The 57,671-nt window shown below is 53.4% G+C and carries 44 protein-coding genes (1 of these 44 running past the window's edge); 22 read left to right on the plus strand and 22 right to left on the minus strand.

Annotation, left to right across the window (positions count from 1 at the left end):
* The 12 genes from MR935_RS01390 to MR935_RS01445 form a co-directional block, all read left to right on the plus strand.
* The coding region (locus MR935_RS01390; RefSeq protein WP_290570374.1) for a relaxase at window positions 1-1,003 on the plus strand (1,003 nt) is incomplete at its 5' end.
* Between the two features lie 286 nt (window positions 1,004-1,289).
* Window positions 1,290-1,517 carry a helix-turn-helix domain-containing protein gene (locus MR935_RS01395; protein ID WP_290570376.1) on the plus strand — a complete coding sequence of 76 codons (228 nt, stop codon included), beginning with the start codon at window positions 1,290-1,292 and terminating at the stop codon, window positions 1,515-1,517.
* Between the two features lie 21 nt (window positions 1,518-1,538).
* Window positions 1,539-2,819 carry a DNA cytosine methyltransferase gene (locus tag MR935_RS01400; protein WP_290570377.1) on the plus strand — a complete coding sequence of 427 codons (1,281 nt, stop codon included), beginning with the start codon at window positions 1,539-1,541 and terminating at the stop codon, window positions 2,817-2,819.
* Between the two features lie 5 nt (window positions 2,820-2,824).
* Window positions 2,825-5,446: a DISARM system SNF2-like helicase DrmD gene (gene drmD, locus MR935_RS01405; RefSeq protein WP_290570379.1), complete on the plus strand. Its 2,622-nt coding sequence runs from the start codon at window positions 2,825-2,827 to the stop codon at window positions 5,444-5,446.
* A gap of 24 nt (window positions 5,447-5,470) precedes the next feature.
* A complete protein-coding gene (locus MR935_RS01410) occupies window positions 5,471-7,084 on the plus strand; it encodes a site-specific DNA-methyltransferase (protein WP_290570381.1) in 1,614 nt (537 codons plus the stop codon).
* Window positions 7,085-9,733 carry a DEAD/DEAH box helicase gene (locus MR935_RS01415; protein ID WP_290570383.1) on the plus strand — a complete coding sequence of 883 codons (2,649 nt, stop codon included), beginning with the start codon at window positions 7,085-7,087 and terminating at the stop codon, window positions 9,731-9,733. It abuts the gene before it with no gap.
* Between the two features lie 2 nt (window positions 9,734-9,735).
* Window positions 9,736-13,065 (plus strand): DISARM system helicase DrmA, encoded by a 3,330-nt coding sequence (gene drmA / locus MR935_RS01420; RefSeq protein WP_290570384.1) that lies wholly within the window; start codon window positions 9,736-9,738, stop codon window positions 13,063-13,065.
* Between the two features lies 1 nt (window position 13,066).
* Window positions 13,067-14,824, plus strand: a complete 1,758-nt coding sequence (gene drmB / locus MR935_RS01425; protein ID WP_290570386.1) for a DUF1998 domain-containing protein — start codon at window positions 13,067-13,069, stop codon at window positions 14,822-14,824.
* Complete coding sequence (locus tag MR935_RS01430; protein WP_290570388.1) at window positions 14,806-15,465, plus strand: phospholipase D-like domain-containing protein; 660 nt, start codon at window positions 14,806-14,808, stop codon at window positions 15,463-15,465. The genes drmB and MR935_RS01430 overlap by 19 nt, the downstream gene beginning before the upstream one ends.
* 596 nt (window positions 15,466-16,061) lie before the next feature.
* Window positions 16,062-16,490 (plus strand): sigma-70 family RNA polymerase sigma factor, encoded by a 429-nt coding sequence (locus MR935_RS01435; protein ID WP_290570390.1) that lies wholly within the window; start codon window positions 16,062-16,064, stop codon window positions 16,488-16,490.
* A 533-nt stretch (window positions 16,491-17,023) separates the two neighbouring features.
* Window positions 17,024-17,248, plus strand: a complete 225-nt coding sequence (locus tag MR935_RS01440; protein ID WP_290570392.1) for a DUF6870 family protein — start codon at window positions 17,024-17,026, stop codon at window positions 17,246-17,248.
* 122 nt (window positions 17,249-17,370) lie between these two features.
* Window positions 17,371-18,633 carry a recombinase family protein gene (locus tag MR935_RS01445; protein ID WP_442863000.1) on the plus strand — a complete coding sequence of 421 codons (1,263 nt, stop codon included), beginning with the start codon at window positions 17,371-17,373 and terminating at the stop codon, window positions 18,631-18,633.
* Window positions 18,634-19,148: 515 nt separating this feature from the next.
* Here MR935_RS01445 and MR935_RS01450 read toward each other — a convergent pair.
* The 6 genes from MR935_RS01450 to MR935_RS01475 all read right to left on the minus strand — a co-directional run bounded on the left by MR935_RS01450 (window position 19,149) and on the right by MR935_RS01475 (window position 32,622).
* The gene (locus MR935_RS01450) at window positions 19,149-20,096 is read right to left on the minus strand and encodes a stalk domain-containing protein (RefSeq protein WP_290570394.1); all 948 of its coding nucleotides are present in this window, start codon (window positions 20,094-20,096) and stop codon (window positions 19,149-19,151) included.
* Between the two features lie 303 nt (window positions 20,097-20,399).
* Complete coding sequence (locus tag MR935_RS01455) at window positions 20,400-21,389, minus strand: ParB/RepB/Spo0J family partition protein (protein WP_290570396.1); 990 nt, start codon at window positions 21,387-21,389, stop codon at window positions 20,400-20,402.
* On the minus strand, window positions 21,382-22,200 hold the full coding sequence (locus MR935_RS01460) for a ParA family protein (RefSeq protein ID WP_290570397.1): 819 nt from the start codon (window positions 22,198-22,200) through the stop codon (window positions 21,382-21,384). Before MR935_RS01460 ends, MR935_RS01455 begins: the two co-directional genes overlap by 8 nt.
* Window positions 22,201-22,673: 473 nt before the next feature.
* Window positions 22,674-26,099 (minus strand): S-layer homology domain-containing protein, encoded by a 3,426-nt coding sequence (locus tag MR935_RS01465; protein WP_290570399.1) that lies wholly within the window; start codon window positions 26,097-26,099, stop codon window positions 22,674-22,676.
* 332 nt (window positions 26,100-26,431) lie between these two features.
* A complete protein-coding gene (locus MR935_RS01470; RefSeq protein ID WP_290570401.1) occupies window positions 26,432-27,748 on the minus strand; it encodes an S-layer homology domain-containing protein in 1,317 nt (438 codons plus the stop codon).
* Complete coding sequence (locus tag MR935_RS01475; RefSeq protein WP_290570402.1) at window positions 27,745-32,622, minus strand: fibronectin type III domain-containing protein; 4,878 nt, start codon at window positions 32,620-32,622, stop codon at window positions 27,745-27,747. Before MR935_RS01475 ends, MR935_RS01470 begins: the two co-directional genes overlap by 4 nt.
* A 379-nt stretch (window positions 32,623-33,001) precedes the next feature.
* On the opposite strand from MR935_RS01475, the gene MR935_RS01480 reads away from it, so the two are divergent.
* Together MR935_RS01480 and MR935_RS01485 are read left to right on the plus strand one after the other, a co-directional pair.
* The gene (locus tag MR935_RS01480) at window positions 33,002-33,601 is read left to right on the plus strand and encodes a recombinase family protein (protein ID WP_290570403.1); all 600 of its coding nucleotides are present in this window, start codon (window positions 33,002-33,004) and stop codon (window positions 33,599-33,601) included.
* A gap of 194 nt (window positions 33,602-33,795) precedes the next feature.
* Entirely contained in the window at window positions 33,796-34,578 is a 783-nt protein-coding gene (locus tag MR935_RS01485) for a hypothetical protein (RefSeq protein ID WP_290570404.1), read from the plus strand.
* Between the two features lie 71 nt (window positions 34,579-34,649).
* On the opposite strand, the gene MR935_RS01490 is transcribed toward MR935_RS01485, so the two are convergent.
* The 3 genes from MR935_RS01490 to MR935_RS01500 form a co-directional block, all read right to left on the minus strand.
* Complete coding sequence (locus tag MR935_RS01490) at window positions 34,650-37,199, minus strand: S-layer homology domain-containing protein (RefSeq protein ID WP_290570405.1); 2,550 nt, start codon at window positions 37,197-37,199, stop codon at window positions 34,650-34,652.
* 192 nt (window positions 37,200-37,391) lie between these two features.
* A complete protein-coding gene (locus MR935_RS01495; RefSeq protein ID WP_290570407.1) occupies window positions 37,392-40,211 on the minus strand; it encodes an O-antigen ligase family protein in 2,820 nt (939 codons plus the stop codon).
* Window positions 40,208-41,359 (minus strand): glycosyltransferase, encoded by a 1,152-nt coding sequence (locus MR935_RS01500; protein WP_290570408.1) that lies wholly within the window; start codon window positions 41,357-41,359, stop codon window positions 40,208-40,210. Before MR935_RS01500 ends, MR935_RS01495 begins: the two co-directional genes overlap by 4 nt.
* Window positions 41,360-41,558: 199 nt before the next feature.
* On the opposite strand from MR935_RS01500, the gene MR935_RS01505 reads away from it, so the two are divergent.
* Window positions 41,559-42,941 (plus strand): undecaprenyl-phosphate glucose phosphotransferase, encoded by a 1,383-nt coding sequence (locus tag MR935_RS01505; RefSeq protein WP_290570410.1) that lies wholly within the window; start codon window positions 41,559-41,561, stop codon window positions 42,939-42,941.
* A 41-nt stretch (window positions 42,942-42,982) separates the two neighbouring features.
* Here the strand turns inward: MR935_RS01505 and MR935_RS01510 are convergent, their stop codons facing one another.
* The 11 genes from MR935_RS01510 to yfmF form a co-directional block, all read right to left on the minus strand.
* Entirely contained in the window at window positions 42,983-43,498 is a 516-nt protein-coding gene (locus MR935_RS01510; protein WP_290570412.1) for a hypothetical protein, read from the minus strand.
* Window positions 43,499-43,705: 207 nt separating this feature from the next.
* A complete protein-coding gene (gene obgE / locus MR935_RS01515) occupies window positions 43,706-44,977 on the minus strand; it encodes a GTPase ObgE (RefSeq protein WP_290570414.1) in 1,272 nt (423 codons plus the stop codon).
* 68 nt (window positions 44,978-45,045) lie between these two features.
* On the minus strand, window positions 45,046-45,324 hold the full coding sequence (gene rpmA / locus MR935_RS01520; RefSeq protein ID WP_031476960.1) for a 50S ribosomal protein L27: 279 nt from the start codon (window positions 45,322-45,324) through the stop codon (window positions 45,046-45,048).
* Window positions 45,290-45,649, minus strand: a complete 360-nt coding sequence (locus MR935_RS01525) for a ribosomal-processing cysteine protease Prp (RefSeq protein ID WP_290570416.1) — start codon at window positions 45,647-45,649, stop codon at window positions 45,290-45,292. Before MR935_RS01525 ends, rpmA begins: the two co-directional genes overlap by 35 nt.
* Window positions 45,650-45,653: 4 nt before the next feature.
* Window positions 45,654-45,965, minus strand: a complete 312-nt coding sequence (rplU, locus tag MR935_RS01530; RefSeq protein ID WP_290570417.1) for a 50S ribosomal protein L21 — start codon at window positions 45,963-45,965, stop codon at window positions 45,654-45,656.
* A 184-nt stretch (window positions 45,966-46,149) separates the two neighbouring features.
* A complete protein-coding gene (locus tag MR935_RS01535; RefSeq protein ID WP_290570418.1) occupies window positions 46,150-46,764 on the minus strand; it encodes a hypothetical protein in 615 nt (204 codons plus the stop codon).
* A gap of 34 nt (window positions 46,765-46,798) precedes the next feature.
* Complete coding sequence (rpiA, locus tag MR935_RS01540; protein WP_320767021.1) at window positions 46,799-47,470, minus strand: ribose-5-phosphate isomerase RpiA; 672 nt, start codon at window positions 47,468-47,470, stop codon at window positions 46,799-46,801.
* Window positions 47,471-47,598: 128 nt separating this feature from the next.
* Window positions 47,599-48,450, minus strand: a complete 852-nt coding sequence (gene folD, locus MR935_RS01545) for a bifunctional methylenetetrahydrofolate dehydrogenase/methenyltetrahydrofolate cyclohydrolase FolD (RefSeq protein ID WP_290570422.1) — start codon at window positions 48,448-48,450, stop codon at window positions 47,599-47,601.
* Entirely contained in the window at window positions 48,447-49,313 is an 867-nt protein-coding gene (lgt, locus tag MR935_RS01550) for a prolipoprotein diacylglyceryl transferase (protein ID WP_290570424.1), read from the minus strand. Before lgt ends, folD begins: the two co-directional genes overlap by 4 nt.
* A 25-nt stretch (window positions 49,314-49,338) precedes the next feature.
* Window positions 49,339-50,607: an EF-P 5-aminopentanol modification-associated protein YfmH gene (gene yfmH / locus MR935_RS01555; protein WP_290570426.1), complete on the minus strand. Its 1,269-nt coding sequence runs from the start codon at window positions 50,605-50,607 to the stop codon at window positions 49,339-49,341.
* A complete protein-coding gene (gene yfmF / locus MR935_RS01560) occupies window positions 50,604-51,887 on the minus strand; it encodes an EF-P 5-aminopentanol modification-associated protein YfmF (protein WP_290570428.1) in 1,284 nt (427 codons plus the stop codon). The genes yfmH and yfmF overlap by 4 nt, the downstream gene beginning before the upstream one ends.
* 214 nt (window positions 51,888-52,101) lie before the next feature.
* Between yfmF and ylxM the strand changes: the two genes are divergently transcribed.
* The 7 genes from ylxM to MR935_RS01595 all read left to right on the plus strand — a co-directional run bounded on the left by ylxM (window position 52,102) and on the right by MR935_RS01595 (window position 56,603).
* Window positions 52,102-52,485: a YlxM family DNA-binding protein gene (gene ylxM / locus MR935_RS01565; protein WP_290570429.1), complete on the plus strand. Its 384-nt coding sequence runs from the start codon at window positions 52,102-52,104 to the stop codon at window positions 52,483-52,485.
* Window positions 52,475-53,836, plus strand: a complete 1,362-nt coding sequence (ffh, locus tag MR935_RS01570; RefSeq protein ID WP_290570431.1) for a signal recognition particle protein — start codon at window positions 52,475-52,477, stop codon at window positions 53,834-53,836. Before ylxM ends, ffh begins: the two co-directional genes overlap by 11 nt.
* 78 nt (window positions 53,837-53,914) lie before the next feature.
* A complete protein-coding gene (rpsP, locus tag MR935_RS01575) occupies window positions 53,915-54,157 on the plus strand; it encodes a 30S ribosomal protein S16 (RefSeq protein ID WP_290570433.1) in 243 nt (80 codons plus the stop codon).
* Between the two features lie 14 nt (window positions 54,158-54,171).
* Entirely contained in the window at window positions 54,172-54,402 is a 231-nt protein-coding gene (locus tag MR935_RS01580; RefSeq protein WP_031476974.1) for a KH domain-containing protein, read from the plus strand.
* A 204-nt stretch (window positions 54,403-54,606) separates the two neighbouring features.
* Window positions 54,607-55,113 (plus strand): ribosome maturation factor RimM, encoded by a 507-nt coding sequence (rimM, locus tag MR935_RS01585; RefSeq protein ID WP_290570436.1) that lies wholly within the window; start codon window positions 54,607-54,609, stop codon window positions 55,111-55,113.
* Complete coding sequence (trmD, locus tag MR935_RS01590) at window positions 55,110-55,841, plus strand: tRNA (guanosine(37)-N1)-methyltransferase TrmD (protein WP_290570438.1); 732 nt, start codon at window positions 55,110-55,112, stop codon at window positions 55,839-55,841. Before rimM ends, trmD begins: the two co-directional genes overlap by 4 nt.
* Before the next feature lie 75 nt (window positions 55,842-55,916).
* Window positions 55,917-56,603: a CPBP family glutamic-type intramembrane protease gene (locus MR935_RS01595; protein WP_290570440.1), complete on the plus strand. Its 687-nt coding sequence runs from the start codon at window positions 55,917-55,919 to the stop codon at window positions 56,601-56,603.
* A 132-nt stretch (window positions 56,604-56,735) separates the two neighbouring features.
* Here MR935_RS01595 and MR935_RS01600 read toward each other — a convergent pair whose 3' ends face one another.
* Window positions 56,736-57,311 carry a hypothetical protein gene (locus tag MR935_RS01600; RefSeq protein ID WP_290570442.1) on the minus strand — a complete coding sequence of 192 codons (576 nt, stop codon included), beginning with the start codon at window positions 57,309-57,311 and terminating at the stop codon, window positions 56,736-56,738.
* Window positions 57,295-57,671: the final stretch of a hypothetical protein gene (locus tag MR935_RS01605; RefSeq protein ID WP_290570444.1), read on the minus strand. 760 nt of this gene lie beyond the right edge of the window; only the last 377 of its 1,137 coding nucleotides appear in the window; its start codon lies off the right edge, out of view; its stop codon occupies window positions 57,295-57,297. Before MR935_RS01605 ends, MR935_RS01600 begins: the two co-directional genes overlap by 17 nt.

The raw sequence follows: 57,671 nt of genomic DNA on the forward strand, positions 1-57,671 counted from the left end.
GAAGTTCCGCAACTTTTGGGGCAGTACAAAAGCCGTTCGTCGATTGAGCGACACCATCTGCATTGAGAACGGACTGTCCATTGTCGAGAACCCAAAGCCCCACGGCAAAAGTTACGACCAATGGCTGGGCGCTCAGGCGAAGCCCTCTCATCGGGAGTTGCTCCGTGTCGCCATTGACAACGCCTTGGCACAAAAGCCTGCTGACCTAGACGAGCTGCTGAAGCTGCTCCGGGACTCCGGCTGTGAAGTGTCCAAGCGCGGAAAATCCTACCGTTTGAAGCTCCCCGGCTGGAGTAAAGTGTCCCGCTTGGACAGTCTGGGCGAAGGCTACACCTTGGAGGACCTGCTGGCCGTCCTCGCCGGTCAAAAGGAGCATACACCCCGTCAGAAGCCGGTTAAGCAAGCAGATCCGCCGAAGGTCAATCTGTTGGTTGACATTCAGGCAAAGCTCCAGGCCGGAAAAGGTGCCGGGTATGTACGGTGGGCCAAGGTTTTTAATCTGAAACAGATGGCACAGACCGTGAATTATCTCACCGAGCATAACCTGCTGGAGTATGCTGTGCTGAAGGAAAAGGCTGCGGCAGCCACGGCCCACCATAATGAGCTATCTGCCAAAATCAAGGCAGCGGAGAAGCGCATGGCGGAGATCGCCGTCCTGCGGACCCATATCATCAACTATGCCAAGACTCGTGTCACCTATGTGGCCTACCGAAAAGCTGGCTACTCCAAGAAATTCCGAGAGAAACATGAGGAAGAAATCCTGCTCCATCAGGCTGCCAAAAATGCCTTTGATGATATGGGGGTCAAGAAGCTGCCCAAAGTTAAGGAGCTACAAGCTGAGTACGCCCGGCTCTTGGAGGAAAAGAAAAAGACCTATGCCGAGTACCGGCGTTCCCGTGAGGAAATGCGGGAACTGCTGGCAGCAAAGGCCAATGTGGATCGGCTCTTAAATATGGAGACGGAACACGATACCGAAAGAGAAAAAGGCCACGAGCAGCGGTGAGCTGATCGTGGTCTAAAGCGTTCGCAGAACGCGCAGCCGCAGAATGAAATTCTGCGTTCATGGGGGCTTGGGGGCATTGCCCTCAACAAGCGTTTGTGGCTAAATGGATAGCCACAAGCATTGCTTGCCATGATTATCCTGAATTCGGTATAGCTTCATAGTATCACTTAAGAAAGATAAAAAATCAAAAAACTCTGGTGAATCTTAATATTTGTTGACCAAACGCCTAATTGATGCTAAAATCAAGCTGTAATCATGCGTATTTATGGCCAAGGAGACGATGAATATGACATTTGCAGAAAGTATTAGACAGACAAGGCAGCGTTTGTTCTTTTCGCAAGAGGCTTTCGCTAAAGAGCTTAATGTGAATTTGACAACAGTAAGCCGTTGGGAAACAGGAAAAAGCAAGCCCAATATGTCTACCATGCGGCAAATTAAAGAATTCTGCTCAAAATATAATGCTGACTACGATCCTCTTGAAAGTAGTTGGCTTGCATTTGAGCAGGAGAAGTAATCATAGAACAGGAGAATCAGTATGCCTAACCAGATCCCCGGCAAGGGCAATTACAATTTTATAGATTTATTTGCAGGAGCCGGAGGACTATCTGAAGGCTTTATTCAGGCTGGCTTTAATCCGATAGCCCATGTAGAAATGAATGCATTTGCTGCGCAGACTTTAATCACACGCAGCGCCTATTATTACTTGAAGCAAACAGATCAGTTGGACATTTATTATCACTATCTGCGTGGTGATATTGCTCGTGAAGATTTTCTGAAGATAATTCCTAATCGTATCGTAAAGACTGTTATTTGTGAAACTATGTCCGATGACACGCTACCTGGAATTTTCAAAACCATAGATGGGATTATGAAAATTCGGAACATTCAGAGTGTAGATGTGGTGGTCGGCGGACCGCCGTGTCAAGCATATTCGCTGGTGGGCCGTGCGCAAAGTAGTCATATGAGTCGCCCAATGTCCGAAGATCCGAGAAATGAGCTGTATAAGCTGTACGCACGAGTTTTGAAGCGCTATCAACCCAGAATGTTTGTCTTCGAGAATGTAATGGGCATTTCTTCTGCGAATGAGGGAACAACTTTTAAGAATTTAACAAAGTATCTCCGTAGAGTCGGCTATGAAATTGAATGGCATGAACAGAATTCAAAAGACTTTGGTGTCTTGCAGAATCGGCGTAGGATGATAATAGTTGGATGGCTAAAAAACAGTGGGATGAACTATCCTACATTTTTGAAAAAAGAGACAACTTTCACGGTAAATGACTTATTGGCTGATCTTCCAAAATTGACACCTGGCCAGGGCGCAACTGAATATCGAACAACTGGATGGAGTCAATGCGTAACAGAAACCGCAATACGAACTGCGGAAGATGTACTTACTCTTCATAACAGCCGCCCTAATAAAGAAAGAGATATTGAAATCTATAAAAGAGCAATAGAACTATGGAACGATGGACACAAGCGCCTGAACTACAATGACCTACCAGAAGAACTAAAAACACATAAAAATAGGCATTCATTTGTGGATCGTTTCAAAGTTGTCGAGGGAGATGAACCATGCTGCCATACTGTTCTCGCACATCTCTCAAAAGATGGACACTACTTTATTCATCCAGATATGGAGCAGCATCGTTCTATAACAGTCAGAGAAGCAGCTCGTATTCAATCCTTCCCCGATAGCTATTTTTTTGAGGGACCCAGAACTGCACAGTTTATCCAAGTGGGAAATGCGGTCCCTCCTCTTATGGCAAAGGGAATCGCTTTAGGCATAGCTGAGCAACTGGATAAAAGACAGGAGTAATAATGATGGAGAGCAACTTGCTTTTAGAACAATACGGAAAATTCAAAAAAGCAGAGCTGGAAGAATCTCCTTTCCGCTGTCTGCTGGATACTAACATTGAAATCAATCCCCACCAGATCAACGCATTTTGTGCTGCGATTCAGGCTTTGAAAACTGGGGGTATTGTTCTTGCGGACGAAGTTGGTCTCGGTAAAACCATTGAAGCAGGTCTTACACTCAAATATGTACTGGATTCAGGAGCGAAGCGTGTCTTGATTGCTCTCCCAGCAACTCTGCGAAAACAGTGGGAGATTGAACTAGAAGAAAAATTTGGCTTAGAATCCACGATTTTGGATCGCTTCACCGTGGAAAGTGAACCTACGGGATGGAAGACTTGGCTAGAGGACAAAAGTAAGGTCCGAATTGTGTTGGCTTCTTATGACTACTCTTCCAAGCTCATGAAACGATTTCCTAATGTGAAGTGGGACTTTATCATCATTGATGAAGCTCATAATCTTCGTAATGTTTTTCATGGCACAAAACGTGCAAAAAGGCTTTATGACCTTTCTCAAGGTATCCCGAAAATTCTGCTTACAGCTACCCCTCTACAAAACACCCTGTCAGACCTTCATGGTTTGATTTCCTTTATTGACCCGCGCATTTTCGGTAGCGAGAAGGTATTCAATAAGAGATTTATCGAAGGCGAGGACTATGCAGAACTAAAGAGAGAACTCATCCCTGTTTTGTACCGAACGCTTAGACGGGATGTTGGAAAATATATGGACTTCAAAAAAAGAGAATGTCGAACGATTGATTTCGTTCTTTCTCCCGATGAAGTCGAACTATATATGCGTGTGAACAACTTCTTAAAGCGTGACGCTTTGTATTCTATCCCCAATGCAAATAAGGGGCTAATTGTACTAGTTATCCGAAAGTTGCTTGCCTCGTCAAGTTATGCCTTGATAGAAACATTTGAGGTATTGAAAAGGAGGCTTGAAAAGTTATACGAAGGCACAAAATCAGCAAATGCTCAAGACGGTTTTGATTTATTCTGGGAATTTGTAGAAGATGAAATTGATGAATCTGGTTTTGAGGAAATCGATGATGAGGATACCGCTTTTCAAAAGCAGCAGATACAAGCTGAAATTGATGAGGTTAATGCAATCATAGAAACGGCAAGCCGTATCCAAAGTAATGCCAAGATAAAAGCCTTGAAAACTGCTATTCATACGGCTTTTGAGTATCAAGAAAAACAAGGTATTCCGCAAAAGGTTGTTGTGTTTACGGAATCGAAGCGAACCCAGAAATACATTGCTTCTGAGTTGCGCAAGGACGGATTCGATGAAGATGATATTCTTTTGTTCAATGGCGACTTTAACGATGCCATGACCAAAGAAATCTATCGTGCGTGGAAGGTGAAAAACTTTGGCAAGACTAACTATGGTCGCGGAGTTGAGTATAAACACGCTATTGTGGATTATTTTAAGGAACATTCCAGAATCCTCATCGTAACAGATGCTGGTTCTGAAGGCTTAAATCTTCAATTTTGTAACACTGTTATCAACTATGACCTTCCTTGGAATCCGCAGAAGATCGAGCAAAGAATTGGTCGTTGTCACCGTTATGGCCAAAAGCATGATGTTGTTGCAATTAACCTTTTGAACACTGGCAACGAAGCTGATCGACGTGTTTATGAGATTCTCTCAAAGAAATTTGAATTGTTTGACGGTGTATTTGGTGCTTCAGACATTGCATTGGGAGCGCTGGAATCGGGCAGCAGTTTTGAAAAAACAATTCTGGATATTTATCAGCATTGCGGAACTAGGGCAGAGTTCAAAAAGGCATTTGATAAATTAGATCGTCAACTTGATGCTAAGCGCAACAAAAAGGCCATTCAGCTGCGTTCAATTTTAATGACGGAAAGTACTGGCGCAAAGGGCGCTGCACTTGAGAAAACAAAAAAAGATATAGATCGGTATCTACGAGAAGTGGACTATTGGTCTCAGGTCGCTGACCCAGAGGTCGAAGGGAAAACCTGTTATTGGAAAATTGATAACTGGGGTGAGCAAACTTTCGGTTCGCATGGAACCTTATTTGTCGGCGCTTTTTGTAAATCTAACTGTGAAATGCTTTTCCCAGTGTTGCTGCTCTGCGATGAGCAAGGCAGATACATTGACTTCACCGAGGATGACATCATTGGCGCACTTGAGGCAGTGGATGATGGGGATGTTAGATACTTTAAGCCAACGGATGAAGAGATGGCACAGTATAGAGATATTTATGACACTCTAGTTAAAGAGATGTTGGCCAAGTATCAAGCGGCATCCAAACCTGTGATGGATTACAACAGACACAAGGTAGAGAATTGGGCTGATATTCAGCGAGAACAGTTGAACATCCAGATTGCTGAGATGACAACGGAAATTGAGCAACTGTCTGCCCAAGCCGCAGCAGCAAAGGACTTTTTACAGAAGATTGATATTCGCAAAAAGGTTGAGGAGAAAAAGAAACAGCTTCAGAAGGTACAAACTGCCTTCCATCAAAAGGTCTCCTCTATCCAAGCAGAGGCTGAAAGAGAAATCTTTGACTTTAATCAGCAATTCGATATTCAGCCGATTTTACTTGTCAATGTTGTGCTAAAGTTCTGATAGAAAGGAATTGGAGACACAGTTATGGAACATAAAGGGAAATTGGAATTGACCTGGGTTGGAAAATATGATGACAAGGTGCTCGAACCTCGTATTTTAGTTGAGGATCGTGAGAAATCATATGGAGACCCCCGTAGTGAAAATATGTTAATTCACGGTGATAACCTGATTGCGCTACAAGCTCTTCAGCAGGATTTTGCCGGAAAAATTAAGTGTATCTATATTGATCCTCCGTATAACACGGGTAGCGCGTTTGAATACTACGATGATAATTTGGAACATAGCATTTGGCTTTCCTTGATGAGACAGCGGTTGCTTCTCTTACGAGATTTGTTGTCAGATGATGGATTTTTATGCTGTCAAATTGATGATTCCGAGAGTCACTATGTTAAAGTGCTACTCGATGAAATCTTTGGGCGCACTAATTACTTAACAACGCTCTATGTTCGGGTACGGTATCCTGACAAAACATTGAAATCTGATATGGATTTTCATAAAGAAATTGAACAAGTTCTTGTTTATAGAAAGCATTATGGTGCTGTTCCTAATTTTGATTATGAGGAAGTTGGTTTTGAAAAGTTCATCTATGAAATCAAAGAAATCGGAAAGGGACGAGAAGAAGTCATTGGGGGCAAGAGAACCGTTGTATTCAATCCAAGTGAGTATAAGATTATAAAAAAAGCTGTTGGAGATGAGTACGGCTTAAAAGAAATTTGGGCAACGGGAACTATTTTAGATGGCAATTCTTCGGGCCGATTTTTTAGAGATTATCTTACAGGACGTTATAATACCGACGGATATGGCATTCTATATAAAGTCTATGGAATAGGTGATGATCGATATGATTACCGCTATTTTACTGGCCCCAAAAAGGCGGGAGCAACTAAAGGTAAGTATTACCAAGGTGTTCCAATAGATAAACTTGAAAGTGATGAAATCAAAAGGAAAAAACCTATAAATGGGTTTTATGATATGGCTGGCAATTTCGGCAACTGTCGACATGAAGGCGGAGTAGAATTCCGCGGCGGAAAGAAACCGGAAGCCCTAATTGAGATGATTATTCGATACTTTTCTAATGAAGGTGATTGGGTCTTAGATTCATTCTTAGGGAGTGGTTCAACGATTGCTACAGCGCATAAAATGAAACGAAAGTGGATTGGGGTAGAACTTGGCGAACACGCCTATACCTTATGTAAAGTGAGAATGGACAATGTAATTGATGGCGATAAAACCGGTATTTCAAAAAGTGAGAATTGGCAAGGCGGAGGTGGCTATCACTTCTATGAACTAGCGCCCAGCTTGTTGGTCAAAAATGAGCGTTTACCAATTTATCAAATAAATCCTGAGTACACCTTTGAAATGCTATGCGAAGCCATTTGCAAAATCGAAGGATTTAAATACAAACCAGACGGCGTGTATCACGGACACTCTTCGGAAAAAAGATTCATCCATATCACAAAAGAATTTGTAAACGCCGACTATATTCGTTCCATTGCGACTACTCTTGGTGAAGATCAATCACTACTGGTGTATAGTACAAAGGTTCAGTCTGATCTGAGACTTCCAGATAACATTGAAGTCAAACGTATCCCGAAGGATCTGCTGGACAAGTGTACTTTTGAAAGTGAGGTGCGATAAATGGCTGATATTGTCGCTAAAATTGGATATGCCATGAGTCTGCGTAAGCCCCAGCAAGAAGCACTTTCCTATCTGGATGCAATCAGTACTCACTGCGATTATAAGAAGGATAGCAAGGCAGCGATTGAGGCTGTTGCAACAGAATACTGTGAAAAGCAACGTAAAATCAAAGTTGACGATAAGTTTGATTTCCCCTCTTTCTGCTACGCTATGGCAACCGGCATTGGCAAAACCCGCCTCATGGGTGCAAGTATTTATTATCTCTACAAGACGAAGGGCTATCGCCACTTCTTTATTTTGGCACCAGGCAATACAATCTATGAAAAACTTCGGAAAGAGTCTAATCCGAATCATCCCAAGTATATCTTTAAGGGATTAGAATCAGAAATGGGACGCCCGAAAGTGTATGACGGCGAAAACTATGATTCTTATCCTGTAAGATATGAGCAGATGAGCCTTCAGTTTGAAAAAGGCTCAGAAATTGAACTGTTTATTTTTAACATCGGCAAGATTTTTAACAGCAAGACTGACACCCAGTTTAACTTCCATAAGTTCAAAGAAACCCTAGGAATGTCCTTTGCAGAGGTTCTTTCCAGTTTTGATGATCTTGTAATCTGCATGGATGAGGCGCACCGTTACTATGCTCCAGCTTCCATGAAAGCCATTAACTTTCTTAAGCCTGTCTTGGGCTTAGAGTTTACAGCGACTCCTAAATCAACCAATAACGTAATTTATGCCTATGACTTGGCACGGGGTGCTGTAGAGGGATATTTGAAAACTCCTGTTGTCATGGGCCGTTCTAACATGGCTGGGTATAACGCAGAAGATATTGAGGAAATGAAAATACGCGATGGCTTAACATTGCATGAGCATCGCAAGGGAGTTATTCGACAATTTTGTAATGACAATGGCCTGCCGTATGTAAAGCCTATCGTTTTGATTGCTTGCCGTGATACAAATCATGCCAAGGAGATCCGCACACTAATTGATAGCGATGGATTTTTGAATGGTAAATACAAGGGTAAAGTTATTGAAATCCATTCCAATATGAAAGGCGATGAATCGGAGGAAAACATCCGCTTGCTCCTTTCCATTGAACACACCCAGAATCCAGTCGAAATTGTTCTTCATGTCTACAAGCTGAAAGAGGGCTGGGATGTCAACAATCTTTTTACTATCATTCCGTTGAACGCAGCCAAAAGCGACATTTTGGCTATGCAGACTATTGGCCGCGGTCTTCGTCTACCTTTTGGGCAAACTACTGGCAATGAGGATATTGACACACTGGATATTGTCGCTCACGATCATTACCGCGAATTGGTGGATGAAATTAAAAATAGTGATATTTTCCGGTATCGAGATTTGGACAAGTCTGTGGTTGAACCTTCAGACACAGTAGATATTAGCAGTCCTGTTGACGAAGATCAGCTCACTATTTTTGACTTTGCTGTGACTGATGCTGGTGTGAAGTCTTTTTCAGAAATCAATACCAACACAAAAACGCAACAGGAATTGTACGAGGCATATTTGAAGGCTTTTGGTTCTGGGAAGAAGCAAGAACAAACACCATCCGATATGCAACAGCTTACTATGGAGCAAATTTTTGGCACAGAAGCCGGTAATGCGGCAACTAAACCCGATGAAATCACTCATGATTCACCGGTAGATGGCAAAGGTAAGAAACCTTTGTCTAAGGATGAATTTGTTCAGAAAATCAAGGAATATTCCGGTAAGGCTATTTCTGTACCGAAGATTTTGGTACAGACAACCTCTGAGGTCAAATTCAATCGCTTTGAAGTCAAGAGGAATATTCCAGATTTTGAAGTTGCAATGGCTAAAATCGAGAGATTTGATGCTATTAACCAGCAGCTTCTAACTGCTGTTGATGCACAGATTCTGGAAGTAGACGATGCACTGAATACCCTAGCCTGTATGCTTCTTGACTCTATCAGTGAGCTATCCTACGAAGATGCTGATTTCATTATTGACGTTGTGGATCAATATCTTGCACAGATCGATGGTAATGAAGAGGACAAGCGTAAGATAGTTCGTCGTTATGCCTCCCTGATCGTTTCCGACATCAGAAAACAGATCTTTGAACATACAGAACGTAAAACTGAGGACATTCATATCGTTCAGAAAGATTTGATCCTCTTCCGCAAATTCGTAAAGAATGTCAAAAAAGATGGTCGCATTCGTTTTGATAAACCATTCACGGATAAGGCAAATATCAAGAAATACCTATTTACAGGATATAAGAAGGCATATTATACCGAAAATGCTTTTGACAGTGATCCTGAGCGTCTGTTCTCTATCATCCTGGAAGAAGATCCAGACGTGATTCGTTGGATTAAACCACCTTTGAATCAGTTGGGCCTTTTCTGGCAGGCTGGTCAACAGTATAACCCAGACTTCTTAGTGGAGACAACAAGTGGAAAATTCATGGTAGAAGTAAAAGCCTCCAATGAAGTCACCGCAGATGAAGTGGTTGCAAAAGCGCGTGAAGGTATCAAATGGTGTCATTTTGCATCTACAGCAGATCCTGACCATAAGGTTTGGGAGTATCGCTTGATTTCTGATGATAACATCAAACTTGGAAACACCTGTAAGTATACCCTAGGTACAGCACATAAGATCAAGGAGGGATAACTTTGCCTGATAGATTCAAATATGCAAAAGTGCGGCAGGAGATTATCAATGCTCTTAGAACTGACTTGATGGGGCCGCAGTCTGACGATGAGGTATTAGATGAAAATCCGAGAAGCGCCTATATTGTGGGGATGCTTGCTTCTCAGGCTGTTGATAAAGGCACTGCTACTGCTGGCGAACAAGAGGTAGATGCCGATATTGCGTATGGTGATTCTGACGATTATACCGCTGGTGAAGATGATGATAATGAACCTATAATGACAACCAGCTTTAAGCTGCCTACGTCTATAGGTATTAGTTTTTACATCGCATCATCCACTAAGAGCATCAACATTGATGTCTCTTGGGGCGACTATGTACGCTCTGTAGACAAGAAAGTCGGGAAAGATGGCAAGGAATATAACCATGCTAGTTTTACCCGACAGCCAATGAAATCCACAATTTGCATTGATTTTACCTCTTTTGAAAGAAATGCAGAATTCCGTCTTGTAGAAGATTCAAATGTCGTCGTACATATCTCCAGAATACCTCTTAAAACGAGGTATTCGCTGGTAACAGCCTATGTTATAAATCGTCGTAAAAACTCCGAGAATGATGTGGAATCCATGATGTTTCAAGTCGAACTGAAAGCATATTCCGCCAATGGAGATAGGGTCTTCTTTTCTGAAAATATTTGTCGAGACGTACTTGCTGAGGATGAGTTCTACTTTGAACAACGTCCGATTTTGGGGCGTGGTAGGAATTGTGCTGCAACATGGGATGAGGCTGTTGATGGAAAAACAGCATGGGTAAAATCTGATTTCATTCCTGAATATGAATTTCCTGGTGTAAGCGCTGCTTTGAAAGGATTTGATAAGTTCTTTTTCTCAATGCGATTCATGTCCAATCCTAAAAACAAAGATGGCATCCTTGAACGGTTAAATATTTTAGCTGATTCATACGAGAAATGGATTGAACAAAAACTTGTCTCAGATGAGAAAATGGCCAGTCAGGAATTTAAGAGTACGATAGGCGACAAAGTGGTTGCCCATTGTAGAGAAGCCTTGAATAGAATTCGTGAAGGTATTTTTCTTATCACAAGTAATGAGATTGCGTTTGATGCGTTTTGTTTTATGAACCGCTCCATGCTGCTTCAGAGAAATATTATGAGTTACTCTAAGAAGCATGGCGCTGGCATAGAATGTAATTTCAAGGATTTTGTAGACCCAAGAAATCCGGACACCGATTTTGGATGGAGACCTTTCCAGATTGCTTTTATTCTGATGAATTTAAGCGGAATTGTAGATCCGTTGCATAAAGACCGCGAAGTGGTTGACCTGCTTTATTTTCCGACTGGCGGCGGTAAAACAGAGGCATATTTGGGATTGATGGCATTTGTCATTGCAAACAGAAGGTTACGGGCGTCGGATACATCTGAATACAATTCTGATGGTGGCGTAACGGCAATACTCCGCTACACACTTCGTCTTCTGACCACACAACAACGAGATCGTATAACTAAAATGGTTCTTGCTGCTGAGCTAATCCGCCAAAAAACATATCCCAAGTATGGAACCGAGCCAATCAGCATAGGTTTCTGGGTTGGTGGAGGTGTAACACCAAATAAATTCGAGGAGCTAGTAGAAAAGGCTGATAAGCCGGGTGAGGCGAAAAGAAAACGCAACCAGCTCTATAAGCAACTGTTAACTTGTCCCTTCTGTGGAAAGCCACTTACGGAAGAAGAATTCTACATTGATCCTGAGCAGAAATCCGTTGCAATTTATTGTGCAGACAATACTTGCCTGTTTTATAAATACAAGCAAAAGCGGATTCAGATTCCGGTATATCTTGTGGATGAAGAAATCTATGCAAAGTGCCCGACAATTATTCTGTCCACAGTTGATAAGTTTGCTCGTTTACCTTGGGACGTTAAAACCAACGCCCTATTTGGACGGGTAGATAGAGTTTGTAGTCGAGATGGGTATGTTGCCATAGGTGAAGAACATAAACGGCATAACAGAACACAAAAGTTGCCAACATCAACATTAACACCAATTCGTCCGTTCCTTCCGCCGGAGCTAATTATCCAAGATGAGTTGCATTTGATTACCGGTCCGCTCGGGACCGTATATGGTGCATATGAGACCATCATAGAGGAAATGTGTACTTATGGTGAAAAAAGAATTAAGCCCAAATATGTAGTTTCAACTGCTACTATCAAAAATGCATCCGAACAGACAAAGTGTCTTTATGCGCGTAAATCCACGGCGCAATTTCCACCGAATGGTTTTGAGATTGGAGATAGTTTCTTTATAAACGAAATTCCTATTAAAGATGATCCGTTCCGAAAGTATGTAGGAGTTTGCGCACCAGGGCAATCGGTCAAGACCACTTTGCTGAGAATGTATGCAATTATTCTCCAAACTGCGTTCCAACTTGCCCAAGAGGATGAGTATAAGGATGTCATTGATCCCTACTATTCACTAGTTGGGTACTATAACAGTATTCGAGAGTTGGGCGGTGCTGTTCGTTTGCTGCAAGACGATATTCCGAAGCGAATCTATCGAATTAAAACGAAGTATAACATGGAAAAGGTTCGTTATCTCAACAAAAGAGTTGAAATCACATCGAGAATGTCGTCTTATGAAATCCCTAACAAGCTAAGACAGCTTGAGGCAACCTGTGATTCCAAGGATTGTCTTGATACTGCGGTTGCAACGAATATGATAGCAGTTGGTATGGATGTTGACAGACTTGGATTAATGGCAGTAACCGGTCAGCCGAAGCAAAATTCCGAGTATATTCAGGCTACAAGCCGAATTGGTCGTGCGTTTCCTGGCCTAGTATTTACTCTCTATAATCCGTATCGTCCTCGTGATCTTTCTCATTATGAGAATTTCACTGGTTACCACTCTCAGCTATACAGATTTGTAGAAGGAACTACTGCAACGCCGTTCTCTGCAAGAGCTAGAGATCGTGTGCTGCACGCTTTGATTATTTCAGCAATACGGCTCAAATATCCAGATATGGCTTCCAATGAGGGCGCTGCTGAGATTGCAGCTCTTTCCGCAGAGCAGATGGCGGAGATAAAGTCTCTAATTCTGGAGCGTCTGAATATAGTTAAACCGGAAGTTCGACAAGACGCTGAGGCTGAGATTGACCAATTTGTCGATTGGTGGAAACTTTTAGCCGCCCAAGGCAAGCCTTTGCGGTATTACGTCTATGGAACAGAAAGATACAATCGGCTCATGAACTATTACGGCCAGGCCTGTAAAGACACCGAAAAGGCTACGCTTAACTCTATGCGTGAAGTGGAAAATGCCGCAAATATGTTCTATTACACGGAGGAGTAATATGGCTGGATATGATAACAACAAATTGGGTGAATTACGCCCAAACCAGATTATCACTACCTTTGGCCCTGGTGCAATCGTTGATGCGGTCAAAGATTCTGTAACAGTGCTAGACATAAACTATTGGAAAGAAAAAGGCAAGAAGATCATTGACGGTAGACTGGCCTCGTATCTTGGAGTTGATTGTTTCTATATGCCTCGGACTTCTTACTCTGGGGATGTTCCGGTTGTTTCTTTCCCATATATTCATGTTTGTTCCAACTTGAAGTGCGGGCGTCTTTTTGATATGAGAGACAATTTTGACTTGGATTGTTATCTGAGATTTGGAGTAAATTGTCCGGATTGCCACAAACCTGCTTATCCTTCTCGATTTATCACGATTTGCGAAAATGGGCACATGGATGATTTCCCTTGGAGTTGGTGGGTCCATCGGGGGGCGACCAACTGCAAAGGGCAGCTTAGAATGTATTCTACTGGTAACACTTCTACGCTTGCTGATATGTGGGTTGAGTGTAAGCTATGCGGGGCAAAGCGTAGCATGAGTGGAGCCACTCAAGGAGATAACTTCTCTGATTTACATTGTATGGGACATCACCCATTTCGTCCGAGATCGAGGAATGAGAGGTGTGACAAAAAAGTCATTCCGTCGCAGCGAGGTGCATCCAATGTCTACTTCTCTGTAAGTAGAAGTGCGATCTCTATTCCTCCTTGGGTAAATCCTTTATATAATTTGATTGATGAACATCTTCATGATATTGAACTTCTGAAGGATGTAATGGGAGATGACGGCATCACAGCTGCATATAAAAAATACTTTGCAGAGAGATATTCTCGTGAGGAATTTGATGAAGCCCTTACTCGAAGATTAAGTAATATTACCGAGTTCAAAGAGATCAAGCAAATGGAGTATGACGCTATCACCCATCACAACGATCCAGCGTATGCTTCAAACAAGAAACACTTCAAGGCAGAAGAAGATTCACTGCCAGAATATCTGAAACCGTATTTTAGTCGTATTATCAGAATCACCCGCCTTCGAGAAGTAAAAGTTCTTCTTGGATTTACTCGTGTGGATGCTCCAGATCCTGATGCGGATGCCCAGACCAATATAGTGTATCTCAATAAGGGGAAAACTGAAAAATGGTTACCAGCCGCCGAAGTAAATGGTGAAGGTGTATTTATTGAGTTTAATAAAGCTGCATTGAGCCGCTGGCTTGATATACCCTCTGTCAAAGCACTTTCACAGAGGTATGAAGAGTGCTATGAGGAGTTTTGCGTTTCTAAAGGATGGACTCTGAACATAAAGAGAAATGCCATATACGTTCTTATGCACACATTCGCGCACCTGTTAATCAAACAAATGTCAATGGCGTCTGGGTATTCTTCGTCTGCAATACGAGAACGCATATATTTTAACGAGAAGATGACAGGTATTCTCCTTTATACGGGTAGCGCTGATAAAGAAGGTTCTTTAGGCGGACTGGTGGAGCTTGGAAATATCAATAAACTAGTGCCGCTAATGAAGGATGCTTTTCAAGAAGCACTCCTTTGCACCAATGATCCGGAGTGTATGAGTAATGTGCCGGCTGGTAACAACCTGAACGGTGCAGCCTGTCACTCATGCTGTATGATCTCTGAAACTGCGTGCGAAAACGGAAATCGTATGCTTGATAGAGGTTTGGTAGTACCCATTGCCTTACGAGAAAAAGAGTCCTTCTTCAGAGAGTTGGTGTGTGAGCTATGTCAACTGGAAATATAAATCTCGATATTTTACTGGGACAAATAAACACCGATAGACTTGCTGGAACAGATGCCTCGATACCACAAATTATGAAAAGGTATCCTTCTTTGTCTTGGAAGCAAGCAGAAGAAATCTATAAAATGGTATCAACAGCGTATGGATTGAATTCAAGCATAGATGCATCATTGGTTGTGACCGTCCCCCCATCTTTTGCGGTAAAGGCAAAATCCACAAAAAACACGGTAGAAAGTCTGATCCAGGGTGCTGAGCGAAATATTTTGATTACAGGGTACTCATTGTCAGGGTATTTTGCCGATCTTCTTGATGTGCTTATAGAAAAAAGTCAAAAAGGCATCTATATCAAGTTCTTTGTAAATAATATTGGTGCCCAGAAAAGTTTTGACAAACTTTGCCGATACAAAGGGCGATTCCTTCATATATATGATTTCCCTGGTGGACGCGATTCCATGGCCGCATTACACGCCAAAGTGATTTCAGTGGATCAAGAAAAAACATTGATCACTTCTGCCAACTTATCATATCACGGTCAAGAAGGAAACATAGAGTTAGGAACACTCGTGAAGTCTACTGAAATTGCAAAACAAGTTGATGATATTTTCACACATTTAATCTTCAACAAAGTGGTAAAAGAAATATAAAATATGTATCTCGTGTATCGCCAATAAGCTGATTCGCCTTTTATAGATAGATTGTTTTTATTGAGCGATTTACGCAAAAGATCAGCGCTCAAAAGGAGCTATTATGCTTCTTTTGAGTGCTGATCTTTTTATATTCTTTTGCAAACTATTTTTTACGGCCCGTTAATTACAATCGTTATGACATAAATAGATTCCTCTAAAATTTCGATGTGTTTCAGCCTGATTTTGACAATCTTTTTGCGGTTTTTAAGATAAAATGACATCAATAAAGATATTTTGATGTTTAAGGAGTGAAGAAGCAATGCCGTAACAGGATAAGGAGTTTTTACGATGAAGATACTCGAAAAATTGATTCAAGCGTTAAAAAAATCCAGTTAATTCCTCCAATATGGTTTGCGGATAGTTGCGAAAAATGTTGTAAAATAGCGGCAATCAATATCCATTGCGCCTGTGTGTCAGTTTGTCACACAGGCGCTTTTGTTTTTCTTTTAGGCACGCTAAAACTTCTTGAATTTGATATTTTCCCACGGTGCCGCGCACCGCCTTCATTCGGTTCACCTGTCAACCGGACCTGTGAATCGAAATGGAGGTACATAATGCAGAAAATCAATCTTCGGGAGCTGTATCCCGATATGTATAAGACGGACACATTTTTGGAAGTGACAGATGAGGTACAGGCGGTGTTCCTGTCCGATAAACGAGCGGAAGCCGCACATGAGCGTCAGATGTATCGCTACAAGGCGCAATACTCTCTGGACTGCAACAATGGTATTGAGGACGCTGTTGTACATCGTTCTCCGACCCCGGAAGAAGTCCTAGAGGAAAAACAGCTGCGCGATCAGCTCTACGCTGCGGTGATGGAACTGCCGGACAAGCAGGCCAAACGGATCTATGCTCGGTTCTACTTGGATATTAGCGTGAAGGAAATTGCCCAGGCCGAAGGCGTTGACCCGCGCCGTGTGCGTGACAGTATCCATCTTGGCTTAAAAAAACTGGCAAAAGTTTTTTCTCAAGCGTCCGAATAATGCCATTTTTGTCAGTGTTATTAGAAGGACAACTTTTGCCTTCATTGGAACATTGATAACTGAATAGACGGCATTTCTGGTACATATCCCATGTACGAGCGGATCAGGCGCGCCGCCAAGAAGGACAAGCCAAGGAGGTGATGAACAAGGCTGTCCTGAGCGATCAACGCAAGCCTGGAACCTGGAGGTGGCACTTCAGGGCGCGGTGACTGCATGGGGGCTTAAAGATACTTCCTCACGGCCTCCTAAAGACTTGGGGGGAACCCTGCGGCGCACGAGAAAAACGACGCTGCGGAGTTATGACAGCCGCGCCAGCGGAGACCAGGAATGTCCCTATCGTCAGGGGCGCGTGGCAAATGTGACGAAAGCAACGGATATAATCTGAAAGGCTGCGTCCATTTGCTGTTAGCAACAACAAGTCATCATTTGGGTGCAGCCCTTTCTTTTCAAAGTCAGATACCATGCGCTGGCAGCTTCGGTTGCCAGCGCATTCATGTGATTTTGAAACCGACTTCAAAGAAAGGAGAACCCTTATGAACCAGTTGACGCAATGCTGTCCACAAACGACAACCGATGAATTGGTTGACATCCGTGAAGTCACGGTAGACAAAGACCTCCCCAAGGAGGAACGGATCGCGGCCTTTCTTCACCAGATCAAAAACCCCTATCGCTTTCGCTGCGGCGAGTTTGTGGTAAACGCCGCATTTGCCAGCAATGGGGTCACATTGGAGGAATGCCTGCAAGGGATTTTAAGGTAATCGACATCCTCGCTCTTTTTCCAAAAGCGTGCTACGATGTGTATGGAAAAGGATGAAAACTGAAAACCTCGAAATCCACTCTTTTCTTGCGGGAGCTTCCGGGAGGAAAGGAGTGCTTTTTCATGCCAAAATATCAGGCAACAGCTTACATTCGTCTGTCTTACACAGATGATCGCTCCAGCGAGAGCGACAGCGTTACCAACCAGCGGAAGCTGATTGAGAACTTCATTGAACGAAACCCGGACATCCAAATCGTATCCGAAAAAATCGACGATGGTTACAGCGGTATTATTTTTGACCGTCCGGCGTTTAAGGAAATGATGCAGGACATCACCGATGGCAAGATCAACTGCGTCATTGTAAAGGACCTCTCCCGCCTGGGACGAGAGTACATCGAAACCGGACGCTACCTGCGTCGGGTATTCCCCACTTATGGGGTCCGTTTTATTGCCATCACGGATAACATCGACACCGCCCATGAAGGCAGCGGTGACGATCTGACCGTATCCGTCAAAAACATTATGAACGAAGCCTACTGCCGGGATATTTCCATCAAGACCCGTACCTCTTTGGATATAAAGCGCCGTAACGGAGATTTTGTTGGAGCCTTTCCTGTTTACGGCTATATGAAGTCCGAGGAAAACAAAAACCTGCTTGTACCTGACCCGTATGCTTCCCGTGTTGTCCGGGACATCTTCCGTATGCGCCTGGACGGGACAAGCGCCCTGCGGATCGCCACCGTGCTGAACGAAATGGGCATTCTCTCCCCCCTGGCCTATAAGAAAAACAATGGTTTTCCCTATGCCAAACATGGCTATGCCGACAAAGAGGATTGCAAGTGGTCTGCTACAACAATCATCCGCATTTTGCAGGATGAAACCTACATCGGCACATTGGTACAGGGCAAGCAAGGCTCCCCACACTACAAAATCAAGCAGATGGAGCAGCGGCCATCCTCTGAATGGATTCGCGTCCCTGACACCCATGAGCCGCTGATTGCCAAGCAGGATTTTGAGCTGGTCCAGCGTATCCGCAGACTGGATACCCGGACTTCTCCCAAGCGAGATACAGTGTATCTGTTTTCCGGTGTCTTGATCTGCGGGTGCTGTGGGAACCGCATGACGCGAAAAACAAACCGGGTCAAGGGCAAGGAATATCACTATTATTATTGCCCCACCGGGAAAAAGCATGGCTGCACCAACCCGGTCATGCTCAAGGAAAGCGATCTTGTAACCAAGCGATGTGGAACTGACATAATTTACACCGAAATTACTATTGGCAGCGATCTGCACTTCGCCCAGCGCTGCCCAGATTGCAGCTTGACTGGCGCTAAAGTACATATCCTCAGTAAAGTTTTCTTTGGTGATTGGATTGCCCGCAAATGAGATAAATTCATCGAGCGTCGTGCGTGAGTCACTGCGCACCGCAACGCCATAGACATGCATATCGCTGACGCGACCGGTCACGGTATAGGTCATTCCTCCGGTTCCGGGGTTGGTTTTGGAATGGTCAGCGCAATAAGCACGGATCTCTGTGCCGTCCGAGGCTGTCGTAAACATCGGCCACACATTACGGGGCGCTCCGTTCTGCTGGAACCATGCTTTACGAACGCCTCGATCCGCAACATTGTAGGTATCTCCGACCTCAATGACAATTGCCGATGCAACATCATCTTCTGCTGCGCGAGCAATGGGACCGGTGTACAGTGCCTGCGAAAGCGGTATGCCAGAGACCATGGTGAGGGCAGACAGCATGCCAGCTGCTACCCGTTTGGTGATGCCTTTGATCATGAAAATCCTCCCTTCAAAAAAACCGTCTTTCAGGGCAGAAAGACGGTTCGATGAAATTAGAAAAGCGGGCTGGTTTTATTCCAGTCCGCTTCACTTTGTGTACTATAACTTTATCGTCCAAAATGTTGACAACAGTATATGTTGCCATCCTCCGCCAGTGCAAACCCTACACCAACACGTGTCCATTCATCATTCAATATCGTATTGCGATGTCCTTCCGAATTCATGAAGTTATTCATGCTTATCGTTAGTGGATCGAGCCCAATGCCGGTAAGCCGGCCTGCACCAGTGATGTTTTCACCGTTGATGATTTCCTCAATATCTGGCCTTACTTTAATATTTTGACTGGTTGCCAACTCAAATATTTCGCCATAAGAAGCATGGCGAAATTCGGTAGTCAGATGCTCAGCCCAAAAACGTGCACTCCACATCAGGTCATCATCCACTTGCAGTGCCGCGACTCCAAGGTTACTCCGTTTCTCATTGATTCGATCCACCATTTCGAGTTCCCATGCTCGCAGCATCTCATCGGTGACGACTGTGCTGCCGTTTGGCGTATCCGCGCCGTCGTTTGGCTCTTCGCCATAAAACAGACCGGGATAAATGTTAACCCGACGGTTCGCTTCTTCGTATTCCACGCAGAAGTTAATCTGCAAGGCAATGTCGCGGAGTCTGACGTAGTTATTGCCGCCAATCAGATAAGCAGTAACATTGATGTAGTATCCATCCAGCGCAAACCGCTGGGTGCTTCTTTTGGCGGCAGCTCCTGATACAGATGTATCCGAGATCCCAGCCAGATCAATAGGAATCCTCTGCGAGCTGAGTTCTACGGTCTGCGTTTCGCCGTCCCAGTCCACGCCAAAGCCGGCTAACTTCCCGATATCGCGGAGCTTGAAATAATTGTTGCCGGAAATGTTGTATGCAGTAGGGTAAACACGCGTATCATTTACATACACTTCCTGCCCAATCTCTCGCGTTGGATTCGCAGGAACAGATGCAGCAAATGCCGTGCATATCATTACTGCGCTGCATAGGACTACTGCAAAGATACGTTTCATTTGGATCACCCACTTTCTTCTTGGTATCTTCACAATAACGCAGCCCAAGTACATTGTCAAACAATTATTTCAAACCGAAATGTTGTGATTTTGAAATAGAGGCCGTTGGAAGCACCGACGGCCCCTATTCAATAAAGTGAAGGAAACAAGAAATTGGATTTGGGGATGGCAGCACAATCTTCTGTAGGCGGTGGGCGCTGCCTATGAATGAACAGATACATTTTGATACTCCTTCATTTTTGACAAACAGAAAAGGGACTACGTGAAGATAGCCATCACATAATCCCTTAACTTTTAATAATATTATGAATACTTGGCTTTCAGAAACTCTAAGAACAGATCTTCAAGTTCCTGATCGCTGCTGATTTTACTCAGATACGGCGCAAATTTCTTGCGATTAAACGAGATCGTTTTTGGTGTGCTATGCTGCAGCCTTTCTGCGTCAATTAGGTTCCATGCTTTCCCGAGGACAGCTGCTGACACATGCGGCGGCGGACATGCTTTCTTAATACGCTGCATTGTGGCGACGGTCAGCTGCCAATCTTCTGTTTTCAGCCGCTCCAAAAACAGTTTTTGCGTTTCTTCATCGTAATACGAAATCGTAACGCCGCATATCAGGTTGAGTCGTCGTTCATCCACGGCATCAAGTAGGGACCTGATCAGGTAGGTGATTCGGACATCGCGCTGAATATCATGCGGTTTCACGCCAAAGAAGCAAGCTACTGTTTCTCGTGAAGTCAACCTTGGTTGAGTTTCAACCGAAGTAGTTTCAAACAAATCACTTCGCTTTCCCTGATGCTTATGCACCTCCAACAGCGCTCGGTATGCCCAACCTCGTTCGCTCGGCAATAACCCTTGTCGCCTCTGCAAATTGGTCACCGTCGCGATCACAATGGCGCGGTCGTCATCGACGGGTTCTACATCGGCCGGAATCTCTGCCCAGCCGAGCAATTTGCAGGCTGCCACGCGGTTGTGCCCGCTTAGGATTTCGTATCCATTATTGAGCGGGCGTACTTTAATGGCTTCCAGCAATCCGTTCGCTGCGATATCGTCCGCTAAGGCGCGCAGATTATCTTCGCTATACGGCTTAAAGCCAATGTTGGCGGTTCGAAATGGAGACAATCGATCAATCGGCAATTGGGCTGTTCGCTTTCCACCTGCAGGCACCAGCTTTCCACCAAATAACACTTCATACGCCTGATCTTCCGCGCTTTGTGTCACAGCAGACGGCTCCGCCGGGGACACCGCTTCCGCACGCCGCCTCAATGTGGCGGCAATGGTCGGTTTACTCATGCGCCATCACTTCCTCTGCCATCACAGCATAAGATTTCGCAGCGGGACAGTCTGGTGCATACTCCAGCAGACTCTCTCCATAGGCCGCGTGCTCTGCCACACGAATTGAATAATCAATTGGGTGCGAAAAAACATGAATACTTGTGCCGTAGTTCGCTTCAATCTGCTCCTTGACGGCTTTTGCAAGCAGCGTGCGCCCTTTGTACATGGTAAGAAGAAGGCCACGCACAGAAAGGGTTGGCTGATAGGTTGCTCGTACCCGGCGCACCAGTTCCAGAGTGTCCGGAAGCCCCTCTGCGTCCAGATAATGCGCCTGCACCGGAATGATAACTTCGTCTGATGCCGCCAACGCATTGATCATTTGCAAATCGGGATGCGGACTGCAATCGATCAATATGTAATCGTACATCGGACGTAGCATGTCTACGATGGTTTTCAGCACATAGACCGGCTGGATATCGTCCTTTTCACTGAACATGGAAGCAGTAGCTTGCATGACGGATAAGCGTGTCGCGATGCCACTCAGCTTTTGATTAGCGGGAAGCAGATCGAGCTTGTCCCGATGCTGAATCGCTTGTACGATAGCATCTTCGAGTAGTTCGGGACTGTCGATTGCCTGACACATTAGCGTGGCAAGCGATATTTTATAATCGGAAGGGACGAGGCCCATGGCTTTGGTAAGAGAGGCTTGGCTGTCATTGTCGACGAGAAGCACTCGTTTCCCGCTTCCGGCGATTGCCGCCCCTAAATTATAGGTCGTGGTGGTTTTACCTGTGCCACCTTTGATATTCAAAATTGAAAATGTTGTCATCCCTGAAAACATCCTTTCCATGATTATCGATTTGCATTGATGGTTGAGTAAATCAATAAGAAGTGTCGCAGTGATAATTAGGGTTGCCAACAATTTGCCAACAAATTAGCAATTACCCGCAAAAAGAAATTTTTGAAAAAGTGCTGAAAATAAATGAAATAAGCACAAATAATCTGTAGGGGGATGGTGTAAAGTACAATAAAGGATGTTAGATAGAACTTAAAATCCCCCGGCCTTAAAACCGTGCCGGTTCGATTCCGGCTGGCGGCACCATAAAGCTCCCGTGACCTTTTCGCAAGGCGCGGGAGCTTTTGCTGTGTTTTCATGGTATTTCTGATACTAATACCCCGCTAACAACATCAATCAAGCCATCCGCGGTGGCTGGCAGACGATGCAGGGGCGGCGAGATTCTTCATCTCGCCGCCCCTGTGGCATCCAATCAGTGGTTGCTAACGACCGCTTGCGCTAAGGGATCACGCCCCGCTTCTCATCAGAACTGTGGCGATTTCCGCGCGGGTAGCTGTACCCTGCGGGTCAAGCATATTGTTGCCCTTACCGTTGATCAGGCCGGAGCCAATCGCCCATTGCAGCGCTTCCTGCGCCCAGTCGGAGACTCTGCCCTTGTCAGTAAAGCCCTCAATGCTGCCTGTCGCGGTCACGTCATCGCTTTTGTACTGTGCATAGCGATAGAGGATCAACGCCAGCTGCTCACGGGTGATCGGATCGTTCGGTCCAAAAGCGCCGTTTGCGTAACCGCCCATGAGACCGATCTGCTCTGCCCATGTTGCCGCGTTATAATACCAAGACGTATCTGCGGTGGAGGCCACATCGGTAAAGTTGTTCCCGCCTGTTACCTCCGGGCTGCCATCCAAACGGTAAAAAATGGTTGCCAGAGCGGCACGGGTAGCTATGCCGTTGGGCTCGAAGCTGGTTTCGCTGGTACCGTTCATCAGGCCGCGCTCATAAACATAGGCGATGCCATCATTATACCAGTCGTTCTCGGCTACGTCACCAAAGGAATGGGTGCCGCTGCCCCCACCAGAAACCCCGCTGTCTGCTATTTCATCGGCTTCGCCAGCACCAGTGTCAGCACCGGCTGCACCGCCGCCACCAGCTGCACCGCCGCCACCGGCTGCACCGCCGCCACCAGCTGCACCGCCGCCACCGGCTGCACCACCGCCACCGGCTGCACCGCCGCCACCAGCTGCACCGCCGCCACCAGCTGCACCGCCGCCGCCGGACGGGGTTTCAGGCTTTTCCGGTACGATAGGAGCAGCCGCGCTGACGATAACAGGAATCTCCACCTCCCGGTAAGTGCCGTTGGCAAACGTGACTCTCACCCTGCCAACAAAGCTGCCTATGGCATCGCTGGAGACAGTCTGAAGCACCGTGATAACGGCGCCCGTGGGCAGATTGCTGATATTGTCTGTCAAATCCACCGTGCTGCCCTGCGTGATCTGCTCGATGATAATATCCTTCGGTAAGATGATCGGCGTCTCTGGCCCAGTAAACTCAGGCTCACCCTCCTCATAGGAGTAGGTCAGCACGATATCATTGACCCCATCAAAGACCACGCTGTTCGGCAGAACCAGCTTGTAGCCCGCCTTTGCAGGAAAATCGGATTGAGACGGAACAAAGGCCTGACCCTTTTGAATATACCGCTGCGTTTGCTTGACGACATTGTTATTTTCATCTGTCAGGCGCAAGGTCACCTTCCCTTTGTCCTTGGCATAATAGTAGGTCACCTCAATGTTTTCATTTTCTCCTACCACAACCGAGGACTCTGCAATGCTTTTACCCATGTATTGATATCCGGTGATGTCCGCCGGATGCAGCGTATAAACGCTGTTTGCTTCCGGATACACCACATAGTCTGAAACATTGGGCAAAGCAGTGTCTGTCTTCCGGCTCTCATCGCCAACCCGATATTTGATGGTGACAGTTCCATATTTATTGAGATAGGTGTCGCCATCTATCAGCACGGCCTTTGTATCGTCATCCAGTATGTAGCCCGAAACCCTGTCCCCATCCTTCAAACCGCTTAAGTTCTCGCTGGTTATAGACAAGGATTTTATCTCGGAAGCCGGCACGGTGAAGCTCCCGGACTTCTCATATTTTATGGTGTCGTCCGTACCAATAATACGCATTGTCAGCGTCAAGTGTCTTTCTGTATTCCCATAGTTTTTGACAACCGTTCTGTATTGTATCGGATGTCCATTGATGCTGCGGATATTAGAGGGCGTGATTTCCACACTTTCGCCGGTGTCTGATATATAATCCCCCAGTGTCGGAATAGGCTTGGCAACATACAGTTCCGCGTTTTTATTAAGCTTTTCTGAGAGCAGAAGCTTGCAGTACTCACAAAAATCCGAGGTCATATCAGACATGTTGCACGTCCGCGAAGCGCAGTATAAGCCCTGTTGGATACTATGATGGGTAACGCCGCGGAAACCCATAAATTCTTTCCACGGGGCCTGCGCGGAATCGCTCTGGCTGGTCACATTATCCGCTACTTGGGTATGGCTGGATGCATATTCATCCCCCAAAATGCCCGAAGCATGGGAGAATTCATGCACCATCAGCCATGGCAGATGTGCGGTAGACATGGAGATCGGCACCCTATTGTTGATGTTCGTCGCTCTTCCCGCATATAGATCGGAATTTATTACGACATGGGCTACGGACACCTTGCCGCCCTTATCCAGATAATTTTTTTCCAACTGCTCAACCAGCTCATACAGCCGATCCGTTCCGATAGGCAAAATATTCGTTCCGATTTCATAACCGGCGCTGTCCAGATAGGTCTTAAAATAGCTGTCTACCCAAAAAGACCGCCCCTCCTGCGCTGTGGCTCCTGCTTCATTGGAAGGAATCCGCAAGGCATAGATATTGATTCTGTCAGCATACCTTTTGTAGATATCCCAGTCTTTGATCATCTCGTTGACCAGCCGCTTTGTCTGAAGGAGAAAGGTATCCTGCTCATCAATCGTATACCTGTCCGGGACAAACAGCATAACATAATTCTCAGAATCCGGGCCTGTCTTCTGTATCACTTCTATCGGAAAGTCCACCGGATCATCCGGTGTGATTTCTCCTGTAATGAGCTGTTTGGCAAGGCGTATCTTGGTCACCAGATAGTCCCTGACCACATGCCCCTCCGCCTGTTTTTCGAGGTCTTCCAAAAAGTACTCATCTCGATACTGAGCCTTGAGTTGTTTGGCCGCTTCGTCCTCAAACAGATCGCTCACTGTATCAAAAAGCGGGTCCGGCCTGAGGAACATTAATTCAGCAGCCGCTGCAAAGCCGCCATAGTCGGGATGGGGCGTCTCATAGCTGTCAAAGGTTTTTTCAAAAATAAATCTGATGCGTTTTGCCTGTACCGGATGCGCAAGGGTAAAGAGAACCTTGTCTTTGGACATTGCGGATTGTCCGACAGCCACCGTTACAAAATCCTCTCCTCTGTCCGACTGGGATATAGCGAGCTTCAGCTCTGTGGGATAGCCATCTCCATGGCTTCCCTGCTCTCTTAATCCGTAGATGATTCGGGATACCGTATTGACCTTGTCAAAGGTGACAGTGATGCTGCTGACCTCTGTTTTGTTCGCAGCCTGCCAATAGGTCATCCAGTCATTGTCGAAGGCATCCTGCAGCCGATGCGTAACCTTGAATTCGTCTACCTGCTCCCCGCCTACACATTCGTAAGCGGTCACCGGCACCTGATAGGCCTTTAAGTAAGCACCGGAGCATAATTCCTCTATATTTCCAACCTGACCCGCTGAAATTCCCATCAGAGCGGTATTATACGCCCCTGTGCTACCAGCTGCAGCCGCTTGGGGGCACCCGCCCGCTATGCAGAGGGAAGCCATCAAGCCCGCCAATATTCGTTTGCCGCTTATCATTACATCACACACCTTTTATTTCATCTTTATTTCATCGCTTTATTTTTCGGGAAAATTATACTACTTACATAGCAGGAGATAGCATTCAAAAAGTGGAACTGTCACAGAAGTTAACAAGAAAGCATTGTGGATCCCGCGCCCGTTTCACCATTATCTTGCACTAAAAATGCGAAACAGCGGGGATCCCAATGCTCTGATTCAGATAAAAAAGGAATACGTGATACTTTGGCTACAAGTCATATTTGCAGATCCAGCATTTGGAAAACAGGAGCAAGGCCGCCCTATTCATCTGACTGATATCTTCCAGTCTATCGCTCCATACAGAGGAGCCGTTATGCTGAAAGCTGCTCACAAAAGCGCATCAGCACTGCGGCCATCTCGGCGCGCGTGGCACCGGCGCCGGGATCCAAAATACCGCCGCCCTTGCCGCCGATCAGGCCGCTGCCCACTGCCCAACGCACAGCCTCATCCGCGTAAGGCGACACCGCGCTCGCATCTGCAAAAGCACTCAGTTCGCCTACACCCGCTGTATCATACCCCTTATACTGCGCATAACGGAACAGAATGGAGGCCAACTGCTCGCGCGTGATCAAATCATCCGCGCCAAACCGCCCGTTTCCGTAGCCGGAAACCATACCGTGTTCTGCCGCCCATGCAACAGACCCCGCATAGTACATCGAAGCAGGCACATCGGTAAAGCGCGACGCCCCGGCCTCCGGACTGCCCTCCAGGCGGTACAGCACCGTAACCAACATACCGCGTGTTGTCTTTTCCCCGGGCGAGAACGTATCCTTATCTGTGCCCGACATCATGCCCTGCGCGTAGACAAAGCGCACCGCGTCATGGAACCAGTCATCCTGCGCAACATCGCCAAAAGGCAGGCTAGCTGCGTGTGTCTCATCCACTGGGATAAAAACTGCCTCGATCTTGACAGCCGCCCCCGGCATCACGAAGCTGTATGTGCCGTCATCATGCCGCGTGGCCTGCACAGTCTGACCGCTCTTTGTCTTGACTTGCAAGGTATCCAGCTGATAGCCCTGTTTTGGCTTGACTGTCAGCTTGACCGTCGCGCCTGGGCGCGCATTGCCCGGCGAAGCCGTTACTGTGCCGCCTGCTGCCGTGCTAACAGACACGCCATAGGTGGTTTCCTGTGTGTTGGAGCCGTCGTCAGAACTGTCTGAAGTATTGGAATTGCTCAAATCGCCCGACAGCGTGACCGTCGTGCCATTTGCATCAGCCAGCGGCTTCAGGTCACGGCCAAGCAAGGTCAGCTTGCCGGTGTCCGGCAGCTTGAGCGCACGTTCTGCCGACAGCACACCCACCGCCAGCGTATCGCCCTCGTTCATCGGCGCCTGTGAATCCAGATAAATCGTCACCCGTGTCTGTGCACCGTCCGCCGTGACGCGCGCCCCCGGGCTGTAAGCCCCGGCGACCGACGGCGTGTAAGTGACCGCCTGATACTGTCCGGGCAGTGTTAACTCGAGCTGCAAGGCGTATACAGAGTAAGCTATGCCGCTCAACTCAAGCGAAGCCTTGCCTTGCGCGTCCACCTGTGCGCGCAGTGTGTACTGTGCAGCCGCGGCACGCGGCATGCACAGTACGGATAATGCGAGCAGCAGAATGGGCAGCTTTTTGCATAGCTTGCTCATTCGCTCACCTCCAGAACGATCTCAGGCAGCTCGTGGCCTCCCGGCGTATGCGTCCAGAGCGTTTCGGCTGTCACACGTTGGCTGTCAGGAGACGTTGGATCATCCGTGCGCGAGAACTCAGCCTTGATGCGGCTGGGCAGCAGATTCTCACCATCACAGTGAGTCTCTCCCTGCAGCTCGGCCTCATGTTGTACGTTCGGCACAAAGATGAAGAGGCCGTCGCTGATATCGCTTACCTGCTGATCCTCCGGTATCTCGGCCAACAGCAGGGTATAACCGTCAAGGTAGCGCTGCTCACTCGTGGTTTCGCCATCGACCGATGTCTTCGTGAAGTCGCCCTTGACCTTTATCGTGCCGTAAACCGGATCACCGCGATAGGTGCCCGTGATGATGAGCGTGCCTGCCGGAATGACATCATCGGCCCCATCGCCGTAGCGATACTCTGCGGACAGGCGGCCAACACCGCCCTCCTCCAGCAGCGCAACGTCATCTCCCGCGTAGCTGATGAGCGCAATGGCACTAGCCTCCATGCTCTCCGGTACACCGGTGATTGTTACAACCTTAGCGTCATATGTCCAGATGCGCGTATCCACGCTGGTCGTACCCGGCTTGTTAAAGTAGGTCAGGTAGCTGTCTTGGTCATCAACCGCCTGATTGCCCTGATCGAATGCACCTGCGCGTGCGGTGTGCTCTACACCCTCGCCGTCGGTCACGGTAACGGTAAAGTCGCCGCTTGTGGGACGGTCGACCCCGCTCAGCCTAATGCCGGAAACCGCAGTTTCCTCCTGCAACGTCAGCGTAACGGTCGTGCCCTCGCGCGTCAGCGTGTAGGTGTCGGCAGGCACGGTCTTATCATAGGCCACGCGCACCTCGGCTGTATCGGCGCTTGCAATCTGGTTGCCCAGCGTGTCATAGGCCACGACCTCATATGTGTAGGTGCGGTGGTTGGCCGAGGAAATCACGTCTGTATAGGTAGTCTCGCTTGTAAACGCAATGGATTTGCCACCCCGGCGGATCTCATAGCCCTGCACATTGCCTGTGATGCTCGGTGCAATGGTCACTTCGATCTGATTATCGCCGGTCAGTACGGCGTCGGCCGTCAGGCTGCCGGAGGCCGGCTGCACGTTCGCCAGACGATCCCGGCGGCTCTGGTCGTTCAAATACCAGATGGCACGAGACTCTGCAGGGTACGCGGCAAGCTTTTGCTTGGTCTCCTCGCTCAGCCGCATACCCCAGCGGGTCAGGAATTCGGTCAGGTCTGCATCTGCCGTCTCCGCCGCGACAAGCGCGAAGCGGTCGTCGCTTGACTCAGCAGTCACCGCGCCCGACTTCCAGAGCTTGAAGAAGCGGTTATAGAAGTCAAGCGGCTTGTCTGCTTCATCATAGGCCAAATGCAGCTGCCAGTACAGACCAAGCTGTACAAATACATTGTTGGACATGCCCGGCTGCGCCTCAGCCACGCGCGTGAAAATCTGGTCGTAGCCACTTTCCAAACGAGAGGGCAGCGTGTTCTGCTGTCCATCGTAGGTCTGGATCATCAGCGCGTACAGGTTGTTGGTGATTTCAGCCTTACCAAGCTTATCCATGTTGTGGCCGACCTCGTGCGCGATACCCCAACCAAACAGCCGGTTGGCCGTCGCACCAGCCTCCATTGTTTCGACCGGCTTGCCGACAACCATGCCGCCGCACGAGCCAAAGCCAATGCCGATATGGCTGCCCGCAGCGTACATGAACGCTCCGGCAAACATTTGCATATACCGCACGTTCTGACGGCTCTGCATATCGCCCTTTTCGAGCGTATTGTCAATGCCCTGCGTGGTGTTTGCGATGTGCATGAGCTGCTCCCACGCCAGTGTGTTCTGGTACAGCGTCTCGACGCGCTCTGCGCTGGTTTGACCGCTGTTATCCTGCACCGAGGTAGCCGGGATGGACAGCAGTACCGTCGGCATCGAGATCTCGGTAACGTTCAGACAGTTGGTCTCACGGCCATTTGCGCCGATCTTGGCCGTATAAGCGGCCAGTTCGTCCACATAAGCGTTGATTGCCGCACGGCGCGCATCCTCGTGCATCTTATACCAGCCGCCTAGCTCAAGCACCGGGATGTCGGTCGCACCGCGCACATGCAGCTTGATGCCCTCGGGCGCTGCTCCGTCGTAGCTCAGGTACAGGCTGCCGCCGCGCGGTGTATTCTGGCCGCCAATACGCGGCACGGTCAGAACATTCCGTCCGTTTTCCAGCCTGCCCAGTTCAGCCTTCCATGCGGAAGCCTCCGCATTATACTGCGTCGCGTAGGCCATGACGCGCTCGCCGTCCGGGATACCCGAGACGTAGACGACCACCTGATCGCCCGCCTTGGCTGCCACGCCCAGCGGCTGCAAATCACTGCCGCTCTGGCCGTACTTTTGCTGATCGGCGGCTGTACTGCGCGAAGCAATGCCATCGAGCAGCACGCCGCTGCTCTGACCGGTAAGCAGCTCACGCGCAAGCGCCAGTTCATCAGCCATCACAGTGGGATAGAGATAATACTCCCTCTCGTCGCTGTTCAGACGCGCCTCGAGCGCGTCGATCTGCGCTTCATTGACACCGGCAGCCAGCGTCGTGTGCAGCCCATCGGCAAACAGCGCGTCGATCTGCGCCTGCAAATCATTGGCCGGATCGTATTGCAGGAATAACAGCTCGGACAGGCTGACCGCAGAATAACCCACCTGCTCGATCGTAACCGCGATCTGGGTGACACCGGTCACCGGCTCGAAGGGCAGCACGGCAAAACCGGTTGCAGACGGATTGCCCTTGACGCTCTTCCATGTCACCGCGCTGCTGCTGCCGCCGCGCGCCGGGTCAGGTACCAGCATGGTGCCTGCGCCGTTCAGATCGTCACCCTCGCGCCACACGGTCACGGTGTACACGCGCAGGTTGCTGCGGTAGCTGCCATCCAGCCGCGGCACCCAAATCACGCTGCTCAGATCCTGCGGCTCCTTAAAGGTGGCAATGACCTTCTTGCTGAGTGTAAAGTTGCCGTCCCCGTAGGACTGGCTCGTCCAATGGGTCGAATAGTCTCCGTCAGCCATCCAAGCAGGCTGGAAGCCTGTGCCCGCGTGCTCACGCCCGGAATAGCTGTTGGGAACTTCCAGTCTGATGCTGTCGATCACTGTGTGGTCGAGGACACCACGGGCCGGAATGCCTGCCGGGCGCTCATACAGCACCACCTTGGGCGTACCGGTCGATATCTTTGACGGCGCGCTCTTGCCGATATCGTTGCCTGCAACAACATAGACTTGATAGGTCGTACCACCCACAAGGCCGGTGATCACTGCACTCGTTCCGGCTTGCTGCTGACCGAACTGTGTAAAGCTCGTGCTGCCCTGCTCGGCATAGTAAATCTCGTAATAGGTCGCACCCTCGGTTTTTTTCCACGACAAGGCCAGCGAAGCATCCTGCTCGGTGATCACCAGCATATCCGGCGCGGGCGGCGCAGATGCGGGACGCGGCGTAGCCGAGATGGGATCGGAGGGCATACCCTGCCAGCTGCCGTCAACCGGGGTCACGGTAAAGAAATACTGCGTAAGGTTTTCCAGCCCCGTGATTTCTGCTGTGGAAACAGCAACCGTACGCTCCTGCTTATCCGCGCTGCCGTCCTCCCAGTACTCAACCTTATAACCGCTTACATTGGGCAATTCACCCCACTTAAGCGTTACTTTCTCGTCACCCTCCACAGCCTGCAGGCCGCGCACCCGATTATAGAGCTGCACCGGATTTTCAGGCACGATATCCTTGAGGAATTGGATGGATTCGATTGCGACATAGCCGGACTCTGTCATATTGACCGAAATGGTGATCTTCTTGACCGGTACACGTTTGCCCAAATCAATCTTGACCACGCTGACGCCCGGTGTGCGGCCGGTGGCATGCAAGCCCTCGGGCATATTTTGGTCGAAGGCGATCGTCTCGGTGCTGCCATCCTCATATGCAACAGTCACCTCGCCCGAAGCGATCTCGCCCGCGCCCACGGGCGTGGCCAGCTCCAGCTGCTGCATCTCGACCGAACCGCTGAACGCGATCGGCAGATCAATTTTATCCGCGCTCGACCGCACAACGACCGGCTGATTCTGCGCGATCACATCAGCAAGCGAAGCCGCCTGATCGTTTGCGGCGCTTACCACCTCAATCCCAGCCGCGGTCAGCGCGCGATCCATTTCTTCCGCTTGGAGCGGCGGTGCCAGCAGCGCGGTATCAAGCACCTGCGCTTCACCCTCGGCCTTCAAATGGCGCCCGATGTATGACAAATCAATGATATCGACCACGCCGTCGCCGTTCAGGTCATAGCGGTCATCCGTGCTGCCCAGTGCAGCCGAGAGCGCGGTTCGGTCAGCCTCATCCACTTGATTGTCGCCGTTGACATCACCGAGTGTGAAGGTCTGGTCGCCCGTGCCCAAAATAACATGCTGCGCGTAGCCGCTTAGCTCGATCTGCTGCTCATAAGTACAGTAGCCCTCTCCCGTGAAGCGCAGCGTGTAGGTTCCCTGCGGCAGCTGAGCAACCTTCAAATCAATATACCCCGGCCATACGCCGCCCCCCAAGTCACCGCCATCCGCATTGCGCAGCGCGACCGCCACGGGATATCCTCCACTGAGCTGGGTCTCCTGCTGGCTATCCAGCGGCACGATGCCCAGACTGTTTCCGCCTTGCAGCAGCTCGGCCTGCACCTTGTGCTTACCCAATGCGGCAAGGCTTTGTGCATAGTCGATACGCACTGTGGCTGAAATACCACCTCTAACCGATGTTTGCTGCTGTGGCCCTGCTGCCAACGCAGTCACGGGGGTCGTCAGAAGCAATGATGCTGCCAGCAGCGCGCTGATACCGCGCCTGTAATACATGATGTCATCCTCCTACAATAAAATTACGGTTAAAGGCGCAGCAGCCGGCCGCGTCTTTTTCCATCCTGCTGCGAAAGCTGCTCGCATGAACGGCCGACAGGTGTCACCCCGGACTGACGTGCCCGCAGAAGCGCTCATCTGCCGCCTCTCCCATTTACAGCCTTCGATTTGCGCAAGCATTGCGTGGATTTTCATTTTATCGCTTGGTTTCCAGCAACTGCTATTTGCATACATAGTATATCATATTAGATAATAAAATGGAATAAAAATATTATTATACTAAAATAATACATGCCCAATAGTTAACCATTCTTGGCGACTGCCGCCCCTCTGTGTTACGGTTATCAGGAAACCATTAACGACAGAGAGAGGTAAAGAAATGAACAACTATGGCTATGTCCGCGTCAGCACGAGGGAGCAAAACGAGGAGCGGCAGCTACTTGCGCTACGCGCGCTGCCCGTGCCGCGCCAGAATATTTTTATGGACAAGCAGTCAGGCAAGGATTTTGAGCGCCCGCAATACTGCCAACTGGTGCGCAAGCTCAAAAAGGACGATGTGCTATACATCAAAAGCATTGACCGCTTGGGGCGCAACTACGCCGAAATACTCGACCAGTGGCGCATTTTGACCCGAGATAAGGGCGTTGACATCGTCGTGATTGATATGCCGCTGCTGGACACCCGGCGCGGCAAGGATCTGATGGGCGCGTTTCTGAGCGATATCGTGCTGCAAGTCCTGTCCTTCGTTGCCGAGAATGAGCGCATGAGCATCCGCCAGCGGCAGGCCGAGGGCATCGAGGCGGCAAAAGCGCGGGGCATACGGTTTGGCCGCCCGCCCCGGCCGCTGCCGGAGAATTTCTACGCAGTATGCCGGGCATGGCGCAACAAGGAGCTGACACTCAAGCAGGCGGCCATGGCCTGCCGCATGCCGCCCGGCACGTTTTATTCCAAGGCCAATCCGCGCAAAATAGCAAAATAGGCGGCTGACAGCAGCTTTTTACCAAAAACGCAAGGGCAAATATTTGCCCTTGCGTTTTTTTGCGTTTGCGCTATTCTAATATTCGCTTACCTTTCCCGTTTGATGAAAAAACGGGCGCGGCCACACAGCGCGCGTATCCGCACGGGTCAGCGGAGACGCGCACGCCGCCCCACGGTGACAAAAAGGAGGTTTTCATGGGATTCAGCGAGCATAAGCTCACAGCCTTTGACAAGCAGATCATCAACCTGCCCGACCAACCCAAAATGACGCCCGGCGAGCTGAAGCGGTATTTCGACTCCTCGCCCGAGCAGCTGCGGCAGGCGCACAACAACCTTTGCGATGCCTTCGCGCAAGCGGACGCGGCGGCAAACCTTGGCTTTACGCCCTCGGCGGGCGTGCCTGCCGGCACAGTGCAGGCAGCGGTCGAAAACGTGCAGAAGCAGGTCAGCGCGGCCGTGCTGGGCAGCATACCGAGCGGCTCTGTCACGGGTGATAAGCTCGCGCAGGACGTGCGCGACCGCCTGACCGCCATCGAGACTGCCGCCGCAAACGAAACCGCCGCCCGCACGCAGACCGACACCGCCGAAGCCACTGCCCGCCAATCAGCCGATGCCGCCGAGGCCGCCGCCCGCCAATCAGCCGACGCCGCGATGAACAGCCAGATACTCAACCTGACCAACGCCAAGTGCGAGGTATGCGTTGGCACTTACAAGGGCGACGGCACGCAAAACCGCTTCATTTACCTTGCCAAAACGCCAAAAATGGTGTTTGTCTGCACATCATTTGGCATGGTTTATCACAATAGCAGAATTTATGGGGGGCTTGCGGTTACCGGCGCGCCGCTTACAGTGTACAACGATACATATAACGCGGTCGAAATCGTGCCTAACGGTTTTACCGTTACCAATGGCGGCAACACCTACAACCTGCAAACCAATGCCCCTGCCTATACCTACCACTATGTAGCCATTGTGTAGCGCAAAAAACCCCCGGACAAATGTCCGGGGGTTTTCCCATATCCGAAACCGGATATGGTTTTGCGGATGATTTAGGCCAGCTGATTGTTCTCGGAATCGATAACAATCGCAACAACCTTGTTGGCATCGTCGCCAGTGCCCAGACGGAACATGATGTTCGGGATGCGGGCAGTGCCAGCGGCATTGTAGCCAGCCTCAACGATGCTGCCGATGGAAGCGCCAGCAACGCCGTTGTTGTTCTTGTCATCAACCGTCAGAACGACAACGTCCTTGGACAGGGTGTAGGTATTGGTCGTCTTGCCATCCTTATCCTGAACCTTGATCTCGCCCTCAGCCTTGCCGTCGAAGCCAAGCACAGAAGCCTCGAAGGAAGTGGTCGAAACGGTATCGATGAACTTGCCGTTCACCTTGTAGGAAACCAGATCGCCGGACTTGACCGAAGCGCCAGTCGAGGTAGCATCAACATACAGGGTAACAACCTCGGTGCCGTTCCAAACGTCGATAGCAGCCTTGCTCTCGCCGTCAACGGTAGCGGTGTACTCGTTCTTGGTCGCGTAAGCGTACAGGGTGTCCTTAGAGCCCGGAACATTGTCATTATCAGTGGTTACCAGAGCGGCTACCTTGATGTAGTCAATGCCGTTGGAGGCCTTGGTCAGGTAAGAGCCAGTGAAGTTGAGCGCAACAGACTTGCTCCAATCCTTGACCTGCTTGCCGGTCAGAATCTTGGTCTCCTTGCCGGTCTTAACGAAGACAACAGCATCCTCGTTGATGGAAACGCCGTTGATCTTGGAGTCGTAGTAAACGCTGTTGATGGAAGTGCTCGGATCGCGATCCGTGCCAGCGTCCACATAGCTGTCGTTGCCAGCCAGATTGCCGGTGCCTACCTTCTTGATGTCGTAGGTGCCGTCGCTCAGCTTGGTGTAGGTGACCATCTTGCCGTTGTAGTCATTCGCATTCAGACCTACGCTGAACTTGGAGCCGGCAACCTTGGATACCTTGATCTCGCCGAGGTCGGTGCCGTCAGCCAGATACAGACGAGCCTTCTGAGTTACGTTTTTGTCGCCGCCCAGCGTCGGGTTCTCAGCATCACCCTTCATCTCAGCGACAAACGCGATGTTCTGCACGCTCGCCTGAGTCTCCTCAGCGAACAGGATGGTGTTGCCAACGATGACCAGGTCATAGGTGGTGTTGGTCTGAGCAGAGACATAGCTGCCATTCACATAGGCCAGCTTGTACCAGGTGCCATCAACACGTGCCTCGCCGGTGCGCTCGCCGTCAACCTTAGCGTTGATTACGTCCAGCTTGGTAACGTGAGAGCCGCCCTCGGCAACGTTAGCGCTGTCGACAACGCAAACGTAGTCGTTCTTGGCGATACCGTCATAGATGGTGTCGTCCGCGAACTTCTTGGTGCCAACGCCATTGTCGATGGTAACGGAAGTGGTGGTAACAGAGGTCACCTTGCCAATCTTAACCGGGGTGTAAACCGCGGTATCAGCCTTGCCGTCGCCGTTGTTGTCGATCAGCTTGATCGGAGCCGCTGCGTTGTTGCGGGTGCGGGCAACGCCGCTCACGTTAGTTACCAGACCCGCCAGATTCTGCAGCGCAACCGCGCTGGAATCCTTGTTAACGGTGTAGATCATGTTGGTGGCGGTGGTGCCGTTGAGCTTGTACTCGGTGCCGGCCAGCTTGATCTTATCAGTGCTGCCGTTAACAGAGTCGAGCTGGCCAACATAGCCGGTCGCCAGAACCTTGGAGTCCTCAGATGCGTAAACGCCGTAAACAGAGTTCTTGTCGGTGTTGTTGCCGGCCTTCTGCAGAACCTTGATTTCCTGACCGATCAGGCTGGACATATCAAGCGGAACCTTGTTGAACTCGCCCTTGCTGGTCTTGATGCTGTAGTAATCCTTGCCGTCAACCTTGGTTACGGAGTACAGCTGGCCAGCGTCAACCTTGCGCAGGTCCATGAACTTCTCGCCAACGGTCGGATTCTGGCTGTTGTCGTAGCCGTACTTGGTGTACTCGCCATCACGCAGAGCAACGGTGGTCGCAAAGATGGTGTTGTACATCAGCTGCGCCGCGAACTGACGCGGAGCGGGGCCGGTGGTACCGCTGGTAACGTCCTTCAGCAGGCCGTGCTCGTCAGCCAGAGCGATGGTCTTCTGGCCCCAAGTAGCGCCAACCAGACCAGCGCGCTCTGCATTGTAACCGAGGGTTACGAGCAGCATCTTAGCAGCTTCCTGGGTGGTAACAGTAGCATCGGGGTCAAACTTGGTAGCAGACTTACCGGCGATGATGCCCAGGGACTGGCAGTACTTGATGTAGCCGCGCGCCCAGTGGCCGTTGATGTCGGTAAAGGTGGTCTTGTCCTCGTTGTAAGCCGAAGCGTCGGACTTGCCGGTGCGGATGGTGTAGATCATCTTCGCCATCTCCGCACGAGTTACGGTAGCGTCGGGACGGAAAGAGCCATCGGGATAGCCCTCGAGAACGCCCAGCGCAACCAGAGTATCCACGGCGTCAGCGGTCTTGATGTCCGCCGCATCCGTGAATGCTGCACCGGCAAACATGGTGAACGCGCAAGCGAACGCCAGTACCAGTGCAAGAACCTTCTTGAGATTCTTCATGGGGTGTTTTCCTCCTTTTGATTTTCGGGCAGTGCCCTTTTTACGGTTTCAATCATAACACGGCTTTGTTTTTCCGTCAAGGCAAAGACCGATTCCGTAACACAGGTGTAATATTGCGTGAAATATTTAGGCGGCGTGCCAAACGTACACGCCGCCTAAAGCCCGGTTGTTGTATGCTTCGCCGAGAGAGGGCTAGCCCTTGGCGTAGCCGATGTGTGACACCGTCACGCCCGCGGGCACGGTAATGGTGATGACGGCGTCGCTGCCGCCGCCCCACTCCTCGATGGGCTGGCTGCGCCCCGCCGCGTCCAGCGGCACGGCCTCGCCGTCTATCGCGGCGGAAACGCCGGCAAGGTCGCTCGCCGTGACCGAGAGCACATAATCGCCCTCGTTTTTCACCGTCAGGTCAAGCACGACCACGCTGTCCGTCACGGCGGTAAACGAACCATCGCCGTGCCATGTCACCTCGCCCGCGAGGGTAGTCGCGTAGTCGGGCGCGCCGTCAGCGTTTACGTCGGGCGCATAGGCCGTATCGGCCACCATACCCGAGAACACCGCAAGCTGGGTGTTCAGCTCTTCGCCGGACAGCGCGTATACCTTGAGCAGCTTACCGAGGAAGGTGTTGTTGCGCGCGGTCAGATTGACGTTGTCAAGCTGCTGGGCGTTTACCGCGCACAGCTTATCGTACCCCGCCTTCATGCGGGCGGTATAGCGGTCGGGCTGGCCGAGCAGCGGCAGCGCGTCCATGTTGCCCACCGGGTCAAGCATGGTTTCGTACAGGTCAAACAGCTGCTGCCAGACCTGCTCATCGGCGCGCATATAAGCCGCGCCGTGCTCGAGCGTGTCGAGCGCCGCGTCATACTGTCCGATGGTGATATAATACTGCGCCAACGGGATCGCAATGGCATTGGACTCGGCCTTTTGCAGGTCGGCAGCGTATTTGTCGGCCACGCCGGCCTCGCTGCCGCCCGAGAGCAGATAGGACAGCTTATAGTCGTTCTTTTCAAACAGGTCGATCGACGCACCGGTCTTGAGGTCGTCGATGGTCAGGTCGGCGCTGTACAGCTTGAATTGCGCGATCAGGTTCAGGCCGAGCAGCACGACGAACGCCAGCGACACCACGATGACCGGTATGCGCACCGCGCCGCTCTTTTTCGGCGCGCCGACCCGCAGCGTGTCGCCGCAGTAAAGCGCGATCATCGCCAGCACACCGAAGAACATCACCATGCAGCTGCCGCTCGACCATGTCAGGTCGGTGACGGCCTGCCCGAACATTTGCAGCACGCACGCGCCCAGCACGGTCACCATCAGCGGCTTGGTCTTGCGGCTGACCAGCAGGCTCCACACCGCTGTGCCCAGCAGCGCCAGATAAGACAGCAGGCCGAGCACACCAAGGTTGCACAGCACCTCCACATAATGGTTGTGCGCATGCTTGGTCTCATAATAATAGTCCTGCACGGACACAACGCCGTTTTCAAAACCGCCAAGGCCGCGGCCGAACACCGGCGCGGTTTTCCACAGGCGGATGGCATCCTGCCGGTATACGCCGCGCTGCACGACGTTGCCGTTGGCCGAAAGGTCTTGGATACGGTCGGCGATGAAGTTGGGCAGCAGCTTGTAGCCGAGCTTCAGGCTGCCCTCGGCCGCGCCGGTGTAGCTGGCCGACTCGATCACATCGCCCGGCGCGCCACCGGCAAAGGTGATAAAGGTCAGGCGGCTGTCCTCGGGCACGGTGAATGAGATGGGCGCGTCGGTCGTGCCGACGGCCAGCTCGGTATCGTTGTTCTGGATAAGGTTTCCGGTGTTCTTATACGCCACGCGCACATGCAGCGGCGCGGATGCGCGTACCGACAGCGTGTATTCGCCCGCAGGCAGGTCGGCGGTGCGCATCACGTCGTTCTCCTGCCCAAAGGTGAACGCGCCCGTCACGGTCAACCCCGCGATCAGGTAACCGACGACCAGCGCAGCCAGCGCAGCCGCCGCGATGAGCAGCGTCTGTCCCCTGCCCTCCAGCGCGGCAGCCACGCGGCCACGCACATACTCCTCCAGCAGACAGAACACGGCGCAGCCCCCGGCGAGCGCCAGCATGGGCAGCGGCGAGCCGGTCACCGTGTCGCCAAAGCCGCGCACGGACACCGCCGCCACTGCCAGCGCGACCACCGCCGTCTGAAACAGCAGCAGGAGCAGGCTGACACGCCGCTCTCCCGGGCAGAGCGCCAGCATCAGCAGCACCGCCAGCACAAAAATGCCCAGCGAGCCCATCGAAAAGGCCAGCAGGTAGGAAACCGCGTTTATCGTCAGCAGCACACCGCACAGGATGCGCGAGCGGCGGTTTTCGGCCGTCAGCGCCAGCCAGAGCGAAAGCAGGCAGGCGATCGACATCAAGCCCGCGTAAGTATTCGGATTACCCAAAATGGTATTCAGGCGCGCGTAAAAAGCAGTGCCGGTGGCGGGGTCATGCGCGCTGTCCAGAAATAGCAGCACCGTGCGGAAGGGGCGCATCAGGATGTTGCACGAGGCCGCGTCGATCGAAAGCACGCCCACCGGCGCGGCGGCCGCCGCCAGCACACCCGCCACCCGACGGAAGGCGCGGTCGCTCTCCCTCGCGTACAGCACGATGCCCGCGAACACCGCGAAGGCGATCAGCATACAGGAAAACTCCGCGATGGCAAACTTACCCGCGCGCGCGTACAGCGTCGACGCACCTGCCAGCAGCATATAAGCCAGCACCGCAAAGCCGAGCGGCGTCATCAGGCGGCGCATCCGGTCCGCCCCGATGGTGAACATCGCGGCAACGACCGCCGCGCCGATCAGACCGCCCGTTTTTTCGGCCATGTAGCCGCCCATATGCGCGACGATCATCGCCGCGAACACCAGCACGGTCACGCCGATATACAGCCGCCAGCTCTCCGGGGCGCTGTGGATGCTCCGCGTGCCGCCCTTTGCGGTTTTCGTGGGTTGGACGTTCCGCGCGCTGTTTGCCGCTCGTGCGTCCTTGCTTTTCTTTTTCATGATACATTGCCTCCCTGTTGTTCCAGCCATCCGTCAAGCGCCTGCGCATACAGCCCGGTCAGCTGCGGAAAGACCCTTTCCAGCGCATAGCGCTGCACACTTCGGTGCGCCGCCGCGCCCATCGCCCGCCGCCTGTCCGCCGCCGCCAGCGCGCGCACCGCGCGCGCGAGCGCCGCTGTATCATCATGCGGAAAGAGCAGTCCTGCTCCCGTATCCCGCAGCAGATCCTCGTGTCCCTTCACGTCGGTCGCCGCGACCGGCAAACCGCAGTGCATCGCTTCCATGATATTAAACGGCAGCCCCTCGCTGCGGCTGGCGGACACGCACACATCGGCCGCATGATAGCACCGCTCCATATCGGGCACAAAGCCCGGAAATACCGTGCGCGCCGCCGCGCGCCCCGCCTTTGCCCGTGCGCTGCACGCCTCGAGCAGCGCGCCACGCCCGGGCAGCAGCAGCCAGACGTTTTCCGGCAGTCCGGTCATCGCGTCGATCAGCATGGCTTGATTTTTCCGCCCCGAAAACTCAGCCGCATATACCAGCACAAGAGCGTCCTCCGGTATGCCCAGCGACCGGCGCGCCGCCGCCCGCTGCGCAGGCGTAGCCGGCTGAAAGCGGCTGAAATCAACGCCCATGCCATCGGTGGCATATATCCGTCGGCCCAGCCGGTGCGTCTCCGCGATCTCCCGATCCTGCCGGTTCATCGTCAGCAGATAATCGGTCACGCGCGCCGTGCATTTTTCCGCGCCCAGCAGCAGCGCCCGCTTGGCCGGGGGCGTGTGCGCGTCGAACAGGTAGCCGTGCACCGTGTTCATCACGCATGGACGCTTTGCGCCCATACCCTGCACAGCCAGCCTCGCAAAAAACGCGGCCAGCGCAGTGTGCAGGCTGAGCATTTGATAGCCCTCCTCACGCAGCAGGCGGCGCAGCCGCACAGCCGCCGCCAGATTGCGCGGCGAAGCCATGCTTTTCTCAAACGGCAGCGCGATCATCCGGCTCACGCCGTCGAGCGTATCCGGCTCGCCCGCCGCCGCCGCGTGCACCTCACAGCCCCGCGCGGCAAACCAACGCAGGTACGGCCGGTGAAAGGCCGCCAAGTGCCCAAACGTCGACGCAATATACAATATCTTGACCGTCCGCTCCGCCAATCCGCGCGCACCCCTCCATAAAAAAGCACGCAGGCGACCCTTTCCGCCCGCGCACACCGTCAAAAACCAAACAATATCTATTGGCATATTAACCCACAGCGCACTTTTTGTCAAGGCAAATCGAGCTTTTAGTTGGCATCCCGCGTCGAATATGATAGAATATTGTTGCATAATAAATGACGATGGGAGAATCCGGAAATTGATCAAAGAAAATCAGCGCACCCTCAATCAGATCAACGGACTGACCGACGTACTGATGCTTTTCCCCTCGATGGTGCTCGCCTATATCCTCCGTTTTTATGTGTTCCAGGGACAGCCCGGGCATATCGGCCTGTCCTATTACCTGTGGGCGGTCGTTATCCTTGCGCCCTTTGTCTGGCTGCTTTACGGCCTGATGGGACTATACGAATCCTTCCGCTCGAAAAATTTTCTGACTGAGTTCAGCCTGCTGCTGCGCAGCAACACCATCCTGTTTCTGCTTATCCTTGCTTTTTTCTTCATTTATAAGGAATTTCACCTGTCCCGCTGGACGCTGCTCGCGTTCTTTCTGATCGCCACCTGCGGCATCACACTCAAACGGTGGCTGCTGCGCCGCCTGCTGCGTACCTTCCGCGAACGAGGCTACAATCTCAAGCATGTGCTGCTGGTTGGCTGCGGCGAACAGGCCCGGGGGTATCTGGCCGCGCTCCAGCAAAACCCCGCCCTCGGCTACTGTCTGGCCGGTTATCTCGCGCCGCGCGATACGCTGTCCGGCGTGCGCTACCTCGGCAGCTACGCCGCGCTGTCTCACACGCTGGTGCGCGTGCGTCCGGACGAGGTCGTCATCGCGCTCGAAGCCGCCGAGTACGACTATCTCGCGCCCGTTATCGCTGCCTGCGAGAAGGACGGCGTCAAGGTCTCGCTGATCCCGTTTTACAACAAATATCTGCCCGCGCGCCCGCAGATCGATGAGATCGGCAGCGTCTCGCTCGTCAATCTGCGCCGCATCCCGCTGGACAACATCGGCAACGCCTTTGTCAAGCGCGTGGTCGATATCGTCGGCTCACTCTGCCTGATCGTGCTCAGCGCGCCGCTGATGCTGTTTGCCGCCATTGGCGTCAAACTGTCCTCCCCCGGCCCTATCCTGTTCAAGCAGGAGCGCGTCGGCCTGCACAAGCAGCCCTTCTATATGTACAAATTCCGCTCGATGCGCGTAAACGACACGCAGAGCACCGGCTGGAGCACCAACGCCGATCCGCGCAAGACCAAGTTCGGCGCGTTCATCCGCAAATTCTCCATCGACGAGCTGCCCCAGTTCTTTAACGTGCTCCGGGGCGAGATGAGCCTTGTCGGCCCCCGTCCCGAGCTGCCCTTTTTTGTCGAGCAGTTCAAGGAGAGCGTCCCGCTGTACATGGTCAAGCATCAGGTGCGCCCCGGCATCACCGGCTGGGCGCAGGTCAACGGCTTCCGCGGCGATACCTCCATCAAGGGGCGCATCGAGCATGACATCTACTATATTGAAAACTGGAGCCTGCTGTTTGACATCAAGATCCTGTTCCTGACCCTCTCGCGCGGTCTGATCAACAGCGAAAAGCTCGGCTGAGCGGCATACAACCGCATGAAAAAAGCGCCCTCGGGCGCTTTTTATCTTGTCTGTTCGGAAAGTAAGTACCGTGCCGCCCGGTCGAAGGCCGGCAAACCCGCGTCGCTGCGCACATCGGCGATCGTGCGCCACAGCCGGTCGACCCGCGCAACGCCGCCGCCAAGATCGGTGAATACGACCATCTGCTCCATGCCGACCCTTGCGTTTTGCAGCCGCAGGTGGATGGTATACCGCCCCTCGCCCACGGGCAGCGGCTGCGTGTACGCGATGCTGTCGAATTTGCCCGCGTCCGCCCAGCGGTACAGCTCGCTCTCGGTCAGCTCACGCACCGTGCCGTACTCGCCCAGCTGCACCGCCGCGCTATTGAGCACCAGCGCCCCGCTTACCGATGTGATCTCATCCGCGCCGGCAGCCGGTGCTCCACCCGTATCCAGCGCATACAGGACGGCCACGCCACCTGCCGCAAGCTGCACCGGCCGCGCAACCGGCGGCGCGGCCATTCCCGCTTTCGCATCGCTTTCTTCCTCCCACCCGGTCTGTCTGTTTTGTGTGTACATTACCGTGTCCGTGTCGGGCACCTCCGTTTGTGGTATTTCGCCGCGCGCACCGCCGGTCAGCCCATCGCCCCGGCGCGGAATTTCATTCTATCATGCCGTGACCGCGTTTTTTGTCTAACCGCGCCAGGTCTCCGGGAAAACCGCAAGCGCCCTCTTTCCTGCACAAAAAAGCGGCACGGCAACCACTTGCCACACCGCTTTTCTGCCTTAATATACATATTCAAATTCCAAATCGCCGATGACGACAAAATCGCCCTCCTGCACGCCCATTTCCTCAAGCCGTGCGTACACGCCCTCGTTTTTGAGCATCCGATCCATATATTGGCGGGATTCATAATCATCCACGTTGACCGAGCCCATGATCTTATCCACCCACGCGCCTGAAACCACATAGTAGTCCTCGACCTTTTCGACCTTCCAGTCGCGCTTACCACTTTCCGGCGCGATCTCGACGAACTCCGGCTCATAAACGAACACGGGCGGCAGCTTTTGCAGCTCGCTCCATGTCAGGCGCATCAGCTCGTGCACGCCCTGATTGGTCGCCGCCGACAGCGCGGCAAACAGCATGCCGTGCTCGTCCGCATAGCGCCGAAGCCTGTCCACCGCCGCGTTGTCGCCGCCCAGCAGGTCGGTCTTGTTGGCCACAATGATCTGCGGCCGTGCCGCTAAAAATTCGCTGTAACCGGCAAGCTCGGCGTTGATCTTTTCGATGTCGTCCAACGGGTCACGTCCCTCGCTGCCCGCCGCATCCACCAGATGCAGCAGCAGACGGCAGCGGTCAATGTGACGCAAAAAGTCGTGTCCCAGTCCCGCGCCCTCAGCCGCTCCCTCAATGATGCCCGGGATATCAGCCATGACAAAGCTCTGCTCCTCGCCCACGGACACCACGCCGAGATTGGGTACCAGCGTGGTAAAATGGTAGTTTGCGATCTTGGGGCGCGCGGCGGAGACCATGCTCAGCAGCGTGCTCTTGCCGACGTTCGGAAAGCCGACCAGCCCGACATCGGCCAGCAGCTTCAGCTCGAGCGTCAGCTCACGCTCTATCCCCGGCTGACCGGGCTTGGCAAAGCGCGGCGCCTGTCGGGTCGGCGTGGCAAAATGCGTGTTGCCCCAGCCGCCATTGCCGCCCTTCGCCGCGACAAATGGTTCATTATCCGACATATCCTTGATGATCTGCCCGGTTTTTTGGTCGCGGATGAGTGTACCGCGCGGCACGCGGATGATGAGGTCGGCGCCGTCCTTGCCCTTGCAGCGCTTGCTGCCGCCGTTTTCGCCGGGCGCGGCTGCGTATTTCTTCTTATAGCGAAAATCGAGCAGCGTGGACAGGTTGCTGTCCACCTTGAAGATCACCGAGCCGCCGCGGCCACCGTCGCCGCCGTCCGGCCCGCCCGCGGCCACATACTTTTCGCGGTGGAAGCCCACCTTGCCGTCGCCGCCCTTGCCCGAAACGATCTTGATCTGTGCAACATCAATAAACACAGCTTGCCTCCTCCCGTGGGTTAAAGCAAAATCCCAGACTTTAGTCTGGGATTTCAGCTTGCTTTTTATTACTGCGGATAAACCGAAACCTGCTTGCGATCCTTGCCCAGCCGCTCAAAGCGAACTACGCCCTCGACCTTGGCAAACAGGGTGTCGTCCTTGCCGCGACCAACGTTCAGACCCGGATGGATCTTCGTGCCGCGCTGACGAACGAGGATATTGCCGGCCGGTACGGTCTGCCCGTCCGCGCGCTTGACGCCCAGACGCTTGGCCTCGGAGTCACGGCCGTTCTTAGTCGAACCTACGCCCTTTTTATGGGCGAAAAACTGTAAACTGATCTTCAGCATCTTCGTGCACCTCCATTACGTTTAGAAAATCGGAATAATTTTGCTCCAGCTCGGTGAAATGCAGCCTGAGCGCCCGCAGCGCATCTTGTCCGCGCGTCAGCGCCCCGCCCTGCGGCAGCGTGATGCGGATGTGTGCGCCGTTGTCCTCGATCACGGTATCCACCGGGATCTTCTGTACGTCAAACAGCAGGGCGTGTGTCAGCATGACCGCGCTGGAGATCGCCGCGCAAACGATGTCCTCCCCCGCCTCCGCGTAGCCCGCGTGGCCGAGAATGTCCACCGACAGGAGCATATCCCCCCGCGACGAAAATGTGACACGGGTCACAGCCTTACGCCTTGATGGACGCGATCGTCACCTTGGTGTACGGCTGGCGATGACCCTGACGCTTGCGGTAACCCTTCTTGGGCTTCATCTTGAAGATATTGATCTTCTTGCCCTTGCCGGTCTTCTCGACCGTGCCGGTCACGGCAGCGCCGGAAACGTAAGGAGCGCCGACGGTGATGGTGTCACCCTCGCCCACAGCCAGAACCTCGTCGAAGGTAACGGTCGCGCCGTCCTCCGCGCCGAGCTTCTCGACGTAGATCACGTCGCCCTCAGATACCTTGTACTGCTTGCCGCCAGTTTTCAAAATGGCATACATTTGGTTTTCCCTCTCTTTCATAATAGAGTCACGCTTGGCACGGCGGCGGCCGGTTTTCGGGCGCGCTTAACAAAGCCAATGCACAATGCGGCTTTTGATAGCATAACACAGGCGACAGGGCTTGTCAAGGCCGCGCCGCCTGATTTTTTACCGCGCAGACACGTTTTCGTCGTGTCCGCCCTGTTTACGCAATGAGCGAGGTAACAAAGTTGTTAAACCCGCCCGGCAGCGTATACGCTGTGCCGGCGGCGGTGCGGTCGGTGCTGACAAAGCCGTAGTCTCCGCCGCCCGTCTGCATACCGATCACCCGGTCAGCGTACAGCACCCACAGATCCCACTCGGCTGCGGCCGTCTCGGCCGAGGCGGTGTATCCCTCCGCGTCGCGGAAGGCAAGCAGCCGGTCGGTCAGGATGCCCGCCGGTATCTTCAGATATTGATACGAGCCGCCCGACAGGCGCACGATGTAGATGCTCTCGGTCAGCTGCGGAATGAGGTCGGGCAACGACTGCGTGTTGGCTGTCGTCGGGTCGGGCAGCGCCGCGATTGCCGAGGCATACAGCCCGTCCAGCGTTTGCTGCAGCTGCGCCTTTTCGCCCTCGAGCGTCTGCGCCTGCGCGGTCAGCTCCTTGAGCTGCGCATCGAGTGTCTTGCTTTTGCCGCGCTGCCCGAGCAGCAGCACAAGAAACAGTACCGCCAGCAGCAGGCTGACCGCCACAGCGGCGCACAAAGCCATGCGGTAGTTGAGCTTGACGCCCGCCTGTCTTCTCGGCTCTCTCCGCCGTGTACGTTGATAGTCCATAAATGGCGACCTCCCGGGTAACGCAGCGACCGCGTTACTTGCTCTCGTTTTCGATGGTTTTGACCGTGCCGTCCGCACAGCCGACGAGGATGCGCTTGCACATATTGAGGAACAGCCCGTGCTCGAGCACGCCGACGATGCCGTCGAGCTTGGTCTTGACATCCTCGATCGCAAAGCCCGCACCAAGCTGTAAATCAGCGATAAAGTTGCCGTTGTCCGTCACAAAGGTTTTGCCGTCCCTGACGCGCAGCACCGGATTCCAGCCATATCCCTCCATTTTGGCAATGGCCTGCTTTGCGCCGTACTGCGCGATCTCGACCGGCAGCGGGAACGCGCCGATTTGGTCGACCAGCTTGGACTCGTCCATGATCCAAATCACCTCGCGCGCGAGCGACGCGACCACCTTTTCGCGGTACAGCGCGCCGCCGCCACCCTTGATGGCGTTAAAGGCGGGGTCGATCTCGTCCACGCCGTCGATGCACAGATCGACATGGTCGATCTCATCTATGCCGAGCAGTGGGATGCCCAGCGCGCGCGCCTGCTCCTCGGTCGCCTTAGAGGTCGGTATGGCCTGTATCCGCAGACCGTTCTTCACGCGCTCGCCCACAGCGTTCACCATGTGGTAGGCGGTCGAGCCGGTGCCAAGGCCGACCAGCATGCCATCCTGCACATATTCGGCCGCCTCTTTGCCGGCTAATTTCTTCATATCCATCGTCGATCTTCCTTCCCCGGATGTTAATGCTTTTATTATAGGATGTCCGTGCGGAAAGGTCAATGTTCCGGCGGTCGAAAAACCATGTTTTTTGATAAGTTTTCACCCCGCGCCCACGCGGCTCACAGTCCGTTCTGCAGCTTCGCCGCCTTGAGCGTGTTTTTCATCAGCATGGTGATGGTCATCGGCCCCGCGCCGCCCGGCACGGGGGTCATGTAGGACGCCTTTTCCATCACCGCAGGGTCAACGTCGCCGCAGACCTTGCCCGCCGCGTTCCGGTTGATGCCCACGTCGATGACGACTGCGCCGTCCTTCACCATATCGGGCGTGACAAAGCCCGCCTTGCCCACTGCGGCGATCAGGATATCCGCGCGGCGGCACACCTCGTCCAAGCCCTGTGTGCGGCTGTGGCACAGCGTCACCGTGCCGTGCTTGTGCAGCAGCAGCATGGCCATCGGCTTGCCGACGATGTTCGAGCGGCCGATCACGACGCACTCCTTGCCTGCCGGGTCGATTTGATACGCCGCAAGCAGCTCCATCACACCGGCGGGCGTGCAGGGTACAAAGTCAAAGTCGCCTACCATGATCTTGCCCACGTTGACCGGATGGAACGCATCCACATCCTTGCGCGGGTCGATTGCATCAATGACGGCCTGCGCGGAGATATGCGCGGGCACGGGCATCTGGCACAGGATGCCCGATATGCGCGGGCTTTCATTGAGCTGCGCGATCAGGCCGAGCAGCTCGTCCTGCGTCGTCTCGGCGGGCAGGGCGTATTTTTCGCTGTAAAACCCGCATGCGGCGCAGGCCTTCTCCTTGTTGCGGACGTAAATCTCACTTGCCGGATCGTTGCCGACGATGATGACCGCGAGGCCGGGCGTGATACCCCGCTGCTTCAGCGCTTCGGTCTCGGCCAGAATGCTGCCGCGCACCTTGTCGGAAAGCGCCTTGCCGTCCATTTTTACCGCACTCATGTATTGTCCTCCTTATTGCTGTCTGTCGTGGTTTGGGGCGCGCCGTCCTGCGCGGACGCGGGGCGCGGCACCTCGAATTTCTTGGCGACCCGGATGCGCCAGTACTTGCGCGCCAGCACGGCCACCGCCGCAGCGCAGCTTACCGCCGCCAGCAGCTGCGAGACGCGCACCGGCCCGAGGTACAGGCTGTCCGTCCGCAGTCCCTCGATCCACGCGCGCCCAAGGCCGTACCAAGCGACATAGAGCAGCGCCAGCTCACCCTCGAATTTTCGCTTTTTAGAATAAGAATGCAGCGCCGCAAAGCCGGCCAGATTCCACAGCGACTCGTACAGAAAGGTCGGGTGAACCGGACTTGCGCCGTCGATCGTCATGCCCCACGGCAGGCCGGTCACGCCGCCGTACGCCTCTCCGTTGACGAAATTGCCCCAGCGGCCGATGCACTGGCCGATCAGCAGGCCGAGGGCGGCCACATCGCACAGGCCGCCAAGGGGCAGCTTTTTATACCGGCTGTACCCCCAGAGCGCGAGCACCACGCCGATCACCGAGCCGTACACCGCGATACCGCCCTGCCAGATGGCGATGATCTCTCCCAAATGGCGGCTGTAATAATCCCATTCAAACGCCACATAGTAGATGCGCGCGCCGATCACCCCTGCGGGCACGCAGAGCAGCAGGCAGTCGACCAGATGGTCGGACGTAAAGCCAAACTGGCTGACGCGCGTGTTCAGATACCACACGGCCAGCAGAAAACCGGCGCAAATGATGATGCCGTACCAATAAATATCCTTGCCGAACAGGCTGAAGGCCACGCGGTTAAGCGTAAACTCCAGCCCAAGCCTTGGGAATGCGATAACATGTTGCATAATGCTGTGTCTTCCTTTGCTGCCTTTATTGCTGCCGCGGCGTGACGACCGACATCGACGAGCGCTCGCCCTGCGCCCAACGGGCGAACATGGCCTGTACGTCATCCGGGTCGACAGTCTCCAGCTGCGCCGCGAAATCGGGATAATCCTCGCCTGCGAAAACCGCCGTAGCCTGCCGCCGGGCGTAGCCCTCAGGCGAATCGAGTGCGCGCAGATGCAGACCGTATAGCGCCTTTTTCATGCGGTCGAACAGCGCTTTGTCCACGCCCTCGCGCGCAAGGTGTGCCACCTCCCGCTCGATCTCCTCCCGCGCGGCGGCAGGGTCGCGGCTCTCACCGCCGAGGATCGCGGCCGCACCCTCGGGTATCAGCGTGTAATCGGTGTCAAAATCGCGGCCGATGAGCCGCTTTTCATACAGTCTTGCATAAAGCGGTGCGGTATCGCCGCACAGGATGCGCACGGCCAGCTCGCCGGTCAGCTGACGGCGCAGGCGGCTCTCGTCCGCCCCGCGCGGCGCGTCCTTAAAGCCGAGCAGGAACTGCGGCTGCGACACCTGCATACCGCGCGTGACCAGCGGCGCGTTGACTGTATCACGGCGCGTGCCGTAGTCCCGCCGGCCGACCGCAGGCGCATCCTGCGGTGAATACTGCGCGGCCAGATGGCAGACCTCGTCAAAGTCGGCTGTGCCGCACACGACGAGCACCATATTTCTCGGGCTGTAAAACGCCCGGTGACAGGCATACAGCGTATTCGGCGTGATCTGCGCGATGCTGTCCACGCTGCCCGCGATGGATACGCGAACAGGGTGCGTGCGGAACAGCCCCTCAAACAGGCCGGTAAAGGCCTGCCAGCCGGGTGTGTCCTCCATCATACCGATCTCCTGCCCAATGATGCCGCGCTCCTTGGCGACATTCTCCTCAGTGAAATACGGCGTGAACACAAATTGGAGCAGGATCGTCAGGTTTTCCATAAACCGGTCGGTGCAGGAAAAATGATAGGCCGTCATCGTCTGGCTGGTAAAGGCGTTCGGGCTTGCGCCCGTCGCCGCGAACTTTTGCAGCGCATTGCCGTCCTTGTCCTCGAACATCTTGTGCTCTAAAAAATGCGCCACGCCTGCCGGTGTGTCATACCGTGTGCCGTCTATGGTGAAGGACGTGTCGACCGAGCCGTAATCGGTCGCCAGAATGGCAAAGGTCTTGCCAAAGCCCTCTTTGGGGATATAGCAGATGCGCAAGCCGTTATCCAGCGTGCGGCTCTGTACGCGCTCATTCAGCGCGGGGTAGTGCTTGTTCATTTGCCCGCCCCCTTCATAAAATACACGGTGTCGAGCGTCGTGTCCCGCGCGGCCTGCACGACAGCTTCCTGCGTGACCTGCCGCACCTGCTCGATGCGCGCCTCGGGCGATATCTGCGTGCCCGCGACCGCCTGCGCCAGCCAGTACCGCTCGAGCGCAAGCGGGTCGTCCAGCATCGCGCGCCAGCCGGTCATGAGCGCGGCGCGCGCCGCCGCAAGCTCCTCCCCGGTGATATCGCCCTGCCGGCACAGCGCAAGCTGATGCAGGATCTCGTCCCGCGCGACAGCGAAATCCTTATTTTCAATGCCGGAGTTGACCAGCAGCAGCCCCTTGTGCGCCATAAACTGCGCGCTCGCGTAGTAGCAGAGCGACTTTTTCTCCCGCACGTTCAGAAACAGCTTGGCGCTGGTCGAGCCGCCGTAGACCGTCTGAAACAGCCAGTAGGCGACCGGATCGCCGCCCGTCAGGCTGGCGCCCCCCGTGCGAAAGCCAAGCGACAGCTTGCCCTGTCCGACCGGCTCCTCCTCGACGATTTCACGCGCGGCCTCCGCGGGGCGCGCGCGCACCACGGTATGGGGCGTGTACGTCTCCGCCTGCGCGAGCCGAGCGGGCAGCGCGGCGGCAAACAGGGACGCGACCGCCTCCGGCTGCATCGTGCCGCAGTAAAACAGCTCAATGCGCGCCTCATCCAGCGCGCGGCGGTAGGCGGCGTACAGTGCCTGCGGCGTGATCTGTTCTGCCTGCTCAGCCGTGCCGAGGGCAGACAGGCCGTAGACCTCGTCCGCGCACATCAGCTCGGTCAACCGCTTGGGGGCATAGGCGCGCGGGTCGTTCTTCTGCGCCGCGATGCGGTCAAGCAGGTTTTGCTGCTCGGCCGCCGTGTAGTCCGCGCGGAACGCCCCGTCCGTCAGGCAGGGGTCGTACAGCAGCGCAGCCAGCAGTTCGATCACCGACGCGGTCAGGCCGTCCGCGCCGGGCGCGCAGGCCTCGTCGATGCAGTCGGACAGAAAGCCGACCGCGAGCGTCTCGCCCTCCTTACGCACGGCAGACTCGATGCGCGCGCCGTACTTTTCGTCCAGCGCCGCGCCGATGGCGCGCAGATCGGGCAGCGTGCGCGTGCCGCGCCGCAGCACCTGCGGGAGCACGGCACGCAGCGCGGCGTCCTCCCCGCCAAGCGGCAGCAGCAAAACCGCGCGCAGCACCGCCCGCTTGAATTTGGCGGTGGTCACGCAGGTCAGCCCCACGCCCTCGCTCAATATTGTTCGGGTCACCTGTTGCATAGACTTCCTCGTTTCCGGAAAAATTTTTCCATGGGTTTTTATTATAGCATTAAATGGCAGTAGGTGTAAATGGACTTTTGTGAAAGCTTCCACAGTGCGCCTTTCATTTTATCGCTTTATCACTATTTTCTCTTGACAAAGAGCCGGTTATGCGGTAGAATAGTCCCGTTCCATGTAAAGGCAAAACGCTTTACACCTTTAGGGAGGCACGCCGATGAAAGGCAAACCGCTCGAAATGAGCCTGCTGTTCGACTTTTACGGCGAGACGCTCACCCCCAAGCAGCGCGAGCTGTTCGATCTGTATTACAACGAGGACCTTTCGCTTGCCGAGATCGCCGAGCACGCGGGCATCACCCGCCAAGGCGTGCGGGACAGCATCAAGCGCGCCGAACACGCGCTGGGCGAGATGGAGCGGCGGCTGGGTCTGGTCGGGCGCTTCGGCATGGCCGAAAAATGCGCGCGCGGCCTTGCACAGCAGGTCGCGGCGTTGCGCGCACTCAACGACGGTACACTCCACAGCAGCGAGGCGGCGGCGATCGCCGACCGTATGGCCGCGCTGCTGGCCGCGCTTCAACAGGAGGCTTCCGATGGCATTTGAGGGCCTGACGACAAAAATTTCATCCGCATTCAAGGGGCTGCGCAGCAAGGGGCGGCTGACCGAAGGCGATATCAAGGACGCGATGCGCGAGATCCGCATGGCGCTGCTTGAGGCCGACGTAAACTTCAAGGTCACCAAGGATTTCATCAAAGCGGTCACCGAAAAGGCGACCGATACTGAAATTCTCGAAAGCCTGTCCCCCGCGCAGCAGGTTATCAAAATCGTTAACGAGGAACTGACCGCCCTGCTCGGCGGGCAGACGACCCGCCTGACCATTGCGCCCAACCCGCCGACGATCGTCATGATGGTCGGCCTGCAGGGCGCGGGCAAAACGACCAACTGCGCCAAGCTGGCCAGTCTCTTGCGCCGCCAGCAGCAGCGCCGCCCGCTGCTCGTCGCGTGCGACGTATACCGTCCCGCCGCGATCGAACAGCTTGGGGTGGTCGGTCGCCAGCTGGATATCAAGGTATATGACGAGGGGCAGGGCGACCCCGTCGAGATCGCGCAGCACGGCGTTGACTTTGCGCGCAGAAACGGCTTCGACCTTGTCTTTCTTGACACCGCCGGCCGGCTGCACATCGACGAAAAGCTGATGGACGAGCTCAAGCGCATCAAGGCGGCTGTCAAGCCGACCGAGATCCTGCTCGTCGTAGATGCGATGACCGGACAGGACGCGGTCACCGTTTCCCAAACCTTTGACGAAGCGCTCGGCATCGACGGCGTGCTGATGAGCAAGCTCGACGGCGACGCCCGCGGCGGCGCGGCGCTTTCGGTCAAGGCCGTTACCGGCAAGCCGATCAAATTTATCGGCACGGGCGAAAAGCTCGGCGATATCGAGCCGTTCCACCCCGACCGCATGGCCAGCCGCATCCTCGGCATGGGCGACGTGCTGACGCTGATCGAGAAAGCGCAGCAGAACATCGACCAGAAGCAGGCCGCCTCGGCCGCCAAGCGGCTGATGAGCGGCAAGCTGACGCTGACCGACTTCTACGATCAGCTGCAGCAGATGAAAAAGATGGGCTCGATGGAGGAAATGCTCGGTATGCTGCCCGGCGTGGACGCCAAGGCGCTCGCGGGCGCCAAGGTGGACGAAAAGCAGATGGCGCACACCGAGGCCATCATTCAATCCATGACCCCGAAGGAGCGGGATAACCCTTCCATCATCAATTTTTCGCGCAAAAAACGCATTGCCCGTGGCTGCGGACTGACGGTCGAGGCAGTCAACAAGCTCTTAAAGCAGTTTGAGGCCATGCAGAAAATGACCCGCCAGCTCAGCGGCATGGCGCGCGGCAAGGGCAAAAAAAAGCGCCGGGGTTTTCCCGGTCTGGGTGGGCTGAAGCTGCCCTTCTGAATGTGTTGCCGCCCTGTTCCTTATGCTTGTAAAGTAATTTACAATAGATCATTTCTATTTTAAGGAGGTGAATCATCCATGGTAAAGATCAGACTGCGCCGCATGGGCGCAAAGAAGGCTCCGTTCTACCGCATCGTCGTTGCGGACTCCCGTTACCCGCGTGACGGCCGTTTCATCGAGGAGATCGGCACCTACAATCCGCTGACCGAGCCCGCCACTGTTTCCGTTGACTCTGCGCGCGCGCAGGAGTGGATCAAGAATGGCGCTCAGCCGACCGATACCGTTCGCGGCATCCTGAAGAAAGCCGGCGTGCTGAACTGAGTGAGGTGGTCCAAATGAAGGAATTGTTGACCTATATTGTCAAAAATCTGGTTTCCGAGCCGGATGCGATTGCCATTACCGAGGAGATCGACGGCGATAACGTCACCTTCTCTTTGCGCGTAGCGCCGGGAGACATGGGTCGCGTCATCGGCCGTCACGGCCGCATCGCAAAGGAAATCCGCACACTCATGAAAGCGGCAGGCAATCGTGAAAACAAACGTGTGACCGTCGATATTCTCGACTGACGGCGGCGCAGGCGCTAAGGGCACTTACGCCGCTTCGCCCCGCGTAAAAAGCCCGGCACTTCGCCCGGGCTTTTTACCAAAACCGCTTCGCGGTTTTCTATTGCACACGCCGCACGGCGTTGACCGCTGAAAATCGCCGCATCGCGGCGATTTTATTATTACGCGCCCTCTGGCGCATCTTTCGCTTGGAGGTTTTCACTCACTATGCCCAAAAAATTTTTAGAGGCCGGCAAAATCGTCGGCACGCACGGCGTGCGCGGCGACCTGAAAGTGCAAAGCTGGTGCGACAGCCCCGCGGTGCTGTGTGACTTTGACACGCTCTATTTTGAGGAGCAAACGCCTGTCCATGTGCAAAAGGCGCAGGTACACAAAAACATCGTGCTCATGCACCTCTCGGGCGTGGACACGCTCGAAGCCGCCGAGACGCTGCGCGGCCGCGTGCTCTACCTTGACCGGGACGATGTTGCGCTCCCAGATGACCTCGTATTCATTCAGGACATCCTGTGCTTTCAGGTGCATGACCTGCGCACAGGCCGCGTGATCGGCCGCGTGCGCGATGTGCTCACCTCGGGCGCGGCGCACGATCTGTACGAGATCGAGGGCGAAAACGGGCGGCTCATCTATGTGCCCGCAGCCAAGCCCTTTCTCAAGGAGATCGACATGAACGCCGGCATCATCTATATCGAAAGCATCGAGGGTCTGGTCGAATGAGGATCGACATTATGACGCTATTCCCGGAGATGATCGACGCAGTCATGCGGCAGAGCATCATCGGCCGCGCGCAGGACAAGGGGCTTGTCGAGGTGCGCGCGACCAACATCCGCGATTTTGCGCCGGACAAGCACCACAAGGCGGACGATGCGCCCTACGGCGGCGGACGCGGACAGGTCATGCTGGCCGAGCCGCTCTACCTGTGCCATCAGGCGCTCTGCGCGGGCGCACCCGTCCACACGGTGTTTCTCTCCGCGCAGGGGCGGCCGTTCGATCAGGACAAGGCGCGCGCCCTGCTCGCCAAGGGGCGCTTCATTTTGGTCTGCGGACACTATGAGGGCGTTGACCAGCGGTTTATCGACCAGTGCGTGGACGAGGAGATCTCGATCGGTGATTTTGTGCTGACCGGCGGTGAGATACCGGCCATGGCCGTAGCCGACGCGGTGTGCCGCATGGTGCCGGGCGTGCTGCCGGACGAGGATGCCTTCACCGCCGAAAGTCACTGGGAGGGCCTTTTGGAGCACCCGCAGTACACCCGTCCGGAAAATTGGCGCGGCCGCGCCGTGCCCGAGGTGCTGCTCTCCGGCCATCATGCCAAAATAGAAGCGTGGCGGCGCGAGATGAGCCTGCGCCGCACCAAGGCCGACCGCCCTGACCTGTACGCGCGGTTCACCCCGCGCACCGCGCAGGATGAAATGCTGCTCCGTAAACTCGAAGCACCCGACTGACCGGCAGGCCGGGTGGAGCAAGTCAAAAGCCGTGCCGCGTGAGATATCATAACCACTTTGAGGGAGAGTTTTGCCTTGACGAATAAAAAACACTATCTGCGCTGGTGGGATATTGCCATCGTCACATTGATCCTGTTTGGCAGCGCTATCTGGAATTCCACGCAAATCTTTTTGACGTCCGATCCCAATGCACTGGCGCAGGGTGCGCAGTTTTCAGCAGACGATAATATTTACGCAATCGTGGTGCAGTCGTTCGAGCTGGCCATTGCTTTTCTCTATTTGAAGGTCAGAAGATTCGATTTTTCACAATGGAAGTATCAGGTCACATGGAAAGGCACCCTGTTCGCGGCCGCCTTATTTCTGGGGCTTGCCTTGCTGATGGACATCATCAGCATTATCGCCTACGGCTGGCCGGCAGTCAGCGCGTCCATCGGCACGGGTGGGTTGACCATGCTGCTGGGGGAAATCGACCTCAGCCTTATTGTTTTTTCGCTGCTCAACGGCTTTTATGAGGAAATCTTTTTCCTCGGCATATGCACCGCCGTTGCCCAGCCGTACCAGCCGCTGTCGTTGGTTTACGCCCTGCTCGTGCGCGTTTCTTTCCACACCTATCAGGGCTTGCCTGCGGCGCTAGGCATCGGCCTCGGCGTTGGGTTGGTGTACTACATTTTTTTCAGAACAAAGGGCGAAAACCTGTATCCGTATATGCTTTCCCACTCCATTGCGGATGTGATCGGACTGGGCATCCTACCGCTTCTGTAGGTTGCAGGGCATCCAATTCGCTGCTTTAGGATAGCGCAAAGCCGCCGTATGTACATACGGCGGCTTCTTCCATGTGTCTATGCGTTTTATCATCCGGCCGCGGAGAGTACCCGGCTTTCCGCCGCGCCCGCCTCACCGCTTCAGGTGTCTGCCGCCTTTCGCCCCTTTTTTGCCCTCTTTCCGCACCGGTTTCTCGCGGGGCGCGCGCTTCTTTTGCGGCGCGTCCTCTTTTGCGGCCTTCTTGCGCGGGGCGGACTGCTTTTGGACTTCCTCCTCGATGCGCTCTGCACCCTCCGGCAGCTCCTGTTCAAGGGCATCCAATGCCCGCCGGCAGAGCAGCCCCGCCCAAGGCGTTCTTCCTGTGAAGGCCGTCACCTGCAGCACCATTTCGTTTTGCTCCACCCGCAGCAGCACCGGATCCATCACGGCATTTCGGCACAGACATGCGCAGACCCCCGGCGCTTGCGCAAGAGCTACCGCTCTGCCTATGCCGCACAAAAGCTGCTCGATTCGGTCACGCGGCAGCTTATCGGGCAGGCGATAACTGCGCTGGCGCCTACTGAGTCCGAAAAAGCGCACCGCGCCGCTGCCATTGACCACGCCCTGCGGCAGAGCCAGCCGTCCTCGCTCGCGCGCGGCCAGCCTGCCGTCTGCTGTCCATACGGTCTTGCCCAGCAATATTCTGCGAATCTCAGCCTTCTCCTGCATTCGATGCTCCTATCATGCTCTCCGCCGCGCGCAGCAGCTTCTCCTGTGTACCGGTTGCCAGCGCGGTCAGAGCGAAGCTGCGCCCCTGCTCGTCGGTCCAGAGGGCAGTCTGCTCAATTTCCGTGCTGTACAGCGTCACCGGGTATCCGCCAACCATCGTTTCCGTCCGTGTTCCGCCATCTTGCGCATAGGTTTGCCGCAGCGTATCCAGCGGCAGGCTCTTGCTGACGATACAGAGCCAGCTTGTCTCGTCCCATACCAGCCGCAGCTGACCGTGGTCGGCAGTCCCGCCACCGTTCCAGTTTGCCGTCATGCAAGAGAGCACGCGGCTGCCCTCAGGCAGCGAAAAGTCACCCACCA

It is taken from the genome of Agathobaculum sp. (assembly GCF_022775115.1).
Lineage (GTDB): Bacteria > Bacillota > Clostridia > Oscillospirales > Butyricicoccaceae > Agathobaculum.

Bases quoted from the DNA above. Each gene is read 5' to 3' on its own strand.
- MR935_RS01395 (WP_290570376.1), top strand. From the start codon at position 1,290: ATGACATTTGCAGAAAGTATTAGACAGACAAGGCAGCGTTTGTTCTTT.
- rpiA (WP_320767021.1), bottom strand. From the start codon at position 47,470: ATGAAGAAATTAGCCGGCAAAGAGGCGGCCGAATATGTGCAGGATGGC.
- MR935_RS01490 (WP_290570405.1), bottom strand. From the start codon at position 37,199: ATGAAGAATCTCAAGAAGGTTCTTGCACTGGTACTGGCGTTCGCTTGC.
- MR935_RS01400 (WP_290570377.1), top strand. From the start codon at position 1,539: ATGCCTAACCAGATCCCCGGCAAGGGCAATTACAATTTTATAGATTTA.
- MR935_RS01510 (WP_290570412.1), bottom strand. From the start codon at position 43,498: ATGTACACACAAAACAGACAGACCGGGTGGGAGGAAGAAAGCGATGCG.
- ffh (WP_290570431.1), top strand. From the start codon at position 52,475: ATGGCATTTGAGGGCCTGACGACAAAAATTTCATCCGCATTCAAGGGG.
- MR935_RS01435 (WP_290570390.1), top strand. From the start codon at position 16,062: ATGCAGAAAATCAATCTTCGGGAGCTGTATCCCGATATGTATAAGACG.
- trmD (WP_290570438.1), top strand. From the start codon at position 55,110: ATGAGGATCGACATTATGACGCTATTCCCGGAGATGATCGACGCAGTC.
- MR935_RS01475 (WP_290570402.1), bottom strand. From the start codon at position 32,622: ATGTATTACAGGCGCGGTATCAGCGCGCTGCTGGCAGCATCATTGCTT.
- MR935_RS01440 (WP_290570392.1), top strand. From the start codon at position 17,024: ATGAACCAGTTGACGCAATGCTGTCCACAAACGACAACCGATGAATTG.
- ylxM (WP_290570429.1), top strand. From the start codon at position 52,102: ATGAAAGGCAAACCGCTCGAAATGAGCCTGCTGTTCGACTTTTACGGC.
- MR935_RS01470 (WP_290570401.1), bottom strand. From the start codon at position 27,748: ATGAGCAAGCTATGCAAAAAGCTGCCCATTCTGCTGCTCGCATTATCC.
- folD (WP_290570422.1), bottom strand. From the start codon at position 48,450: ATGAGTGCGGTAAAAATGGACGGCAAGGCGCTTTCCGACAAGGTGCGC.
- MR935_RS01415 (WP_290570383.1), top strand. From the start codon at position 7,085: ATGGCTGATATTGTCGCTAAAATTGGATATGCCATGAGTCTGCGTAAG.
- rplU (WP_290570417.1), bottom strand. From the start codon at position 45,965: ATGTATGCCATTTTGAAAACTGGCGGCAAGCAGTACAAGGTATCTGAG.
- yfmH (WP_290570426.1), bottom strand. From the start codon at position 50,607: ATGAACAAGCACTACCCCGCGCTGAATGAGCGCGTACAGAGCCGCACG.
- MR935_RS01430 (WP_290570388.1), top strand. From the start codon at position 14,806: ATGTCAACTGGAAATATAAATCTCGATATTTTACTGGGACAAATAAAC.
- MR935_RS01460 (WP_290570397.1), bottom strand. From the start codon at position 22,200: ATGACAACATTTTCAATTTTGAATATCAAAGGTGGCACAGGTAAAACC.
- MR935_RS01410 (WP_290570381.1), top strand. From the start codon at position 5,471: ATGGAACATAAAGGGAAATTGGAATTGACCTGGGTTGGAAAATATGAT.
- drmB (WP_290570386.1), top strand. From the start codon at position 13,067: ATGGCTGGATATGATAACAACAAATTGGGTGAATTACGCCCAAACCAG.
- yfmF (WP_290570428.1), bottom strand. From the start codon at position 51,887: ATGCAACAGGTGACCCGAACAATATTGAGCGAGGGCGTGGGGCTGACC.
- drmD (WP_290570379.1), top strand. From the start codon at position 2,825: ATGGAGAGCAACTTGCTTTTAGAACAATACGGAAAATTCAAAAAAGCA.
- MR935_RS01465 (WP_290570399.1), bottom strand. From the start codon at position 26,099: ATGATAAGCGGCAAACGAATATTGGCGGGCTTGATGGCTTCCCTCTGC.
- MR935_RS01485 (WP_290570404.1), top strand. From the start codon at position 33,796: ATGGGATTCAGCGAGCATAAGCTCACAGCCTTTGACAAGCAGATCATC.
- MR935_RS01455 (WP_290570396.1), bottom strand. From the start codon at position 21,389: ATGAGTAAACCGACCATTGCCGCCACATTGAGGCGGCGTGCGGAAGCG.
- MR935_RS01600 (WP_290570442.1), bottom strand. From the start codon at position 57,311: ATGCAGGAGAAGGCTGAGATTCGCAGAATATTGCTGGGCAAGACCGTA.
- rpmA (WP_031476960.1), bottom strand. From the start codon at position 45,324: ATGCTGAAGATCAGTTTACAGTTTTTCGCCCATAAAAAGGGCGTAGGT.
- rimM (WP_290570436.1), top strand. From the start codon at position 54,607: ATGCCCAAAAAATTTTTAGAGGCCGGCAAAATCGTCGGCACGCACGGC.
- MR935_RS01535 (WP_290570418.1), bottom strand. From the start codon at position 46,764: ATGGACTATCAACGTACACGGCGGAGAGAGCCGAGAAGACAGGCGGGC.
- MR935_RS01450 (WP_290570394.1), bottom strand. From the start codon at position 20,096: ATGAAACGTATCTTTGCAGTAGTCCTATGCAGCGCAGTAATGATATGC.
- MR935_RS01445 (WP_442863000.1), top strand. From the start codon at position 17,371: ATGCCAAAATATCAGGCAACAGCTTACATTCGTCTGTCTTACACAGAT.
- lgt (WP_290570424.1), bottom strand. From the start codon at position 49,313: ATGCAACATGTTATCGCATTCCCAAGGCTTGGGCTGGAGTTTACGCTT.
- MR935_RS01580 (WP_031476974.1), top strand. From the start codon at position 54,172: ATGAAGGAATTGTTGACCTATATTGTCAAAAATCTGGTTTCCGAGCCG.
- MR935_RS01495 (WP_290570407.1), bottom strand. From the start codon at position 40,211: ATGAAAAAGAAAAGCAAGGACGCACGAGCGGCAAACAGCGCGCGGAAC.
- MR935_RS01480 (WP_290570403.1), top strand. From the start codon at position 33,002: ATGAACAACTATGGCTATGTCCGCGTCAGCACGAGGGAGCAAAACGAG.
- rpsP (WP_290570433.1), top strand. From the start codon at position 53,915: ATGGTAAAGATCAGACTGCGCCGCATGGGCGCAAAGAAGGCTCCGTTC.